At 35.1% G+C, this 47205-nt stretch carries 43 protein-coding genes (1 of these 43 cut by a window edge); 18 read left to right on the top strand and 25 right to left on the bottom strand.

Annotation, left to right across the window (positions count from 1 at the left end; genetic code table 11):
• The first annotated feature begins 124 nt into the window (after positions 1–124).
• From HNS40_RS05180 to HNS40_RS05170, 3 genes are read left to right on the top strand one after another with little or no spacing between them, the layout of a single operon-like run.
• A complete protein-coding gene (locus tag HNS40_RS05180; protein WP_172278369.1) occupies positions 125–517 on the top strand; it encodes a hypothetical protein in 393 nt (130 codons plus the stop codon).
• 6 nt (positions 518–523) lie between these two features.
• Positions 524–1069: a hypothetical protein gene (locus tag HNS40_RS05175; RefSeq protein ID WP_172278367.1), complete on the top strand. Its 546-nt coding sequence runs from the start codon at positions 524–526 to the stop codon at positions 1067–1069.
• 31 nt (positions 1070–1100) lie between these two features.
• A complete protein-coding gene (locus tag HNS40_RS05170) occupies positions 1101–1682 on the top strand; it encodes a thioredoxin family protein (protein ID WP_172278365.1) in 582 nt (193 codons plus the stop codon).
• 9 nt (positions 1683–1691) lie between these two features.
• Here HNS40_RS05170 and HNS40_RS05165 read toward each other — a convergent pair whose 3' ends face one another.
• The 3 genes from HNS40_RS05165 to HNS40_RS05155 all read right to left on the bottom strand — a co-directional run bounded on the left by HNS40_RS05165 (position 1692) and on the right by HNS40_RS05155 (position 6109).
• Positions 1692–3260 (bottom strand): sensor histidine kinase, encoded by a 1569-nt coding sequence (locus HNS40_RS05165; protein WP_172278363.1) that lies wholly within the window; start codon positions 3258–3260, stop codon positions 1692–1694.
• Between the two features lie 15 nt (positions 3261–3275).
• Positions 3276–5513, bottom strand: a complete 2238-nt coding sequence (locus HNS40_RS05160) for a TonB-dependent receptor (RefSeq protein ID WP_172278361.1) — start codon at positions 5511–5513, stop codon at positions 3276–3278.
• A 74-nt stretch (positions 5514–5587) separates the two neighbouring features.
• Positions 5588–6109 carry a YfiR family protein gene (locus HNS40_RS05155; RefSeq protein WP_172278359.1) on the bottom strand — a complete coding sequence of 174 codons (522 nt, stop codon included), beginning with the start codon at positions 6107–6109 and terminating at the stop codon, positions 5588–5590.
• Between the two features lie 156 nt (positions 6110–6265).
• On the opposite strand from HNS40_RS05155, the gene HNS40_RS05150 reads away from it, so the two are divergent.
• Entirely contained in the window at positions 6266–6562 is a 297-nt protein-coding gene (locus HNS40_RS05150) for a YbaB/EbfC family nucleoid-associated protein (RefSeq protein WP_172278357.1), read from the top strand.
• A gap of 79 nt (positions 6563–6641) precedes the next feature.
• On the opposite strand, the gene lipB is transcribed toward HNS40_RS05150, so the two are convergent.
• The 3 genes from lipB to HNS40_RS05135 form a co-directional block, all read right to left on the bottom strand.
• The gene (gene lipB, locus HNS40_RS05145; protein WP_172278355.1) at positions 6642–7355 is read right to left on the bottom strand and encodes a lipoyl(octanoyl) transferase LipB; all 714 of its coding nucleotides are present in this window, start codon (positions 7353–7355) and stop codon (positions 6642–6644) included.
• Between the two features lie 19 nt (positions 7356–7374).
• Positions 7375–8238, bottom strand: a complete 864-nt coding sequence (lipA, locus tag HNS40_RS05140; RefSeq protein WP_172278353.1) for a lipoyl synthase — start codon at positions 8236–8238, stop codon at positions 7375–7377.
• A gap of 82 nt (positions 8239–8320) precedes the next feature.
• The gene (locus HNS40_RS05135; RefSeq protein ID WP_172278351.1) at positions 8321–9283 is read right to left on the bottom strand and encodes a phosphatidylserine decarboxylase; all 963 of its coding nucleotides are present in this window, start codon (positions 9281–9283) and stop codon (positions 8321–8323) included.
• Positions 9284–9317: 34 nt separating this feature from the next.
• On the opposite strand from HNS40_RS05135, the gene HNS40_RS05130 reads away from it, so the two are divergent.
• Positions 9318–9524, top strand: a complete 207-nt coding sequence (locus tag HNS40_RS05130) for an RNA-binding S4 domain-containing protein (RefSeq protein ID WP_172278349.1) — start codon at positions 9318–9320, stop codon at positions 9522–9524.
• Positions 9525–9594: 70 nt separating this feature from the next.
• The gene (locus HNS40_RS05125) at positions 9595–9960 is read left to right on the top strand and encodes a hypothetical protein (protein ID WP_172278348.1); all 366 of its coding nucleotides are present in this window, start codon (positions 9595–9597) and stop codon (positions 9958–9960) included.
• Positions 9961–10037: 77 nt separating this feature from the next.
• On the opposite strand, the gene HNS40_RS05120 is transcribed toward HNS40_RS05125, so the two are convergent.
• The gene (locus HNS40_RS05120) at positions 10038–12170 is read right to left on the bottom strand and encodes a translation factor GTPase family protein (protein WP_172278347.1); all 2133 of its coding nucleotides are present in this window, start codon (positions 12168–12170) and stop codon (positions 10038–10040) included.
• A gap of 147 nt (positions 12171–12317) precedes the next feature.
• The gene (locus HNS40_RS05115; RefSeq protein ID WP_172278345.1) at positions 12318–13304 is read right to left on the bottom strand and encodes an adenosine kinase; all 987 of its coding nucleotides are present in this window, start codon (positions 13302–13304) and stop codon (positions 12318–12320) included.
• Between the two features lie 129 nt (positions 13305–13433).
• Between HNS40_RS05115 and HNS40_RS05110 the strand changes: the two genes are divergently transcribed.
• The 3 genes from HNS40_RS05110 to HNS40_RS05100 all read left to right on the top strand — a co-directional run bounded on the left by HNS40_RS05110 (position 13434) and on the right by HNS40_RS05100 (position 16850).
• Entirely contained in the window at positions 13434–13676 is a 243-nt protein-coding gene (locus tag HNS40_RS05110) for a hypothetical protein (RefSeq protein ID WP_172278343.1), read from the top strand.
• 91 nt (positions 13677–13767) lie between these two features.
• The gene (locus tag HNS40_RS05105) at positions 13768–15060 is read left to right on the top strand and encodes an MATE family efflux transporter (RefSeq protein WP_172278341.1); all 1293 of its coding nucleotides are present in this window, start codon (positions 13768–13770) and stop codon (positions 15058–15060) included.
• Positions 15061–15392: 332 nt separating this feature from the next.
• Positions 15393–16850, top strand: a complete 1458-nt coding sequence (locus HNS40_RS05100) for an NAD(P)/FAD-dependent oxidoreductase (protein WP_172278339.1) — start codon at positions 15393–15395, stop codon at positions 16848–16850.
• Between the two features lie 267 nt (positions 16851–17117).
• Here HNS40_RS05100 and HNS40_RS05095 read toward each other — a convergent pair whose 3' ends face one another.
• Both HNS40_RS05095 and HNS40_RS05090 read right to left on the bottom strand, forming a co-directional pair.
• The gene (locus HNS40_RS05095) at positions 17118–18839 is read right to left on the bottom strand and encodes a C1 family peptidase (RefSeq protein ID WP_172278337.1); all 1722 of its coding nucleotides are present in this window, start codon (positions 18837–18839) and stop codon (positions 17118–17120) included.
• A 16-nt stretch (positions 18840–18855) separates the two neighbouring features.
• Positions 18856–19800, bottom strand: a complete 945-nt coding sequence (locus tag HNS40_RS05090; protein WP_172278335.1) for a pentapeptide repeat-containing protein — start codon at positions 19798–19800, stop codon at positions 18856–18858.
• A gap of 206 nt (positions 19801–20006) precedes the next feature.
• Here HNS40_RS05090 and HNS40_RS05085 point away from each other — a divergent pair, with 206 nt between their 5' ends.
• Both HNS40_RS05085 and HNS40_RS05080 read left to right on the top strand, forming a co-directional pair.
• Positions 20007–20192, top strand: a complete 186-nt coding sequence (locus tag HNS40_RS05085) for a hypothetical protein (RefSeq protein ID WP_172278333.1) — start codon at positions 20007–20009, stop codon at positions 20190–20192.
• Positions 20193–20320: 128 nt separating this feature from the next.
• On the top strand, positions 20321–22465 hold the full coding sequence (locus HNS40_RS05080) for a M3 family metallopeptidase (protein WP_172278331.1): 2145 nt from the start codon (positions 20321–20323) through the stop codon (positions 22463–22465).
• Positions 22466–22863: 398 nt separating this feature from the next.
• On the opposite strand, the gene HNS40_RS05075 is transcribed toward HNS40_RS05080, so the two are convergent.
• Positions 22864–23559: a ComF family protein gene (locus HNS40_RS05075; RefSeq protein ID WP_172278329.1), complete on the bottom strand. Its 696-nt coding sequence runs from the start codon at positions 23557–23559 to the stop codon at positions 22864–22866.
• Positions 23560–23600: 41 nt separating this feature from the next.
• Between HNS40_RS05075 and HNS40_RS05070 the strand changes: the two genes are divergently transcribed.
• The gene (locus tag HNS40_RS05070; protein WP_172278327.1) at positions 23601–25310 is read left to right on the top strand and encodes an ABC transporter ATP-binding protein; all 1710 of its coding nucleotides are present in this window, start codon (positions 23601–23603) and stop codon (positions 25308–25310) included.
• Position 25311: 1 nt separating this feature from the next.
• Here HNS40_RS05070 and HNS40_RS05065 read toward each other — a convergent pair whose 3' ends face one another.
• Complete coding sequence (locus HNS40_RS05065) at positions 25312–25878, bottom strand: hypothetical protein (protein WP_172278325.1); 567 nt, start codon at positions 25876–25878, stop codon at positions 25312–25314.
• Between the two features lie 221 nt (positions 25879–26099).
• Here HNS40_RS05065 and HNS40_RS05060 point away from each other — a divergent pair, with 221 nt between their 5' ends.
• From HNS40_RS05060 to HNS40_RS05045, 4 genes are all read left to right on the top strand, one after another.
• On the top strand, positions 26100–26576 hold the full coding sequence (locus tag HNS40_RS05060; protein WP_172278323.1) for a TlpA disulfide reductase family protein: 477 nt from the start codon (positions 26100–26102) through the stop codon (positions 26574–26576).
• 1 nt (position 26577) lies between these two features.
• Complete coding sequence (locus HNS40_RS05055; protein WP_172278321.1) at positions 26578–27177, top strand: thioredoxin family protein; 600 nt, start codon at positions 26578–26580, stop codon at positions 27175–27177.
• Positions 27178–27315: 138 nt separating this feature from the next.
• Positions 27316–29265 carry a DUF3857 and transglutaminase domain-containing protein gene (locus tag HNS40_RS05050; RefSeq protein WP_172278319.1) on the top strand — a complete coding sequence of 650 codons (1950 nt, stop codon included), beginning with the start codon at positions 27316–27318 and terminating at the stop codon, positions 29263–29265.
• Positions 29266–29371: 106 nt separating this feature from the next.
• Positions 29372–31240, top strand: a complete 1869-nt coding sequence (locus tag HNS40_RS05045; RefSeq protein ID WP_172278317.1) for a DUF3857 domain-containing protein — start codon at positions 29372–29374, stop codon at positions 31238–31240.
• A 75-nt stretch (positions 31241–31315) separates the two neighbouring features.
• Here the strand turns inward: HNS40_RS05045 and ahcY are convergent, their stop codons facing one another.
• From ahcY to HNS40_RS05010, 7 genes are all read right to left on the bottom strand, one after another.
• Positions 31316–32740, bottom strand: coding sequence for an adenosylhomocysteinase (gene ahcY, locus HNS40_RS05040; protein WP_172278315.1), 1425 nt, complete (start codon positions 32738–32740; stop codon positions 31316–31318).
• 322 nt (positions 32741–33062) lie between these two features.
• A complete protein-coding gene (locus tag HNS40_RS05035; protein WP_172278313.1) occupies positions 33063–33395 on the bottom strand; it encodes a hypothetical protein in 333 nt (110 codons plus the stop codon).
• A gap of 135 nt (positions 33396–33530) precedes the next feature.
• On the bottom strand, positions 33531–34100 hold the full coding sequence (locus HNS40_RS05030; RefSeq protein WP_216663729.1) for a YceI family protein: 570 nt from the start codon (positions 34098–34100) through the stop codon (positions 33531–33533).
• A gap of 28 nt (positions 34101–34128) precedes the next feature.
• Positions 34129–34848, bottom strand: coding sequence for a pirin family protein (locus HNS40_RS05025; protein ID WP_172278309.1), 720 nt, complete (start codon positions 34846–34848; stop codon positions 34129–34131).
• A 98-nt stretch (positions 34849–34946) separates the two neighbouring features.
• Entirely contained in the window at positions 34947–35849 is a 903-nt protein-coding gene (locus HNS40_RS05020) for a helix-turn-helix domain-containing protein (protein WP_172278307.1), read from the bottom strand.
• Between the two features lie 3 nt (positions 35850–35852).
• Entirely contained in the window at positions 35853–36467 is a 615-nt protein-coding gene (locus HNS40_RS05015; protein WP_172278305.1) for a bifunctional 2-polyprenyl-6-hydroxyphenol methylase/3-demethylubiquinol 3-O-methyltransferase UbiG, read from the bottom strand.
• Between the two features lie 58 nt (positions 36468–36525).
• Entirely contained in the window at positions 36526–37317 is a 792-nt protein-coding gene (locus tag HNS40_RS05010) for a DUF3108 domain-containing protein (protein WP_172278303.1), read from the bottom strand.
• Between the two features lie 264 nt (positions 37318–37581).
• Here HNS40_RS05010 and HNS40_RS05005 point away from each other — a divergent pair, with 264 nt between their 5' ends.
• The gene (locus tag HNS40_RS05005; protein WP_172278301.1) at positions 37582–38025 is read left to right on the top strand and encodes a TerB family tellurite resistance protein; all 444 of its coding nucleotides are present in this window, start codon (positions 37582–37584) and stop codon (positions 38023–38025) included.
• Between the two features lie 148 nt (positions 38026–38173).
• Positions 38174–38761 carry a DUF3109 family protein gene (locus HNS40_RS05000; RefSeq protein WP_172278299.1) on the top strand — a complete coding sequence of 196 codons (588 nt, stop codon included), beginning with the start codon at positions 38174–38176 and terminating at the stop codon, positions 38759–38761.
• A gap of 86 nt (positions 38762–38847) precedes the next feature.
• Here HNS40_RS05000 and rfbA read toward each other — a convergent pair whose 3' ends face one another.
• From rfbA to HNS40_RS04970, 6 genes are all read right to left on the bottom strand, one after another.
• Positions 38848–39708, bottom strand: coding sequence for a glucose-1-phosphate thymidylyltransferase RfbA (gene rfbA / locus HNS40_RS04995; RefSeq protein WP_172278297.1), 861 nt, complete (start codon positions 39706–39708; stop codon positions 38848–38850).
• Between the two features lie 327 nt (positions 39709–40035).
• Positions 40036–42429 (bottom strand): RND family transporter, encoded by a 2394-nt coding sequence (locus HNS40_RS04990; protein ID WP_172278295.1) that lies wholly within the window; start codon positions 42427–42429, stop codon positions 40036–40038.
• A 181-nt stretch (positions 42430–42610) separates the two neighbouring features.
• A complete protein-coding gene (locus HNS40_RS04985; protein ID WP_172278293.1) occupies positions 42611–44902 on the bottom strand; it encodes a penicillin-binding protein 1A in 2292 nt (763 codons plus the stop codon).
• A 12-nt stretch (positions 44903–44914) separates the two neighbouring features.
• Positions 44915–45391, bottom strand: a complete 477-nt coding sequence (locus HNS40_RS04980) for a gliding motility lipoprotein GldH (protein WP_172278291.1) — start codon at positions 45389–45391, stop codon at positions 44915–44917.
• A 28-nt stretch (positions 45392–45419) separates the two neighbouring features.
• Positions 45420–46535, bottom strand: a complete 1116-nt coding sequence (locus HNS40_RS04975; RefSeq protein ID WP_253916237.1) for a regulatory iron-sulfur-containing complex subunit RicT — start codon at positions 46533–46535, stop codon at positions 45420–45422.
• Positions 46536–46645: 110 nt separating this feature from the next.
• Positions 46646–47205 carry the end of a DNA polymerase III subunit delta gene (locus tag HNS40_RS04970; protein WP_172278289.1) on the bottom strand. The gene runs 637 nt beyond the window's last position, so the window shows 560 of its 1197 coding nt (coding positions 638–1197); its start codon lies beyond the right edge, outside the window; its stop codon occupies positions 46646–46648.

Here is a 47205-nt window from a genome sequence, read left to right as displayed (position 1 = left end):
CTTCTTTTGTTGTAAATCTTTCTTTAAACGTCTGTCTATCAATGTTTTTTAGTATCCTCATCGTTCCTGAATTTGAATACAATTTACAAAATAATATACTCATATACAACTATTTGTGAACTAAATGGGTAACCCTACTATTTATATTGATATTTTATCAACAGAAAACCTAAATGACCTTTTAAATAGCCTTTCGACAGCGATTTTAAAAACCCTACCAGAAAAGACAAAAATAGGACAAAAAATCTGGGATTTCTTTAAATCATTACATGTCACATTATCCTACGATCCACTTTCTGGGGAACCAAATGTGAGTTTTAATCTGAAACAAAACGAAAGTAAAACTCAGATTAGAAACTTATTAAACATGCTCGATCAGCATCACAAACCAGTATTAATCGCCATCGATGAATTCCAACAGATTACTTCCTATCCAGAAAAAGGCACTGATGCTTATCTTCGAACTATTGTTCAGCAATTAAAAAATGTAGTTTTTATTTTTTCAGGGAGTCAGTAACATATTATGCATGACCTTTTTTCAAATCCTTCCAAACCATTTTTCAGAAGTACTGCATTCTTGCATTTAGAGCAAATCGACTTTGCAATCTACCAAAATTTCATTGTTCAGCAATTTGAGAAATATAAGAAAAAGATAGACAAAGAAGTGGTTGCAGAAATACTAAATTGGACCAATGTTCACACCTATTATGTTCAATTATTATGCAATAGGGTTTTTTCTTCTTCAAAAAAAGAAGCCACAACAAAAACTTGGCAAGAAGAGGCATCCAGATTATTAAAAGAACAAGAAATGGTTTTCTTCACCTATAGAGAAATGCTCACAAAAGCCCAATGGAAACTCATAAAAGCCATTGCAAAAGAAGGCAAGGTCTATAGTATTACTTCTTCAGCCTTTATTCAGAAATATGCATTTGGAAGTTCTTCTGGAATCATTCGTTCCCTTCAATCCTTACTTAAAAAAGAATTGATAAACAAACAATACGATGAGGATGGAAAACAATATTATAGTGTTTATGATGTATTGTTCCTGCGTTGGCTTGAAGCTCTTTAATACTTATTTATATATTTGTAAATAAAAACCCATGGCAGAAACTCCAACCCTACAAATCCCATTAGGCTTTCAAGCTCCTGATTTTTCTCTTCCTGACACCATCAGCGGGAACACATTAAATTATGCTCAAATCAGAGGAGAGAATGGCACAGTTGTAATGTTTATTTGCAACCATTGTCCTTATGTGATACATGTGATAGAGGAGCTGGTAAAACTGGCTAAGGAATATATGCCCAAAGGAATCGGATTCGTGGCCATCAGTAGTAACGATATTATTAACTATCCTCAAGATGCTCCTGAAAAAATGAAAGAACATGCTGCAAAGTGGGAAATGCCATTTCCCTATTTATACGATAAAAGTCAAGAAGTGGCAAAAGCATATCAAGCGGCTTGCACACCCGATTATAATATTTTTAATGAGGAGGATAAAGCTGTTTATCGCGGACAATTAGATGAAGCTCGTCCTAAAAATAATGAAGTGGTGAATGGAAAAGATTTACGAGAAGCCTTAGATAAAATATTAGCTGGACGAGAGGTAAACAAGAATCAGAAACCAAGTGTGGGATGCGGTATTAAATGGAAGAAAGAAGATGGCCTTAGACCTATCTTCTAATAGAAAAATCTAACATTTGGCAAGAGTAAAGCTAAATGTAGTTCCTTTTCCTAGCTCACTTTCTACTCGTATTTTGCCACCTTGCTTTTCAACAAATTCTTTACATAGAATAAGTCCAAAACCTGTCCCTTTTTGTGTAGATTCGCCAATAAGCTTGGTACTCACATCTATTCGGAAGAGCTTAGCAATGTCTTCTGACGCGATACCAATACCTTGATCTTTTATGGATAATTCCACAAACTTATCGTCTAAGTCTCTCGTACTAATCTCAACTTGCCCACCATTTTCACTAAACTTCACCGCATTACTCAACAGGTTTCTAAGAACGGTATGTAATAAATTAGGATCCGCATTTACATTGATGCCCTCCTCAATTTTATTCACCAGTTCTACTTTTGTACTCTGAGCATTCATTTGTAGGAGACGGATGTTTTGTTTCACTATATCATCGAGCTGCATACACCGCAAGTTCACTTCTAAAGTACCACTTTGAGTTCTCGCCCATTGCAGTAAATTATCTAATAAACTTTCCAAATACACAGCTGACTGGTTGAGGCTTTTAAGAAAATAAATCTTCTTGTCTTCCGGAATACTATCAGGATCATTACTTAAAATATCAGTAACTGAAAGAAAAGAAGTGAACGGGCCTTTTAAATCATGGGCAATAATATTGAAAAACTTATCTTTGGTTTTATTGGTTTCTTTGAGCTTTTTCTGGGATTTCAATAATAGCTGATTGAATTCCTCCAGTTCATATTTCTGTTCATTCAATCCAAAAATCATCTTATTGAAATTCTCACTTAAACTCCCCACTTCATCGTTCTGCGCCACTTTCACTTGGATATCGAGTTGCCCGCTTTGAACCAATGAAGCAGCTTTATCTAATTCCTTCAAAGGTTTAATAACCGAACGATTGATATAGCTTGCCAATAATAAAGTCCCAAAAGCTATAGAAGCAGCGATAAAAACAATCAATAGCTTAAAAGCATTCATCGACTTTTTAGATTGCTCCTTTACATCCTCAGATTTCAAGGATAATGTCAACATAAACTCATTAATTTCATCAATTAAGCTAGTAGTTACCAACATCACAGGGTCTGATTCATCTTCTACCAGTGACTGAGCCTGAAATACCAATAATGCATTATTATAATCGTCGAAGGTGGTCAGAATCGCCATTACTTCTTGCTGAGCAGGAACCAGATTGTCATTAAAATATAATTCCAAATGTTGTAATACCTTCTTTTCATCCTCTTCCCAGTTCTCCGATAAAACCCTCAATTCATCTAGGATTTGAGGAATATCGGTATCCAGTAATTGTTTAAGTCTTATTTTATCGGGAGAATGCGTTTTAGGACTCACGAAAACCCAGTTTTTAATCAGCATTTTGGTTTCGGTCACCTGATAAGAAAACTTTTGTAATAAGGCCGTGGAAGGAGAATATACATCTGCCATACTTTGCAGCAGCTTGTAATTATTATTTAAAGCAAAGAAAAGCATAATGGCACCCAATAGAATAGTCAATGTACTCAGGGCATAGGCCAAGCCTAATCTATTTGTTATGGATTTCTTTTGCAAGCTATAAAGTTAACATTATTTCTTTTTACCCCAGCGAAGGCTTACACCAAGCAAAAACTCAGCTCCCACCCTATCACCAAATATAAACTCATAATCATCGTTGGCCAGCATATTTCGTCCAGAAACAAATACCTGATGTTGACCATAGAAGCGGTAGCCGATTTTAAGATTCACAATGGCTTTAGAGTTTATCTTTTTCATTCCATCATAAGTAAACACATTTTGAGTACTTAAGAAGTATACATCGGTATTGGCAGAAATCTTGGAATCTCCTCTATAATTGATATTAAAGCCTCCAGTAAACTTGGGAGTAGCTTTATGAATTTTCGAATCGTTATTAATGATTACAATTAAGGTGTCATTCAGGTCATAACTGCTAGTCACCATATCCAGATTTGTCATTTGTAGGGTTCCAAACAATTTGGCATGAATATGTTTTAATACTAAAGTCTCTACACTTAAACTGGCCCCCATCTGTTTGGAAACTAAAGGAAGGTTTTGCTTAGTTACTTCCAACAAATAACTATTCTGGTTGATTTGATATAGCTCTCCTTCAGGAAGATTATAATTAGTAGTTTGGTTATAGAAGAAACTTCCATCGGCAGTTACATTTTTCGATAAATGCGACCTAAAACCAAACTCAAACAGGTGCATCTCTAATAATTTAAGATCAAGATTCTTATTATAATTGGTTTCTAAGGTGGTATTCCCATATTGAGATATTTCAGAGAAATTGACATGATAATCCCACATAAAAGGACCACGATTGGCTTTAGAGTAAACACCTCTAACCACACTATGTTCATCAATAGTATAACTTGCCGTAAACTGATAACTGAAATAATCATCTTTGGGATATTTAAACCATTCCCATCGTCCAGCAGCAGTTAATCTCAACTTCTCAATCAAAGTATAGTCAAATCTTATAAACACAGCAGTATTACCCAAATCTTGTCGACCACTAAAAATTCCAGATTCCCCTTCGGGTAAATACCTCTGATCGTCATAAAACACATATTGATAACTAATTCCTGGCAATACTTTTAAGTTTTTCCACTTATATAAATACTCTATACTCGATTGAAAATTACCATATACAAATTCATAACCCGGATAACCCAATGCTAAATTCTGTTGTCCTAAATTATAAGAGGCATTAAAGTTTAAGCCTTTGTAATAATACTTAAGATTACTATAGCCTGATAAACTTTGTCGGCCTGTTAAAGAAAACTCTCTGGTATCGAAAAATATGCTTTGTATATCTGACTGCTGAATTCCTGCACTAAAGGCTATCCCTTGGTCTTTTGCTTTTTGATAATAAAGAAACAAGTTGGCTGCTTTTCGCTCTGAAGATCTTAATGGATTAGGGAATTTACTTGCTGTATTTGGCGCGAAATATTTAATGGAATCGGAAGGAACATAACGTCCTTTTCTAACAGTGTCGAAATAATTTTCAAAGGCAAAATAGTCATCTTGAAAGCGATCGAGTTTTTGATAGTTTGCTGTGATTCGTGCCGTAAATTTACTATTCCCTAGTGCAATGTTAGCTTGTAGATCTTGCGAGCCCTCAGCGCCCATTTGAGCTTGCACATGGCTCTCTAAGCCTTCAACATTATTACGTTTGGTGAAGATGTGAATAACTCCACTCACTGCATTTGGGCCATAAAGTGCAGATGAAGGGCCATAAACCACTTCTATTCTATCAATATTCTCCATGTTCACAGGCAATGTTTCCCAAAAAGTTCCACCTTGAAAATGATTATAAACAGGCCGCTCATCAATCATGACTAGGGTTAGAGAGTTTTCACTATAGAATAAAGTTTGACCACTCGGAATATTATCATTTCCACGAATATGGACATCGTAATTTCCATTGGTTTTTTGTCTCACAATTAAACCCGGAATTAATCGAAGCGCCTCTGGAACATTAAGAGCGCCGGAGGCATCAATATCATCACCAGTGATAACGGAAATACTAAGAGGGGACTCAAAATACTTCTCATCAAACTTTGAGGCTGTCTTTACTTCTGGGTTTAAAACTTTCTCGTATAACTCCTCCAAAGAAGAAAGCTTAAACCTTCTCACCAAGGCCATTAATTCTTCTAAAGGCATTTCCAACAATTCACTTTGGGTGATTTTTCTGATCTCATCGGTACTCATACTTTCCACCTCTTTTTGCGCATGCAAAACAGGTGTAATCACAAGAGAAACAAGAATCAGAATAAGTATCTGAATATGCTTTCTATGGGTCAAGTTTGTATTATATTTTGTTTCAGGTTTCAAAAGTTAAAATTAAGTTCTAATTATATATTATTGTTTACGTGATTTTACTGATTTTCGATTTCTATTTTTCCGAGCTGAATTAACATATCACTCAGCTTTAAACCTTTATCTCTAATTAATTCTGGCCTAATGATAAATTCAAGGCCATCACTAGTTTCAAAAAGGTTAATATCGGTAAATTTTGCGTTTTTATAGTCACTAACCAATAATATTGGTCTGTTTTTTATCCAAGAAGCAACCTCAGGAATATATTTACGTTTAGAATAATCCACATAAATTAAATCAGCTAAAACCAAATCCTCAACTTCGTCAATATAGTCTACTTGAATAAGTCTGTCGCCAGCTAATTTAGTTTCTGCGATCTTTAAAATAGATTCATAGGTGTTTTTATCTCCATATATCACAATATGAAAATTCTCATCAGATTCAATAATTGGCCATTCTATTCGCTTAATAAAATTATATATATAGAGAGATTTATAATTAGACATTTGCCCAAACACAAACTGGGTAAGAACCACAAAGGTAATCACCATCAATATTTTATGTATTGGAAATTGTCTCATATTATTAAGCAAAGGTAGAATTTAATTTTTCTTTAAAAAAACATATTTCATTCTATATTAACACAAAAACAAGGCCAAATTAATCTCTAAAAGTTGCCTAAAGAACTTGTTTTTTTATTAACGAAATCTATTATTTTTGCAGTAAAAATTAGAAAGATGTTCGATAAACTAATGAGTCAGATGGGTCCTATGAAAGAGGCCATGGATCAAAGCAAACAAAAATTAGAAACCATAACTGTTAAAGGTGAAGCAGAAGGTATTCAAGTATATATTAACGGAAACCGTAGAGTTACCGAAATTAAAATAAGCCAAGCACTTATTGATGAAGGTGACAAGGAAGCCATAGAGGAATTATTACAAGTAGCTACTAATAAAGCTCTAGAAAGTGCCAATAATGTGAATGAGATGGAAATGGCAAGTGCAGCACGTGGCATGATGCCAGGCATGTTCTAGAAATCCTAAACCCATAAAAAGAAACCCCAAATGCTATCATTAGTGTTTGGGGTTTCTTGTTTCTTCATGTAATAAAAAGCTATAAATCTGCATATTCAATCTCAAAGACTTTTGCCATATTATCTTTTACTTTGGCTTTCACCTCCTCAAAATCTATTTCTCTTCCCAATTCTTTTTGTAAACTAGTCACACTCTTATCTAAAAAACCACATGGATTTATATAATTGAAATAATCGAGGTTGGTATTGATATTTAAAGCAAAACCGTGCATACTCACGTGCCTACTCACCTTTACTCCAATAGCACAAACTTTTCTCTGTGGCAAAATATCCGTAGCTTTTAACCAAACGCCAATAGCTCCCTCTAATCTACCACCCTTTAATCCATAATCGGCAATCGTTAGAATGATAGCCTCCTCCAAATTATAAATATATTCTTTTACGCTCATTTGCATCTGTTCCAAATTAAAAATAGGATAGCCTACCAATTGCCCTGGTCCGTGGTAAGTGATATCTCCTCCTCTATTGGTTTTTATAAATTGAGCATCGCGAGCTTGTAGTTCTATTTGATTAATTAGCAAATTCTGTGCATCACCACTTTTGCCTAAAGTATATACATGAGGATGTTGACAGAAAATCAAATGCTGAAATTCGGCTAACTTCTCACATTGTGGCAAATTAAAATTTTGTCTTTTTAATCCAATCAACTCATCGAACAAACTCTCTTGCCTGTCCCAAACTTCTTGATATTCAGACAGCCCTTCTAAATCTGAAAAATAGGTTGTGTTTTCCATTTGGTTCTAATTTCGAGGTTTAATGAATATGCTTTTCGGCTAAATAGGAGGAGCGAACCAATGGACCACTCTCCACATGACGGAACCCTTTTTCTAATGCAGACTTACGATACATTTCGAAAATATCTGGATGCACATATTCTACGACATCGAAATGCCAATCGCTAGGACGTAGATATTGACCAATGGTTAAAACCTGACAGTTTACTTTTCTGAGGTCATCCATGGTTTCCAGAACCTCTTCTTGTGTCTCACCAATTCCAACCATAATTCCAGATTTACTCACCAAACCAAAATCGCCAATGTTTTTAATCACTTCTAAACTGGTATCGTATTTGGCTTTATTTCTCATTTTTGGGGTTAAGCGACGAACTGTTTCCATATTGTGAGAAATCACTTCTGGGCGACTTTCCATCACCGTTTTTAAATCTTCATAATCACCTTGAAAATCTGGAATTAGACTTTCAATGGTGGTATTTGGCATCTCCTCTTTGATTTTTGTGATGGTTTCAGCCCAAATAGCAGCTCCACCATCTTCCATATCATCTCTATCAACCGAAGTTAAAACAACGTGTTTCAGATTCAATAGTTTCACCGATTCCGCTACTCTTCTGGGTTCATCATAATCAACAGTTTCTGGTTTTCCTGTTTTCACATTACAGAATCTACAAGCTCTAGTACAAACATCACCGAGTATCATTAATGTGGCGGTTCCACGTCCCCAGCAATCTTCCATATTAGGACAATGACCACTGGTGCAAATGGTATTTAACTTATGCTTTTTAATGATCTCTTTAACTCCGATATAGGTTTTTCCCATTGGGACTTTTATCTTCAACCAGTCTGGTTTTAGACGTTTATTTTGTTTTATAGTAGTTGGCATATTTTCTATTTTAAGGCGGCAAATGTAATTTTAAAAATTCAAATAGATTGTTTTTTACACTTTTTTTGGTTTTCTCTATTTACTACTTTACTCGAGCCACTCCTTCACCCATCAACACAGAGGTTTCAATTTGATTCTGACTATTTAATAATAAGTCTGAATCTATTTCAATTTTACCCTCCTCAAAAAACAATATCACTGTTGAACCTCCAAATTTGAAATATCCTTTTTCTTGTCCTTTTTCAATGAAAGGGTCCGAGTAAGTAGTAACCATACTTCCGACCATGGTAGCTCCAACTTCCGACATAATAACATCTCCAAAATCTTCGGTTTTAATGACTGTATACTCACGTTTATTTTGTGCAATCAATTTTATTTTTTTCTTTAATGCAATGGGCGAAACAGAATAATAATCTCCATCTATCTTAGATTCAAAAGCTACCTCTCCACCTATTGGGAAATGATATCGATGATAATCTGTTGGACAAAGTCTAAATATCATTAAACTACCATTTTCATATTTTTGAGCTATTTCGTCATTCTGAAAATAATCGTAGACATTGAATCTATAACCTTTCACAATGAAGTCTTGTTTAGAAATATCGGAGTAGGCCAACACTTTTCCGTCTGCAGGAGAAACCAAAACTGAGGAGTCTAAATTGATTGGCCGGGCTTCTTTTTTTAATTTTCTATAGAAAAAATCATTAAAGCTTTCAAAATCCTTCTTTACGGCTTCTGACAAATCCATTTTAAAATCCGAAACGAAGTCCTCTATCTTCTCTTTAGAGGAAGGCTTATCCATTTGCTGGCCATACCAAGAAGAAAGGAACTTATTCTTTACCATGGTATTTAAACTCAACTCACCGACCGGATTATAATAAAGCCAATAAAGCCAAGCTTCACCGGGAACTTTCTCTATTCTTTCTTCTCCACTTGTTCTTTCTACATAAGTGATGGGCTCTATCTCTTTAAAAGGAATGAAGGCCAAAACAATAAAACCCACTAATAAAAAGAAAAAGATATTTTTAAGATTCAGATTGCGCATTTGTTCTATATTTGAGGCCACAAATTTAGAAATAATGGAGTTTGAATTAGGACAAAAAGAGTTTATTGAGTTAAATAAACTGTTAAAGCTTTTAGGCTGGGCAGAAAGTGGTGGTAGAGCTAACTTATTCATAAGTGAAGGCGATGTAAATGTTAATGGCGAGGCTGAGTTTAGAAAAAGAAAGAAGCTCGTCAAGGGCGACATCGTTGAATTTATGGACCTGAAAGTGATCGTAAAATAAAACTCTTCCCTTTTTTTGAGTTCTTGACATTTCAGCTCAAAGCCATTATCTTTGAGAAAAAAAGCTAAAGATGTCAATGTCCTCATCATTCAAATGGGCTAATTTCTCTCGGTTAACTGCCCGCATATTGGGTTTGATTTTTGGAATCCTCATTTTTATATTTGCCTTGCTTTCTGGTGCCGAAGCATATGGTAATGATTTTATGGCTATTCTCAAAAACAGTCCAAATGCCTTACCTTGGCTTTTCTTTCTATTGCTCATTTGGTTAGCTTGGAAAAATGAATTTCTTGGGGGAACCATCATCACCATAATAGGCATCGCTATGCTGTTTTTATTTCAAATTATTGGAAATTTCATGATTTCCACTTTTGTCATAATATTAATGGTTCTATTTATTGGGAATTTGTTTTTATTGAGCTGGTGGTTAAGGAAATAAAAAAAGCCTCCGAAAATCGGAGGCTTGTGCAAGTAGTTTAGAAATTTATTTAATTAAATAAGAATCTTCTAAGAAGACTAATCTTCCTCATCCAAAGACTCTTCGTATTCTTTCAATAGTTTATCCTGAACATCAGTAGGAACCTGCTGATATTGGTCATAAGTCATACTAAATGTACCACGACCAGAAGTCAAGGAGCTTAAAGAAGTAGAATATCTGTGCATTTCAGCCAAAGGTACTTTAGCCTTAATGATTTGATAATGACCATCGGCTTCCATACCCATAATCATCGCTCTTCTTCCTTGGATATCTGTCATAACAGCACCCATGTTGTCTTCAGGAACTCTAATACTTAAATCATAAACTGGTTCCATAATTTTTGGTCCAGCATGCTTAAAAGCATCACTAAATGCAAAACGACCCGCTAATTTAAATGAAATCTCATTAGAATCTACAGGGTGCATTTTACCATCATAAATATAAACTGAAATATCGCGAGCATAAGAACCGGTAAGAGGTCCTTGGTCCATTCTCTCCATGATACCTTTAAGGATAGCAGGATTGAAGCGTGCATCAATAGCACCACCAACAATACAATTGTTGAAGACTAATTTACCACCCCAAGGTAGTTCATGCTCTTCTGTTCCTCTAACTGGGAAGTCAGTAGGCTTAGGCATATCTTCAGAATAAGGTTGGATGAACATATGAACTTCACCAAACTGCCCACTACCACCCGATTGCTTTTTGTGACGATAGTCTGCATAAGCAGATTTCGTAATCGTTTCACGATATGGAATCTTAGGAGCATAATATTCAATATCAATATGATAAACATTATCAAAATACCACTTGATGGTATTTAAATGTAGCTCACCTTGTCCTTTAAGGATGATTTGACGTAGTTCTCTACTGTGCTCCACAATAATTGTAGGGTCAGATTTACGCATGTCATTCAAAATAGAACCCATTTTTTCATCATCAGCAGAAGCTTTAGCCTTTACAGCAGTACTAGCAATTGGCTCTGGGAACGGAATAGGCTCAAACTTTAATCCTGATATTTTAGCATCAACCAAAGTATCATTCGTTTTAGTATCTTTTAATTTAATTGCCGATGCAATATCACCAGGATAAACTTCAGCAACCTTATCTCTCTTCTTACCAGCAACTACCATTAATTGTGGCAGTCTTTCTTTATTACCATGACGAGAATTAATCAAATCCATTCCCTCGGTTACTTTACCACCATATACTTTAAAGTAAGAAACCTCACCCATATGGGGCTCTACACTAGTTTTAAAAACGAAGAATGCAGTAGGGTCGGATTGAGAACAAGTAAATACCGTTCCGTCAGTAGCAGTTCTAGGTCTTCCTGATGGAGCAGGACAAGAATGATTAACGAAATCCATTAAACGATTAACTCCTACACCAGTTTTAGCACTAGTACAGAAAATGGGGAAGATAGCTCTGGTTCTCATACCTAAACGAATACCTTCTCTCATTTCTTCAAGAGTCAATTTATCATTTTCGAAATACTTCTCCATTAACTCATCACTACCAGCAGCAGCATTTTCCATTAACTTCAAAGATAATTCGGCAGCTTTATCAGCTTCAGAAGCAGGAATATCAACAATTTCACATGCTCCGCCACCCTTAGGGAATTTCAACATCTTATTTAACACTAAGTCGATGATGCTATCAAAACCTTCACCGGCATTGACTGGATACTGAGCTCTTGATACTTTATCACCAAAAAACTCTTTCAACTGACTTACAGTTGAATCGAAATTAGCTTTTTCGTGATCTAATTGATTAGCAATAAATAAAACAGGTGAATTAGATTTCTCAGCTTGACGCCATGCATTTTCTGTAGTGGCATCAACTCCTACATGAGTATTTGTTACTAATAATGCGGTCTCGACTACTGAAAGTGCAGAAACTACTTCACCAACATAATCATTGAATCCTGGAGTATCAATAATATTGATTTTTTTTCCGTCAAATTCAGTATACATGATTGTAGAGTGAACAGAGTTCTGTTTTTTAATTTCAATATCGCGATAATCAGAAACTGAGTTTTTGTCGTCAACTGAACCTTTTCTGTCTATCACTTTTCCTTCAAAAAGCATGGCTTCGGCAAGAGTAGTCTTCCCGCTTTTCGCCCCGCCAACAAGAGCCACGTTTTTGATCTCATCTGTTTTATATACTTTCATATTGCTATATTTTTAATTAAAAAAGATTATTTTCTGTTTGAAAGGCTTGCAAATTTATTTAAAAACTTTGTAAAAGGAAATAGCACAAGCAATTAAATGATTTTCAATCCATAGTTTAGAATGATTCAACCAAGCCTTTCCTAGGCCTTAACTGGCCTTAATTTTTACTACTTCTTCTAGAATTTCTACCCAAGTATTATCATTAATGGAAGCTCCCATTTCTTCAATTACTTTTCCGGCTAGTAAAGAACCTATTTTTCCTGCTTGGCCTAAAGATAATCCATTGAGATATCCATATAAAAACCCGGAAGCATAATAGTCACCTGCTCCAGTTGTATCAATTGGCTTGGCTTCTATAACTTCAATTCGGGTTGTGTTACCTTCTTTCAAAATCAAAGAACCATCTTTTCCCACTTTTACTATACTGATATCAACTTGTTCAGCTATAGCTTCTAAAGCTTTCTTAGGGTCTTCAAAGCCTGTAAACGATTTAGCTTCTTCTTCATTAGCAAATAAAATATCAACATAGTTGTCTGCCATTCTCTTTAAGAAATCTAACTTTGCATCCACCACATTGAAACTTGCTAGGTCTAAGCTCACTTTCAAACCTGCTTCTTTTGCAGTTTTAACGGCTTTCTCAATCAACTCTTCATTAAATACTAAATATCCCTCAATGTGAAGAACATCGTAGCCTTTAAACAATTCAGGTTGAATATCGTCAGCAGAAAGCTCAACAGCTGCACCTAAATAGGTAGCAAAAGTTCTTTCCGAATCTGGGCTAACCATGGCTACTGCTCTACCAGTCTCTGTTTCAGAATAAAATAGAGAAGGGCTTATATTACTTTTTACTAGATCGTCTTTAAATATTCTACCAAAATCATCATTCCCAATTTTACCAACAAAGGCTGTTTCCATGCCTAAACGGGCAATTCCATGTATGGTATTGGCTGCGGAACCACCACTAGCTAAAGAACTTTTTAAATGAGAGGTGAGTTTTAAAATTTCATTGCTTTTTTCTGCATCCACCAATTGCATACTTCCTTTTGGAAATTCTATTTGAGATAATATATTATCATTTTCCAAAGGGGTCATGATATCAACTAGGGCATTTCCCAAGCCTATAACTTTTGCCATTTTATATTCTGTTTTATTTTTAGAGATGCCAAATGTAGTAAATTACGAGCATATTATTTCCACATTATTTTTAATGAATGTTAAACGAAAAATAGTAACTTTAGCCGTTCACTTAAAAAACAAATAATTATGACAGAATGGAAATGCACAAACTGTGGAAACAGAGAAGTTTCGGACATTAAACCTACGGTATGCCATATTGAGTGCTGCGGCGAAATTAACACCTTCGAAAAATATGCAGACCAAGTTTTACCGAAAGCTTATACCTGGAAATGCACCAATTGTGGAAATAGAATTTCTACTTTAGCACCACCTATTGTTTGCCCAATCACCTGTTGTCAAGCTACCAATTCCTATTCTCCTATGGCATAGCATAGCATGACTTAATTTAGTAAAAAGAGTCTTTGAAAGTCAGATTTAATTCTGGCTTTTTTCATTTCAAGAGCTTCCCTACTTTTGCAAAATGAAAAATCCGATCTTAAAGCTAGCCCTCCCCAATATACTCAGCAACATCTCTGTTCCGCTAGTGGGGATGGTAGATTTAGCTTTAATGGGGCACATGGATTCTGAAATCCATTTAAATGCCATTGCTATTGGTGGTAGTATTTTTAGCTTTATCTATATGAGTTTTGGTTTTTTAAGGATGAGTACAACCGGTTTTGTAGCACAAGCCCATGGCCAAAACAATAGCAATCAGATTGTTCAGGTTTTCAGCCGTTCGATGATGGTCGCTTTTTCTGTGGCTTTAGTATTAATGAGTTTACAAATCCCAATAGGTAAACTTGGAGTAAATTTGCTAGGAGCTAGTGAAGCCATTAATTCAGAAGCTTTAAAATACTTTCACATTAGAATATTTGCCGCTCCAGCCACATTAGGCCTTTATGCTATCATGGGATGGTTTATTGGTAGGCAAGACACCAGAACTCCTCTTTACTTAGCATTACTTATTAACATTGGGAACATCCTTTTTAATATCATTTTCGTTTTTGGATTGGATATGAAATCGGAAGGCGTGGCTTGGGGAACTTTAATAGCTCAATATATAGGTTTTACTACTGGATTATTTGTACTGATAAAAAGAAGCAAACCCATGTGGAAAAATTGGACTTTGATCGAAATGCTAGAATCCTCTGAATTGAAAAAGTTCTTTGGTGTAAACAGAGATATCTTTATCCGCACTATTCTTTTACTTGTCAGCCTCACCTTCTTTACCGCTAGTTCAGCTCGAATGGGACAAGAAATACTAGCCATCAATACGCTCCTCTTTCAATTCTTTTTATTCTTCACTTATTTTATTGATGGATTTGCAAATGCCGCGGAAGCTTTAGTTGGAAAGCATATTGGTGAAGACAAACATGCTAGCCTCAAACCTTTGGTCTACAAAATTTTTACTTGGGGATTTTTCATCAGCCTTCCATTTTCTTTATTATACTTTCTTTTTGGAAGTCAAATCATGGGAATACTAACCGACCTTCCGCATTTAATACAAAGTGCCCAACCTTATTTTATCTGGATCGGAATCATGCCCATCATCAGTTTTGCTGCATTTATATGGGATGGGGTTTATATAGGTGCTACAGAAGCTGTACCTATGCGAAATTCAATGATTGTAAGTTCTCTTTTTGTGTTCTTTCCTCTATTTTTTGTGCTATACCCTTTATTTGGAAATCATGGATTGTGGTTTGCATTTATCGCCTTCTTAATGAGTCGAGGTTTATTTTTACATTGGATTTCGAAAAAGTATATTTTTAAATAGAATCTCATCCAGTTTTATCAATTCACGCTTCGGTTTGAAGTAATGAAACTAAAAAACCATATCAAATACAAACCCAAAAGTCTATAAACGCCTTCCTAATTTAGGTATATAAATACCAAAATAATTCACAAAACTAGTCTTATTCGAATTTTTATGCAAAGCTCTATCTACTGATATATCTGTGTTACATGGGTTTTTAACTAAATTCTAGAAAATAAATTAGTGCGACCAATGCGCTACAATGATATTTTTCATAACTTTGTAAGCAGCTCATTTTTAAATAACAACACATTTAATTCGGAAATAGTCAAAACTAATCAAAATCTAACAATATGGCAAGAGTTATAGTTCTTGGCGCAGGTATTTCTGGTCATACGGCCGCCTTATATTTACGCAAAAAGCTGAATAAAACACACGAAGTAATAGTAGTGAGTCCCAATAGTAATTACCAATGGGTTCCATCCAATATCTGGGTTGGCGTTGGCTTGATGAAACCAGAGGATGTTATTTTCAAACTAAAACCAGTTTATGACAAACAAGGCATCCAATATAAACAAGCCCTAGGAATGTCTATTCACCCAGAAGGTGATGACAAAAACGAAACGGGCTTTGTAAGGATCAAATATGTAGACCCCGAGAAGCAAGGTCAAGAAGAAGATGTGGCTTATGATTATCTGGTAAATGGAACTGGTCCAACTTTGAACTTTGCAGCAACTGAAGGCCTAGGCCCCGATAAATATTCAAATTCTGTTTGTACTTACGACCATGCAGCCCATGCATGGAAAAACCTAAAAGTATCATTGGAAAAAATGGAGAATGGGGAACACCAAACTTTCTTAATTGGCACTGGACATGGAATGGCGACTTGCCAAGGGGCTGCTTTTGAATATGCTTTAAATATTGCTTTCGAAATCAATAAACGAAAACTCCAGAAAATGGCAGATATCGTTTGGATCACCAATGAGTACGAATTAGGTGATTTCGGAATGGGAGGAGCCTATGTAAAAAGAGGAGGCTATATAACTCCAACTAAAGTTTTTACCGAATCGATTTTAGCGGAGTATGGTATCAGTTGGATTAAGAGAGCAGGAGTTTACAAGGTGGAAGAAGGTATTGCGTATTACGAGAATCTTGATGGTGAAATGAAAGAACAAAAATTTGATTTCTCCATGCTCATTCCTGGTTTTAAAGGAGCCAACATGAAAGCCTTCGATAAAAAAGGCGAAGATATTACTGCTAAAGTATTTGTACCAAATGGTATGATGAAAGTAGATGCAGACTATAGTGGCAAACCATACGACGAATGGAAAGCTAGTGATTGGCCAGAAATTTATCAGAGCCCTGCCTATGATAATATGTATGCCAGTGGAATTGCTTTTGCACCTCCTCATGGAATGTCAAAACCCATGAAAAGTAAAAACGGAACTCCCATTTTCCCAACACCTCCAAGAACAGGAATGCCTTCTGGAGTAATAGGTAAAATTGTAGCAGAAAATATCGCCTACAGAATAAAAACTGGTCGAGAAGGCCATCCTCACAAAGCTTCTATGGCAAAACAAGGAGCTGCATGCATTGTATCTGCCGGCTATGGCCCATTATCTGGTCAAGCTGCTACCATGACTGTTTCTCCTATTGTTCCTGATTGGGAAAAATATCCAAAATATGGTAGAGATATTAGCAAAACAGTTGGTGTTGTAGGACTTGCTGGCCATTGGATGAAATTATTTATGCACTATATGTTTCTTTATAAGGCTAAAGCTAAACTAGGCTGGTCATTAATTCCCGAATAAAAAAAACTAAAATATATTATTATGGCTAATTTACACGAAAGGTTAAAAAACACACCTTATAGCAATCAGTCCTTCGCAACCCGTCCCTCAAAATGGACTATGTTTTGGAGAAGGTGTTTAATTGTACAGATTTATCAATTCTTTGCTTTGAATTTAAAGATCATGAGAATTGTGGTTGGTGGACACTCTTAAGCAGAAATAAAACAAATAAAAAAAGCCAGATAAATCTGGCTTTTTTTATTTCTCAATTTATAATAGTCAATAATGCTATTTCTTTACTTTATATTTTTTCGCAGCTGGGTTTTCCGATTTAAATCTATTCAATCTTTCTTGCCATTCACCACTTTCTTTTTGTGACTTTATTACCTTTTGAATGAGGTGAGGTCTATAGGTATTCAGGTTTCGTTGCGTACGAGCAGTAGGAATGGGCGAGCTATCTCCCTTTTTAGGCTTGCTTGTCATTTGCATGCTTTTCAAATTTTTCACATTACCTGTAATGATACCATTTTCAATTCTAAGAGGTTCACCATCGGCACCAGTAAAATAGAAATAATTATTGGTCTCATCTGACTCACTTATACCATCAAAACCATCAGCAATCATCACTAAGTAATAGTCTCCGGTATACTCTGGTATGGTATATTGAAAATAGAAAGACGCATCCTCTTCTCCATAAAGTGTTTCAGCCACACCAGCTCCTGCTGGCACATCAATATAATTCCACCAGTTAGCAGCCATACCATAAACATCTCCCATTTCTTCTGTTAAAAGCCCATCTTCTCCATAATTTCCATAATCATCAGAATAATAATCATAGATTAATATATCGAATTCACTAGCATCATAAGCATTGTATATCACATAGGATATATTCCAATCTTCACTTGCAAGAATGGCTTCCTGGCCAATATTATAAACTTCATAGGTAATAACTCTATCTAAAGGACTACTACTCTCTGGGTTCGTTTCATCAATAAGATTCCAAGCAATAAGGTCTTTTCCACTTGAATTATCTTCTTCAGGATTATAACCTATTCCAGGTTCTATTGCCGCTACAAAAGCAGCAAAACAGAACTCGTCAACAAAGAAGTCATAATCAACCCATATACGACCACTATTTCCCCAAGTAGTATTCCAAGAGTTTACAACTTCAAATGCTCCTCCGCCAATACCTTTATTGTCATTATAGCCAGAAAGAGTCATGGCATGATAAGCATGCTGACCATTATAGGCATAAGAATCTGAAGAAATCACATCATCGGAATTCCAGGACATAAAATTATCTCCCAATTTAGCACCGAAAGCAATAGGACGTCCTTGGGCCAAATATTTTTTCAAGAGGTTAATTTTTATTTCTGAATCCACTTGACTATTTTGAGTTAACTCGGGAATCTCTCTATAATTATCAATTTTAAAATTATTAGCCTCATTATCCCAAGAAGATTGGGTAGCTGAAGAACAGTCGCCTAAACTCTCATAGGGAACAGTTGAATGTGTAGCTATTCCAGAAGATAACATGACATCAAAGGCATATTCAAAATTTGTTCCATCACAACTGGAACCTTTTAAATTATTAGGAATAGCCCAAAATAAATATTTAGGACTAAATTGCTTGGAAGGATCTTGTAAATCAGTACTTGAATAACCTTTGTCTTGTGCTTCTAAAGCTGTGCGCAAATTATAACCGACAGCCCATGATACACAGGTTCCATATTGACCCTGATCACCAATAGGAGGAAAATTAGACAGCATACTAACTGAACTAGGTAAATCATTGGGATCAACAGGTTCGGGATCAATAACCACATCGTCTTCAATCTCTTCGTGATTTTCATCTGTTGCTCCATCAAACAGCCAACCTAATACTATTGCCAATTCTTCGTCTTCAAGTAACAAGTTTCCATCCTTATCACATGAAGAAAGGCTTACTGACATAACAAAGGCAAATACTATAGTGCCTATTATTGAAAGGTATTTAATATTTTTCATATCGCGATATTTTAAATTAATTCTGTATTATTTGTAAGGTAGATATTTGAGCTTTTGAAAAATCAATTGATAGACCTTTATCACTATTTATATTATCAAGTTCAGGCATTCCAGATAAAAACCTGGAATTGTCAACTGAGATTTCTGCTTCAATTATAGCATTATTAAACTTCACAGGAAAAGTATAAACATTTCCTTTCATTTCGATTGGTGCATTAAAAACAGTCTGTTGAAATTCAACTCTTCCCATATAATTTCCATTATTCATAATGGCTTTTTTATGCAAAATCACGTAATTCATAATAAAATTATCGGTGGCTTTGATTAAAGATAAATCTAGATGGTCATAAAACACACATGCCCCAAACTGAACATCTCCATTAAAAGTAGCATGCTGAAAACTAGCCAATCCAAAGAATTCTGATTTCAAAAAATTAACATTACCATTAAAACAAGTTCTTTGGGCTTTAAATTTGCCATTAAAAATACATTCAGCAAAATAATTGTCAATACTTCTAAAATCAGCACCTTCAATATCTATAATACCTTCAAAAGTACTCTTTGAAAAATTGGCAAGCCCATTCACGACAATTTCTTTCAAAATAACATCAGCATTAAATTCACAATTAATGAAAGTAATGTTTTTTATAAAGCTGATTCTATGATCAGTTTTTCCTTCACTCTTATATGCCAGAATATTATCTGAAAAAGAACAATTGATGAAAGTTATTGAGGATGATATCGTTCCTCTTTTAATATGAGGTCCTTCCACATAATAATCTGTGAGCTTTGTAAAGTCAAGTTCACCTTCTATTATAGCACCTGATATATAAATATCTTTTCCTTTGGTAATACTCCTTTCTAAAGAGGAGACTTTTACTGTATTGTCATTTTCCTGAGCAATCATACAAGAACTGATGTTAAACAAAAGGGCAAAAATGAGAATGGCATATTTATTCATCTGACTATAATTTATTTCAAATATATAGTTTTTATTTTTCTTTCAGAGCTAAAAAAGGGTAAACGCTATCTGCCAACCTTTTTTTGCCTTGTATAACTTGATAATGGATATTTCATTTTGTATTTTTAATCTTTCTTAACAAAGCCATTTATACTAAATATTAGCTCGACCAGTTATTTAATAAAGCATCAAAAAAAACTGAGTCTATGTTGCATTATTGTAAAATGATACTTGAAAAAATGACTATTGATACGAGTCTATTCAAGAAAGAACTTAAGAAAGCTTATAAAATGCTCACTCCAGAAGAGTCTATAGAATTATATAACTGGGGAAAGAAAAGATTCCCAAACCTAGTAACCATTCATCCTAATCAGCTTATACTAGTTAGCTAAGGTTTGCTTGCATTGCTATAGCAAATTAGAACTGTTCCATTTTGATGGGTAAATGTGTCATTTTATCATTTTGCTCATTCTAAACCTCTATTTTTGTCTTTCTAACAAACGTTAATAATTAATCCATAATGAGAAAGATATCTTTATTATTGTTGATGGCAGTTATTATGCTATCGGCTTGCGAAAACAAAGCCCCAGAAAAAGACATGACTGAAAATCCATTTTTTGCAGAGTGGGATACTCCATTTGGCGTTCCTCCATTTGATAAAATAAAAGAAGCTGATTATATGCCAGCTTTTGAAAGAGCCATTGAAATTCAAAACGACGAGATTGCTGCTATAGTAAACAATACTGAAGCTCCTACTTTTGAGAATACCATTATTGCTTTAGACAAAAGTGGTGAAGACTTAAGAAGAGTGAGTGGTGTATTCTTCAACTTAACTGAAGCTAACACTAACCCCGACTTAACAGCTATTACTGGTAAAATCGCACCAAAATTGGCTAACCACAAAGACAACATCATGCTCAATGCTGGTTTATTTAAAAAGGTGAAAGCCGTTGCTGATCAACAAAAAGATATGAATATCGAAGTCGAAAAAGGAAACGATCAAGCATTAAACCAAGAACAAAAAGCATTGCTTGACATATTATACAAAGGATTTATTAGAGGAGGTTCCGATTTAAACGATGCTGACCAAGCAAAGTTAAGAGTCATCAATGAAAAATTAGCTTCTTTATATCCTAAGTTCGGTCATTTATTACTAGAAGAAGGTAATAACTTTTTCATGTTGATAGAAGACGAGAAAGAATTAGCAGGCTTACCAGCCTCAGTAAAAGAAGCAGCAGCTGTTGTCGCTAAAGAAAAAGGTAAAACAGGATGGGCTTTCACATTAGATAAGCCAAGCTGGATTCCTTTTATGCAATATGCCGATAACAGAGCAAAAAGAGAAGAACTCTATACTGCCTGGATGAATCGAGGCAAAAAAGAACCTTATAGTACTAATACAATTATTGCTGAGATTCTAGTTTTAAGAGAACAAAAAGCTCAACTATTAGGTTTCAACAATTTTGCAGAATATGCCATTGCTAAAAACATGGCTCAAACTCCAGAAAATGTGTATAAACTATTAATGGATCTTTGGAAACCATCATTAGCAAAAGCTACACAAGAAGCTTTTGAATTACAAGCCATCATGAATAAAAGTGGCGTAAAAGGTGAATTAAAAAGCTGGGATTGGTGGTATTATACTGAAAAATTAAGAAAAGAAAAATTCGACCTTGATGAAAATGAATTGCGTCCTTACTTCTCTTTAGAGCAAACTAAAAAAGGTGCTTTTGAATTGGCAGGTAGACTATATGGCCTTAAATTCAAGAAAAGAACTGACCTTCCCGTTTATCATAAAGATGTTGAGACTTATGAGATTTTAGAAGCTGATGGAAAAACTCATGTGGGTATCTTCTATGTTGATTTCTTCCCTCGTAGCTCAAAAAGAGGTGGCGCATGGATGGAAGCTTATCGTAAGCAATCAGGTGCTGGAGAAGATTTTGTTGCTCCAATTATTGTAAACGTATGTAATTTCACTAAACCAACAGCCGATGCTCCATCTTTATTAAGTATTGATGAAGTGGAAACATTATTCCATGAATTTGGACATGCTTTACACGGTTTCTTATCTAATGTGGAATACCAAAGCATTAGTGGTACTTCAGTGAAAAGAGATTTTGTTGAACTTCCTTCTCAAATTATGGAGAACTGGGCTTTACAACCAGAAATGTTAGAGCTATATGCTTTTCATTATAAAACAGGTGAATTGATTCCTCAGAATTTAATAGAGAAATTACAAAAGAGTAGCCAGTTCAACCAAGGCTTTGTGACTACAGAGTATTTAGCTGCTAGCTTATTAGATATGGCTTATCATACTGCACCAAAAGCAGCAGATGTTGACATGAATATTTTCGAGCAAAACACTATGGATGAACTGGGTTTAATTGATGCTATCATTCCAAGATATAGAACGAACTATTTCTCTCATGCATTTAGTAGTGAAGGATATGCAGCTGGTTATTATGTTTATATCTGGGCAGCCGTATTAGACAGTGATGCCTTTGAAGCATTTGCTGAACAAGGTTTATTCAACCGTGAATTAGGTCAAAGCCTAAGAGACAATATCATCTCAAGAGGTGGTTCAGATGACCCAATGACGTTATTTGTAAACTTCCGTGGCCAAGAGCCAAGTATTGATCCTCTTTTGAAAAAGCGTGGTTTGAAGTAAAACAATTTTCAAAAAAAGATAAAAGATGTCATCGCTTAGAGCGATGACATCTTTTTTTTATGCAATAGAGCAAGACCATTTAATAGGTTAATACTTCATTCAAATACGAGGCGGCAGATTTCTCAAACCCACAGTTTACTATTGTAAATGAGGACTTTAAAAAATAGGCAACGAAGTAGTTAGATGAAAGATTGGCTTTAATAGTCCAATTTCAATAATTATGCAATTCCCTTAAAACTACTATCTAGTGTCAGCAAGAAAACTACTGATTTTTGGAGTGCTTTGTCAGAAGGCGTCAAGTTCGAGGTTTTCGCAGTTTTGAAAATCAGGCGTTTACATTTGTAAATAACTATTTTCAAAACAAGAGTAACGAAGAAATTGGCGTTTTCTGGCAAGCACTATCTATGAGCAGCTGCCATACTCACCATACTAATTTTTACTCCTTCTACTTCCAATAACACCTGTGCACAAGCTTCTAAAGTAGACCCTGTGGTAATCACATCGTCAACCAATAGAATATGCTGATTTTTCAACTTATCGACCTCCTCTACTTTAAATTTATTCTTCACATTTTCCCAACGCTCGAGTTTGGTTTTTTTAGTTTGAGTTTCTGTTTCAGAACTTCTAATAAAGCTAGTATAATCATAAGGAATATCCATGCTTTCCGACAAACCTTTTGCTATCATTTCTGCCTGATTATAACCTCTAATTTTTTGCTTTGAATGATGAAGAGGCACTGGAATTATCAAATTAACATGCCTAAAACATTCGCTTTTCTTTAGAAAAACGCCATATCTTTTACCCAAATAAACCCCAATTTCAGGTTGCTTATTATACTTCAATTGATGAATCAGATTCTGAACCTTGTTTCCTTTATTATAAAAATAGAAAGAAGATACCATCTCGATTGGAATCTTTCCCCAAAACAAACTCAATAAGGGGTTTTTAGGGTCTTTATGATAGAAGGTTTTAGGTAAGTGAATCAAACAGTGAGAACAAATGACTTCCTCATGACGAAACAAGGTATTACCACAAGCCATGCAGGTTCTGGGGTAAATCAAATTCAAAAAATCTTCTAACAAGGATTGAATCATAATGATTATATTTGATGCGTTAATCTTTAATCTTCATTCTATTGACATCCACCATAGAGATATCAAATTTAAGTATAGCTTTTCCTGAAGCCACAAGCAAAAAAGTGGTGGTTAATGATTTGTGTTTAACCATTCCCCGTGGTAAAACGGTAGGATTGGTGGGAGAATCGGGATCTGGAAAATCCATCACCTCTATGGCTATCATGCAACTACTCCATCAAAAAGCAGAAATCACTGAGGGCCAAATCATACTGCAGCTCAAAGATAATGAAAAAGAGGAGCTATTACAAATGAAGCCAGAAAAGTTCCGAAAATTGAGAGGAAATAGAATCTCGATGATTTTCCAAGAACCCATGAGCGCATTAAACCCAGTTCAAAAATGCGGTAAGCAATTAAGTGAAGTTATCGCTATACATCATGAAGTATCTGCAAAAGAGCTCAAATTAAAGGTTCTTCAAATAATGGAAGCCGTTCGTCTTCCTGATATTGAAAGATTGTATAAAAGCTATCCTCATGAACTCAGCGGTGGACAAAAACAAAGATTAATGATTGCCATGGCTATGGCCAATGAACCAGAACTCTTAATAGCCGACGAGCCTACCACTGCCTTAGATGTTTCTGTACAAAAAACCATTTTAGATCTCATTAAAAACCTCAAAGAGAAGTATAATACTAGTGTATTATTCATTACACACGATCTTGGAGTAGTAGCAGATATCGCAGATGAAATTGCAGTCATGTTTAGAGGAAAACTAGTAGAAAGTGGAAAAGTGGAGCAAGTATTGAATAACCCTCAACATGATTATACAAAAGCCTTAATGGCTTGCAGACCTCCTCTTGACAAAAGACCAAGAAGATTAGCATCTGTTAGTGATTTCTTGCAAGGCCACCAATCTAAAGAAATAGTTTATATAGCTCCAAAAAAAAGGAAGGCTATTCATGAAAACATGTATTCCAAACCTCCTCTGTTAAAGATAGAAGACTTGGTGGTTTCTTATGTGATGAAAAAAAATATTTTGGGGAGGGTAAAACAAAGACATCAAGCTGTAAAATCAGTCAACTTTGAATTATACAAAGGCGAGACTTTGGGTTTGGTGGGTGAATCGGGTTGCGGAAAAACTTCTTTGAGTAGAGCATTATTGGGATTGCTAAAAAGTGAATCGGGTAAAATCTGGTGGGACAAGCAAGATATCCTCCAGTTTTCAAATCGAGAATGGAGGCAATTTCGTCAGAAAATGCAGATCATCTTTCAAGACCCTTATGGCTCATTAAATCCCGCCATCAGCATAGGTCAAACAGTGATGGAGCCCATGTTGGTCCACTTAAACTACTCCAAAACTAAAGCCAAAGAAGAGGCTCTTTTATTACTCGAGAAAACAGGAATCACTCAAGACCAATTTAACAAAAAGCCTTCAGACTTCTCAGGCGGGCAGAGACAAAGAATCTCCATTGCTCGAGCGCTTGCCATGAAACCAGAAATTATCATTTGTGACGAATCGGTTTCCGCTTTAGATGTATCAGTGCAAGCTCAAATCCTCAACCTCCTCAACGATTTAAAAGATGAATTCCAGCTCTCTTACTTGTTCATCTCCCACGATTTATCAGTGGTGAAATATATGAGCGACAGAATCATGGTAATGCAAGAAGGGGAGTTTGTAGAAATAGAAGAAGCCGATGAGTTATATAAAAACCCAAAAAACGAATATACCAAGATGTTGATTTCTTCAATTCCTGGCACTCTTGGTACTTAAACTAGAAAGAGAAAGAAGCACCAAGCATAGGCTTTATGGAAACATTACGAATATTTGTGTCATTTAACAATATTTCTAAACCCGTTTCAAAAGACCATCTTTTGTATCGATACGATACTCCAACTCCAATATTTACATATATATAATCATCATCTCTATCGGCAATAAAATCATAACTAGGATATTCTATATGCCCATGACCTATCCCCAATTGAGCAAATGGTTGAAATGTAAATTCTCTGAAATATCTTCTATAATTCAGACCAAATTCAAAATTTTTATAAGAATTAGAAACAAATAGGTTAGAAAAAAAGGCATCTGCGAATACCATATCTTTATTAGATATCATATATCCAATTCTTGGTGATATGTTAATATAGGTCTTCTCACCTTCATAAAAGTTCACTCTTATATCTTGAATACCAATATGAAACTCCCCTTTCTTAGGCCTATAAATAAAAGTATTACTTTCAGACTTCGGTGCTTCTTTTGTTTCATTTTGGCCAATTAAGGCAAAAGGCAGTGTCAACAACAGCCCTAAAACAATTAGTAAAGATTGTTTTATCATGATTATTTAATTTGGATAATTTTAGACAAATATAAAACAAACATGAAGTAAAGAACAATTAAAAAGTCCAATATACCTGAATAAGGTTTAAAGAGTATCTAAAAATCACAGATTTCCTAAATGATGAATAATAACAATTCATTATAAATTCAGTTTGAGTAAAAGAAAACAAAAGCGAATTCTTTGTTGTATTTTTGTATCACACTTAATAATAAGGAATTATGAAATCTTTTAAAACATTTATCCTTTTCATCTTACTGGCTCCTCTTATAGTTATGGGTCAAAACATTGAAGTCATTAAGTTTCATGAATTAGAAAAAAAATACATGAATGATTCAGACACCTTATATTTGGTCAATTATTGGGCCACATGGTGTAAACCCTGTGTAGAGGAACTTCCTGATTTTATCAAACTGAATACTTTACTGAAAGATCAGAAGTTTAAAATGATTTTAGTCAGCTTAGACTTTCCTTCGCAGATTGATTCAAGAGTCAAACCATTTATTAGAGAAAATGGAATTCAAGCAGAAGTGGTAGTATTAGATGATGATGCTAATGTTTGGATTAATAAAGTAAATAAAGATTGGGATGGCGATATTCCGGTCACACAAATCATTCAAAAACAAAATAAGGAATTCTATAATTCCACCTTAACCTATTCAGATCTTATAGATATTACCGAAATTAAACTAAAATAAAATGAAAAAAAATAATCTTTTAATATTATTACTTCTAGTGACTTCCTTCACATTTGCTCAAGGCTATAAAATTGGCGACAAGGCCATAAACTTTAACTTGAAAAACATCGATAACCAAATGGTTTCTCTTTCAGAATATAGTTCTGAAAAAGGAGTCGTAGTCATTTTTACCTGTAATCACTGTCCTTTTTCTGTGGCCTATGAAGACAGAATTATTGCCTTAGATAATAAATATAAGGACTTAGGCTTTCCAGTAGTGGCCATCAACCCTAATGATCCCATCTCCTATCCTGAAGACTCTTTCGAGAACATGAAGATAAGAGCCAAAGAAAAAGGATTCTCTTTCCCCTATCTTTTCGATGAGAATCAAGAAGTATATCCCGTTTATGGAGCCACAAAAACGCCACATGTTTATTTGTTAAATAATGAAAATGGCAAATTTGTAGTTTCCTATATAGGAGCCATTGATGATAATTCAAAAGACGCATCACAAGTGGAAAAAACCTATCTGTCTGATGCCATTGATGCTCTCTTAGCTGGTAAGAAACCTGAACCTAACCTAACTAAAGCAGTAGGCTGTTCTATTAAAGCTAAAAAATAGAGAATGCTTAACCAAGCTAGCTGTTAAACCTTTTTTCAGGTTAATTTATAACCCATTAAAACGACGTCTTTAAGGTCGTTTTAATGGGTTTTGTTTTACAAATATTCCTAACTTAGCCCATCTTTTAAAAACAAACACATGAAAAAAATATCCATAATGATGGCTATGCTGTTCTTTGCGCTGATACTTCAGGCTCAGAATATGCAAGATCTCATCGCTAAAGCAGGAGATTCCAAAACATTTCCTAAATCTGATGTGGTAGTGATTTTTGACAGCACCTCTGTTGAAATGCAAGCCACAGGCTTAAGTTACTATCAAATGCACAAATTGGTTAAAATCTTGACCCTACAAGGGGCCAAACAAAACCATATTGTAAAAGTGGGCTACGATCCTCTTTCTGCCTATGTGGAAATTCAAAAAGTAATTATACATAAAGCCAATGGAGATACTAAAACCATTGAAAACCCAGTACTAGATTATGCGGCACCAGCAAGAGCTATTTACTGGGGAGCACGTGAAAAGATGATTGAAGTTGGTCGTTTAGAGCCAGGAGATGCATTAGAAATCATCACCTTTAAAAAAGGCTATACTTATGCGCTTTTACAAGGAGCTAGTGATGATGACAATGACAAATATATACCTCCAATGCGAGGCCATTTTTATGATATCGTTCCTTTTTGGAGCAACGAACCCATACTGGAAAAAACGTATGTTTTAAGTATCCCTAAGGATAAAATGTTGCAGTATGAGATATTTTATGGAGAGTTAACTTCCAAATTACAATTCCAAGGGGAGCGCATTGAATACATATTTACGAAAAGAAACATTATGCCTGCTGAAAGAGAATCAGGAATGGTGAGCAAAAACAATGTAAATACCAAGCTGTTGATGTCAACAAGTCCTGATTGGTATGCCAAAGGAAAATGGTTCTATACTGTAAATGAAGATTATGATGCCTTTACACCGACTCAAGAAGTTCAAGAATTTGTAAATGAACTTCTAAAAGGGAGCAAAACAGAGTTAGATAGTATTTCTGTTCTCACACACTGGGTTGCCGACAATATGAGATATTCGGGCATATCCATGGGCGAAGGAGAAGGGTTCACCTTACATAATGCAGAGATGAACTTCACCGACAGATGTGGTGTTTGTAAGGATAAAGCCAGCTTATTAATTTCATTCTTAAGAGCTGCAGGATTTGAATCTTATGCCGCCATGACAATGGCTGGTGAAAGAATAGATGATGTACCTGCCGACCAGTTTAACCATTCGGTAACAGTGGTTAAAAGAAGAAATGGCGATTATCAGTTACTCGACCCTACTTGGGTTCCCGGTGTTAGAGAATTATGGTCGAGCGCTGAGCAACAACAAGGTTATTTAATGGGATTACCCGATGGCGCCGATTTAATGTACACTCCTATTTCTCCACCTGAAAACCATTATGTGAGAATCAATGGGAAATCTAAACTAGATAAAGCTGGTTTACTAAAAGGTAGCTTTACCATCACTGCCGAAGGGCAATCTGATGCTTCTGTGAGAAGAGTATTCTCCGGATTACGCACAGAATGGGACAAGAATTTAGAGAAAGAATTACTAAATCTACACCCCAATGCTCGATTAACTAAAGTCACTCATACTGACAATGATAAATATTTAGAAGAACCCGTTTCCATTACTTATCATTATGAAATTCCAGATTATGCCTTTGTAGGCGCGAATGAAATTATCTTCACTCCTCCAATGGCATCTGGCGTATTCAAAAGAGCAATGGCACATCTTTATACCAATACTGCTGCAGAAAACAAGAAATTCGGATTTAAAGATCGTTGTTCTCGATTAGTAGAAATTAATGAAGAGGTTGAACTACCTAAATACGATGAAGCACTTCCACTTCCAACTGCTGATAAAGTTTCATCTGAATACGTTAGCTTCGATGGTGGATATGAGCTAAATGGAAAGAAACTCCAGTTTTCTGAAACCATAAGCTTAGGAAAAAGAGTTTATGAAGCTGAAGAATGGCCAGAGTATCGCCAAGCAGTCCTCAACCAGAATCATTTTGCCGATCAAAAAATCATCTTGAAGAAATAACAAAACTCTGTGCCGTTTTGGTTCCTTTAATGTTACTGTGTGATTTAATTATTACACAAAGAACCACGAAGAAGTCACCAAGAGGCACGAAGAAAAAAGAAAAATCATGAAGAAATATATTATCCTAATAACAATAGCATTTCTGACAACAATGGGCTTTACTCAGGAAACAGATGCTGTTTTCAAGAAAATAAAGAAAGAACATATTATGCATACCGATGGCAGCATAGAGTTCAAATACTATAAAGAGGTAAAATTACTTACTCCTTATGCGTTCAACAGATTATTCGGAGAAACTTTTGTGGTTTACAATCCAGACTTCCAGAAACTGAAAATCCACAAGTCCTATACCATTATGAATAATGGACGCAAAGTGGAGGCTCCTGCAAACGCATTTAATATTGTTTTGCCAAGAGCGGCTTCTGATTATCCAGCCTATAATCAAATGGAAGAAATGGTGATTACCCATACTGGATTAGATGTGGGTTGTACCATTTATTTAGAATATTCTGTGATTTCAAAACCTGGATTCATGACAGAAATGATGGGCACAGAAATCCTCTCAGAGAGTGTTCCAGTGGAAGATTACAAAGTGGTGATTAAAGTTCCAGCGAGAAGAGCATTGAAGTTCGAATTAATGAATAGTGAATTAAAACCTGAGGAGTCTAATAATGGTAAATACCGTTCTTATAAATGGTCTTTTGGTAAAATTAGTCAACGAGCTTTTGAGCAATCCGCTCCTGCTAATTACAATTTAGCCCCAACATTATCATTCTCTACTTTCCCCGATATGACAAGCGCATTAAACGCCTTTAATGCCAATAAAGCCATGGATGATCAATTACCTTCTAGTTTATTGAAGAAAGTAAATAACTGGAAAAAAGAAGCCAAAACTAAAATGGAATTGGCTTTAAACATTCAGAAATATATTGCAGATAATATTTCGAGCAAACATTTCCCCATGGAATGGCATAATTACATGCTTCAAACTCCAAGTCAAGTTTGGAATGCTAATATTGGAAATGATATAGAGAAGTCTATACTTCTATCAAAAACACTACAAGCAGCTGGATTTGATGCCAAAGTAATGGGGTTCATGCCAGAGAAACTATGGCACAGCCAAATCGCTGACCTTGCAAACTTCAAGCACTTTGGTGTTTTGGTTCAAATAAAAGGGCCGGAAAGCTTTGTATTATCAGCCACTCAAATCAATCAGAAATCTATGGATTTAGATTTTCCAAGCGATTTAATGCTGGATTTAAAAACAGCCAAGGTCATTACTTTGAAGAAAATAAAAGCTGGAATTTATCTGAATGCTCAAATCACTATTGATCCCGATAACCAAATATTTGGTCAGCTACAATTCAAACTCAATGGAAGCTGTTTCGATGCTTTGGCTTTATATGAAGACACCAATAGTATTACTAGGAACTTCAGCAATGGCTTAGCCTTTGACAAAGAGAAAAAGGTTGAAGCCTCATACTCAGGAAACTCAAATGCTAAATTCACCATTGCCATTAAAGACGAAGGAAAAATCGAAAAGCAAGAGAATTATTATTTCTGGAAACTTCCTCAAATGAGAAATGGCATTGCAGCTCAACATTTTAATACTTTGCCTGCAAATAGAGAGTTTCCTTTAGTAGTAGAAGCAATTGAGGAGGTCTACGAATATTCTATCACCCTACCGAAAAGTGTGGAATGGGTAGAAAAAGAAGTTTTAATGGAGTATGACGAGTCTTTTGCCAAAATGAAAGTAGAAGTCAAAAGAAAAGATGGGAAAATCTTTGTGACAAAATCATTAACCATCAATCCTGTCATCATTGATATGATGGCCGAAAAAGGCCCTATGAATGTTCATTCTCAAAAGATTGAAGTTTACGAACGAACATTGAGCTTAGAAGAATATGCTATTTTCCGTCAGATGATGATTGATTGGAATAGTGATAGCGCTAATGAACTGGTGCTCAAAAGGTAAAGCCACCAAAACAAAAAAAAAAGATGTCATAGCTTAAAGCGATGACATCTTTTTCTTGTTCCGATAAGCTAAACTCTAATATCTATAGTGATCAGCTTTATAAGGACCTTCCACTTTAACGCCAATATAATCAGCTTGTTCTTTAGAAAGTTCTGTTAATTTCACACCAATTTTTGCTAGGTGTAAACGAGCTACTTCTTCATCTAAATATTTAGGTAAGCGATAAACGCCAACTTCATACTCATCTTTCTTCTCCCAAAGGTCAATTTGAGCTAAAGTCTGATTGGTGAAAGAATTACTCATTACAAAACTTGGGTGACCTGTAGCACAACCTAAGTTCACTAAGCGGCCTTCAGCCAATAGGAAGATAGAATGTCCATCAGGGAAATTATAACGATCAACCTGAGGTTTGATATTGATTTTCTCAACACCAGGAATGGCTTCCATTTGTACCACTTGGATTTCGTTATCAAAATGTCCAATATTACAAACAATAGCTTGATCTTTCATTTGACTCATGTGCTCAGCTGTAATGACGTCTTTGTTACCAGTAGTAGTCACAAATACATTTCCTTCTTTAACTGCTTCCTCCATGGTAGTTACTTCAAAACCTTCCATAGAAGCTTGTAAAGCACAAATAGGATCAATCTCAGTAACTATAACTCTAGCACCATAAGATCTCATAGAATGAGCAGAACCTTTTCCTACATCACCATATCCTGCAACCACAACAACTTTACCTGCAAGCATCACATCTGTAGCTCTCTTGATACCATCAGCCAAAGACTCACGGCATCCATAAAGGTTATCAAATTTAGATTTAGTAACGGAATCGTTCACATTGATAGCTGGAACTAATAATTCACCATTTTCAAACATATGATATAAACGGTGAACACCTGTTGTTGTTTCTTCAGAAACACCTTTCCATTCAGCAACTGTACGTTCCCATCTTGTAGGGTCCTCTTTTAATAATCCTTTAAGAAGCTTTAAAATCTCACCTTCTTCCTCAGTTTCAGGCTTGTAATCTAAAACAGTTGCATCTTTTTCAGCAGCATACCCTTTGTGGATTAATAGAGTAGCATCTCCACCATCATCAACAATAAGTTGAGGGCCTTTTCCACCAGGAAAATTTAAAGCTTGATTTGTACACCACCAGTATTCTGATAAAGTTTCGCCTTTCCAAGCAAACACAGGAACACCAGTAGCAGCAATAGCAGCTGCAGCGTGATCTTGCGTAGAAAATATATTACAGCTACACCATCTTACATCAGCGCCAAGAGCCACCAAAGTTTCAATTAAAACAGCAGTTTGAATGGTCATGTGTAATGAACCCATGATTCTAACTCCGTTCAATGGCTTAGTTTCACCGTATTTTTCACGGAGAGACATCAGGCCTGGCATTTCGCTTTCTGCGATATCTAATTCTTTTCTTCCCCATTCGGCCAAAGAAATATCGGCAACTTTATAAGGAAGATTTGTGGTAAGTAATTCTGACATAAATTTATATATTATTATTCTTAACTATTTTAAGGGGAGCAAAGATAGCAATATTTTATAGGGATCTTAAATCGAAAAATCAAATTATTGTTAATCTATTGGTCTGGATTTTATGCTATTACGCAGAACACTAAATTCTAAACTAAGAAATGTGCTAAAAAAGCTAAATTCTGAATTAATACTGGCCTGGAAATCAAGGCCAATACTCATAAAATCAAGAGGAATTAGCTTAAAACCAAGCTTTAAAGGAAGTCCTAATTTAGAATAGTTTTCGGTAGCATATTGATAACCAGAAACAGTATGGTATAATTTTGCTCCTCTATTACCCCCCCCATACTAAACTCAAGCCAAACTGACATTCAAATCTAAAAACACGACTCCCAAAATATCTTCCCAGCATGAAACTAAGATCATTTCTATTCTCTCTAGGCTCCGATGGACCAAACAATTCTATCTCATTAAATCGCAGAAAACTTCCAGTATAAATATCCTTAAGTGAAAAAATATTAACCCCTAAGCCATAAGATTTCCAAGGTTTTGTATTCACATCATAGCTCATTCCAATCTTAGGATTAATAGAATATTTATTAGTATTACCTTGAGCCAAGACTGAAACTGAGAAAACAAACAGGAGGATGGTCGCTAATAATCTCATAAACTGATTTAAGCAACAAAGTTACAATTTACAACACCCCTTTTCCAGTTATACACTCATTGCCACATTCTTCATTCCATAAAAAACCTCAATTTAATGATAATAAAACCATCAAATTGAGGAGATACTATTATTTTATTTTGTAACCAAAGTCACTGTAAGCGTAAAATCATCATAAATCATTTTATCGCCTAAGCCCTCGAAAAAAGAACCAGAACCGTAGCGAACATCATATTTAGAACGATCAACTACTACTGTGGCCATCATTTTTCCATCATCTTTTTTCACTTCAAACTCAATAGGTAAAGTAATGTCTTTTATGGTTAACTCCCCCATAACACTGGCTTTATCCTTTTTGAATTTGGAGCTTTTACTAATCACAAGTTTGGCTGTTGGAAATTTTTCAACTCCGAAAAAATCTTCAGACTTTAAATGACCTTCAAGCTTGGCTTTGTATTCAGCATCTTCAATATCTGCATTTACAATACTGCTCATGTCGATTACAAATTCACCTCCTTTTAAGGCTTTGCCTTCCATCACCACATAACCTTCTTGTAAACTAATGCTTCCATTATGTTCTCCAGTTACCTTTTTTCCCAACCATTCTAGGCTCGATTTATCGGTATCTATTTCTACTTTCTGTGCCATTACACCTACACTTGCTAATATGATAACGGCTGCTAATATTGATTTTATTGTATTCATCATTATTGTTTTTAATTGTTATTTAATTCTACTTAATATTCGGAACTTCTATGCACAATACATAAGCCGACCGATTGGCCTTTATTTTTGTTTCTTGAATTTCTGATAAACTCATGGCATCTCGTGCTTCTAAAGCCTCCCCTTCTATTTCAACCTCTCCATCAATAATAAAAAGATATACACCATAACTAGACTCCTCCAGGTGATAATTTATCGAAGAATTTGCTTCCATAAATACTCGTGATATTTTAGCTTCTTGATGAATCGTCAGTGCATTACCATCGGGTTTAGTCACGCTGGTAACTAATTGTTGCCACGTATTCTGAGCTTCTTCTGGATGAAAATATTTCTGATCATAAACAGGCTTTACATTGCTTTCATTTGGAAATATCCATAGTTGTAGTAAATTGATATCTTCGGATTTACTGGCATTTTCTTCAGAATGAAATATTCCAGTACCAGCACTCATCACCTGAATTTCATTTACTCCAATCACCTCCTCATGATTCATGGAATCTTTATGACTTATTGCTCCTCGCAAAGGAATGGTAATAATTTCCATATTATCATGGGGATGCTCTCCAAATCCTGTTCCGGCTTGAATAATATCATCATTCAAAACCCGAAGTGCACCAAAATGCATTCTATCTCTATTCTGATATCCAGCAAAACTAAAGCTATACCTGGCTTGTAGCCATTGATAATTTGCTTCACCTCTACTATCAGATTTTATGATGTTTTTCTTCATTTCTCCTCCTTGAATTTTATAATGCAAAGATAACGGCAAGGTTCAAGGTGAATGATATCAAAATCCAAGAGGATGATGTCAAAATCCGATATAGCTAGTTAAGAGTTTGTTAAGGACTGTCGAAACTGAGTGAAAGATATATTTTCTTCCTTTTTAAAGAAGCGACTAAAATGTGAGGATTCTTGAAATCCTATTTGAAATGCAATTTCTTTAGAACTAAGTTCGGTGTGCAATCCCAAGCGCTTAGCTTCCAAAATCAATCTTTGTTGAATGAGTTCTTTTGCAGTCTTGTTCATACTTGACTTTATTACATTATTCAAATAGTCTGATGATATTTTTAATTCTTTGGCATAGTCAGCTACTTTATGCCATGATTTGAAATTAGATTCTAATAGGGATTTAAAACTCTTGACTAGTTGCCCACCAGCTTGTAGAAACTGATCGCTATCTTCAGCTTTTGGAGGATGAGAATAAGGACTACATTCTATTAGAAATAGTTTGAGGTAAGCTCCAATTTTATCAAATTTAAAAGGATCGTTTTTGGGGAGTAGTTCGCGAATTTTGTAGACGAGTTCTTGGAGTTGATAAGCCGAATCGTGTGAGATTTGAATCGGAGGAGTGCTTCCGATATCGGAGAAAAGGTTGAGGTTAGAAATAAAAGTATCACTGATATCATTCTTGGCTAAAAAATCGCATGAAAACAAAATCACCATTCCCTTTGGATTCTCTGAATGGTCCACTTGATGCACTTGACCAGGACTCACAAAGAAGATATCGTTTGGTCGCATTTCGTATTCCTTATAATCGATAATATGCCGACCAGAATAATTTTGCGACCAAAGCACCGTGTGGTAATTGTGGCTATGCGGCGTATCAGTATGATGCCCAAACATCTCTATAACTTCCTCAACAGAACGGATAGCAAAATCCACCACCTGTTCATTATGACGAAGTTCATAAGCTGGAAAACTCCCTTCCTCTTGATTGACTCTTTTACCCATCTACTAAATCTTCCTTCCCATATATCTAATTAGTGAACTTTTGCCTTGATGAAACTCACCTTCATTTAAAACAGCGACCTCCTCAGATAACTCTATAGTTTCAAATCCTAAAAAATCTTCTTCAATCATTTCTTTAGTAAATAGCATCTTCACGTCTCTTGGGCCACTTCCTCTCTCATTCTCTTTACTAACTTCAAGATGAGATTGCGAAAAGCCTTCTAGTATAACGATTCCATACTTTTTCAAATATTTTTGATATTTTTGATGAATTAGCTGACGTATTTGAGGAGGGAAGTGAGCAAAAATCAGGACTAAAATATCATAACTTTCCTCTTCCAATTCGATATTTTGAAGATTGGCAACATGATATGTAATAGAAACTCCTTTTTCTTTTGCTAATTGCTCAGCCTTTCTTTTTCCACCATCACTAAAATCGATGGCAGTTACACCGAATCCTAATTGAGCAGCATAAACCGCATTTCGTCCTTCTCCTTCTGCAGGAAACAACACAGAACCCTTTTGATGGACTCGATTTAAAACTGTTTTTAAATATTTATTAGGCGCCATACCATAAGCATATTCATCACCTTGGTATCTCTCATTCCAAAATTCTTTCATATCACAAAGTAAACAGAAGTATACTTAAGAAATAAAGCTTTTATGTTTTTTAACAGGATTACTTGTTCCTTTTCTTCTTACTGAGTTTAGAGCCCAAAGGATATTTAAGGTTCTTGTATTCGAATAGTTCCCCTTTAATAGAACCAACAATAATTTCTGATTTCACTAAAATAGGTATTCTATTTTTATCATCAGTAATCCAAAGACTCATAGGATAGGGATTATCAAAAACCTCCCCAGTTATCACCATAGGAAGAAACTTATGGCAACGAAATTTCCCCATACTGGTTTCTACAATTTCAATTCCTTTGTAAATAATAGCAGAAGTATATACCGAATCATCTAAATAGAAATCTATTGGGAAATTATCATCCACCTGAATACTATCTATATCCAGGTTTCGAGCAAAATAAAAAGCGGACACCATATCCTGAGTATTCAAACCAATAGAAATTTCTTGTTGACGAGAACGAGCGGTCATGTTCAAGTAATCAAAATCTACATCATCTTCCACCTTATATCCGCCTTCATTCGTCCTTCGAACAAACCGGTAAGGTTTTAAAGATTCTTCATCGAACCATGATTCAAATTTATCTCGAACTTTAAAAAAGAAATCAAAAGAACCTGTTGAACGGCCACTACCAATGGCATGAAATGTTGTTCTTCCATTAAAGAAATCTTTGTCTTTGGCAATTTCCAAGGTTGCTTTTCCAGCATAAACCTTTCCTATTAATGGGGCATCATAATACACCCAATATTTAAGACTCTCACCTCTTTCGAATGCTAAGCTTTCCTTTCCTTGTGAAAATACCAAAAACCCACTAAGCATAAAAGCTAGTAGCATAGTCATTTTCAGTAGGATCCTCTTGATTTGGTTCATAGCATTGAATAAAAAGCAAACTTAAAAAAATATTAAGCGAGGTTTAGGTTAAAGAATACTAAAATTCAACAATTATTACTTAATAACAAAAAGTAGCTCTATTTCTATTTTAGCTCAAAACACTAAATAAACAAAGCCAAACGGAAAATAGTTTTTTATACGCAAAAAACAATTTGATTTAGGAAAATAACAATGTTTTCTTATATTTGTAGGGTAATTATAATTAATCACATTATGGCATTATTTTCATTTAAACAGCTTATATACGGTGGAATGGTAGCTATTGCTGGTGTTGACGGCGAAGTTACTTCCAAAGAAACGAAATTTGTAAATCAAGTTTTCGACAAATATTTAAAAATAAACTCCAAGGAGAAAAAAGAAGTCCTAAACGTTTGGGATGAAAAAGGTGATGACACCTTCACTGAAATCCTTATCGAGGAACTCAAAGATTTTCCAAAAAGAGATCAGATTGAAGCTTTTTCATATATTATGAAATTCATTAGCTGGTCTAAAACACAGTATAATCAAAGTAAAGCAGAGTCTACAAAAGGAGTCGATCCTATTAGAGCAGAGATGGATTTATACCATAAGAAAGCCGAAATGATTATGCGTTCTTTAGATTTTAATTCTAAAGAATATGCTGCGGCAACAAGAACAACAAGAACTGCAAAAAAATAGTTCTGTTAAGATATTTTAAAAGAGGATATTACTGATGTAGCATCCTCTTTTTTAGTTCTATATTTCCCTTTAACTTCATGATATCTAAATTGTATATATATAATCTTCACTATACCCTGTTATCTATAAATAATTTTACTTTTGCCAAATGATATCAATAGGAAAAACAATTATTTCGGAGGAGGTTGTCAAGAAACAATTTAGTTGTGACTTAAATGCCTGCCATGGTGAGTGTTGCATTCAAGGAGACAGTGGAGCTCCTTTAGAAGAGGAAGAAATAGGAGTTATAGAGGATTGTCTTGATGAGATAAAACCCTATATGACCAAAAGTGGAAAAGCCGCCGTTCGTAAAAATGGTATTTTTGACTATGATAGCGATGGAGACTTTGTAACTACCTTGGTAAAAGGACAAGAATGTGCTTTTGTATATTTTGAAGGTGAAATCGCCTTATGTGCTATTGAAAAAGCATATAGAGAAGGAAAAATCAATTATTACAAACCCATCTCTTGCCATCTATACCCCATCAGAATTAGTCAATATAAAGATTTTGAGGCCATCAATTATCACAAATGGGAAATTTGCGACCTCGCTTTACTTAAAGGTAAGAAAGAGCAATCGGCCATTTACGAATTCCTAAAAGAGCCACTCATCAGAAAATATGGTGAAGACTGGTATAAACAACTGGATGAAGAAGTGAAATCTGGTCGCTACGATGAGATTTTAAATAGAGAGTAGTAATGATGCTAACAAAAATAAAATGGCAGAATAAATATTTATTCTGCCATTTTATTTATCAGCACTATTCTATACTAGGTCAAAAGCTAATTTAAAATATTCATTAAATATTGACCATAGCCACTTTTTACCAACGGCTCGGCTAACTTTCTCAACTGGTCTTTGTCAATAAAGCCCATTCTATAGGCGACTTCTTCTATTCCTCCTATCATTAAACCCTGTCGGTTTTCGATGGCTTCCACAAACTGAGAAGCTTCATTTAATGAAGCGAAGGTTCCGGTATCTAACCAGGCTGTACCACGTCCAAGGATACCAACTTTTAGTTTACCCTCTTCTAAATAATGACGATTTACGTCGGTAATTTCATACTCACCTCTAGCACTTGGCTTTATATTTTTTGCTACTTCTATAACTGAGTTATCATAGAAATACAGACCAGGAACAGCATAATGACTTTTCGGTTTTTCTGGTTTTTCTTCAATTGTGATAGCGTTGTGATTATCATCAAACTCTACTACACCATATCTTTCTGGATCATTTACGTGATAAGCATATACAACACCACCATCAGGATCGCTATTAGCCTGAAGTAATTTACTTAAACCTTCTCCATAAAATATATTATCTCCTAAGACCAAAGCCACTTTATCATCACCGATAAACTCTTCACCTAAAACAAAAGCCTGTGCCAAACCATTAGGTACTTTCTGTACCTTATAACTAAATTTCAAGCCCAAGTTTTCTCCTGTTCCAAATAATCTTTCAAAATGAGGAAGGTCGTGTGGAGTTGAGATGATTAAAATCTCTTGTATTCCTGCCATCATAAGCACTGACAATGGATAATAAATCATTGGCTTATTATAGATGGGCATTAATTGTTTACTAACGGCTAAGGTTAAAGGATGAAGACGAGTACCGCTTCCTCCAGCTAATATAATTCCTTTCATAGGTTGTTCTTTTTTAACTTTAATCTAAGTTACAAATAAATAACGAAGATACAAAACCCTTGATATGGAATGACAGGGCAAACGCACACTTTGTTAAAAAGCTATTTTTAGAAGAAAATAGATTAATCTATAGGTATAATGCTAGCGCGGAAATGTTTTCCGTGCGAAAATATTAACATTAAGGAATGTATTTAAATCACACGGATTGCAAATCCGCGTTAGCTTTGTTAAAAATAATTAGAAAAATAAAAGTACGCGTTTGCCCTGTATGGAATGAAAGTGGTAACCTAATAAATCTTGAATTTTCTTAGATTAAAAATGTTAAATCTATTTATTGTACTTATTCAATTTTGACTCCTCGATATCTTCTTCATTCTTCTCATCCAAAGCTTCTAATAAAGGCTCTTTAAATTGCTTTGTAGTCATCCTTTTATCTAGTGTTAATAGTAAAGATGGTAAAAGAAACAAGTTGGAGAGTAAAGCGACAAACAAAGTAAAGCTGATTAGATAGCCCATACTTTTAGTCCCTCCAAACTGGCTAAAAGTAAAGATAAAGAATCCAAAAAACAGAACAATAGATGAATTAATCATACTGTATCCAGTCTCCCTTAAAGCAAGGATGACAGACTTTGATATTTGCCAATTATTCATTTTCAAATGAAGCCGATATCTCGACAAGAAATGTATGGTATTATCAACAGAAATACCAAGAGCAATACTAAAGATAAGAATAGTTGAAGGCTTAATTGGAATTCCAAAATAACCCATCATGGCAGCAGTTAATAGCTGTGGAATTAGATTTGGGATTAAACTAATAACTACCATTCTCGCCGATGAGAATAACAAGGCCATTAAAAGTGCAATAACAAATAAGGCCAAGAGGAGACTCTGAAACAAGTTCTTCACTAAATATTTGGTTCCTTCTAGAAATACGACACTTGTTCCCGTAACCTTAACATCGTATTTATCGGATGGGAAAATAGCTTCGATTTGTGGGACGAGACTGTCCTTTAAGCTTTCTATTTCTTTGGTTCCCAAGTTGGCCATTTGAACAGTCACACGAGTCACTTGCAAATCTTCATCTACAAAGGAGTTAATAAGTCCTTTCTGTCCACCCTCCATCTTTGGCATATACTGCATGATGAAGTTGGCTTCTTGATTGCTTGGAATTGAATATTTCTTTGGGTTTCCATTATAAAAACCTTGCTTACTAAATTTCACCAAATCCGCTACCGATAATGGTTTGGATAACTCTGTATACTGCCCCAAAACTTTAGTACTCAGTTTATCTAAACGCTTGATAAAGCTAAGTTTTAAAACACCTCTCTTCATTCTGGTATCTACAGTTATTTCTAAAGGCATTACTCCATTGAAATGCTCCTCAAAAAACATTAAATCTGTATATAGAACATCCTCATGAGGAATATCATCAACAATATTTCCAGTGGTTTTTAACTGGCTAACTCCAACAAATCCAGCAACCACAATAATAATACTTATCCAATAAGTTCTGGTTCTATAATTGGATACTAAAAACACCATTTTATCTAGGATAATACTAGTTGGTCCACTATCGATCTTATCTAGTCGTTTGAATTTAGGTGGTTTAGAATAGCTAAAGAAAACAGGAATTAGAACTAAAGTAAGAATATAGATTCCTAGAATATTTATGGAGGCAATGATACCGAACTCAACTAGAAGTTTATTCCCCGTTACAATGAATGCTGCAAAACCAGCTGCAGTGGTTGCATTAGTTAAAAAGTTAGCACTACCAATACGGGTCACCATTCTACTTAAAGCCTTTACTTTATTCTGGTGTGCCTTATATTCTGTTTGATATTTATTAAGTAAAAAGATACTATTCTCAATCCCTATTACTATCAATAATGGAGGGATGATACCTGTTAGAATGGTAATTTCATACCCCATTAAAGCAATACTACCTAGGGTCCATATTGTTGCAATAATAACAATTAAAATAGGGAAGAATACAGATTGAAAATTCTTAAAGAAAATGGTTAGAATAATAGCAGCGACTAATAATGCAAGAAAGATAAAAAGGTTCAATTCTCTTTTTACTAAATCTGAAGTGATCGTTCTAATATATGGCAAACCACTATAATGCATTTCAAGATCATGCTCCATACCAAAGCTATCCAAAATATCCTTAATGTCATAAATCAGGGGTACCCTTTCTTTGGTATTCAAAATCTCTTTATCCAAAGTAATCATCATCATTTGCACCTGAGAATCTGGATTATAAAGGAGGCCTTCGTAGAATTTTAAGCCCTGAATGATTTGGGCTAAGGAGTCTAATTCTTGTTGAGATTCGGGTCGTTTTTTCAGAACGGGATCGAAATCAAATTTCTTTTCCTCTCTATTCTTTGTTAATGTATATATATTGGTTACACTCAGTACCCCTTCCACACCTTCTACTTCTGACAATTGTTTGGTCAAGTCATACCAAGAATTAAATCGATTGAGTTGGTATATATCATCCAATTGGGCTCCAATAAACATCACCGCGCCATCCTGCCCAAATCTTTCTTTAAACCCATCATAATCCTGCATAATTGGATGATCGGAAGGAAGCATTTGTGCTAGCTTATAAGACATTTTATTCTGGGTGGCCATAAAAACCATGAAAGCAGTAATTAAGCCAATAACCAATAAATTATAAAAGCGGTAACGTAAAATTCCTCTGACAATATACTTCCACATAGGACTATTTTCTGATGTTAAAAAAGGACTGCAAACTTAGAACATTTAAGCTAATAATAAAAACCCAAATGATATAGAAACCATAGCTTTAACACTTATCAATAAGACTAAGAAATGTTCAAATTACAAGATTTCATAAAAGGCTTTGAATAGGTCTATTAGCAAGCAAGAATGAGGATTCTTAGAAATCATCATCCATTTCAAATTCTTCTTTTCTTAGGTTTCTATCAAACTTCTCACAGTCGATTTCTACAGCGAGTGGTTTTGAAGGCTTTTCAAAATCCCCTTGGCTAACATGAAGTTCTGGATCCTCATAAACTTTCCGCATATAAAGCGCCCAAATAGGCAATGCCATATTTGCACCTTGACCCAAAGTTATGGTTCTAAAGTGTGCTGAACGATCTTCACATCCTACCCAAACACCAGTTACTAAATCTGGTGTTAAGCCCATAAACCAGCCATCTGACTGGTTCTGAGTAGTCCCTGTTTTTCCTGCAATTGGATTATGGAAATTATACTTGTATCTCAATCGAACTCCAGTTCCACTTTCAACAACACCCTTCATTAAACTGATCATTAAATAGGCGGTTTCTTCACTCATGGCCTCATTAGCATCAGGACCAAAAACTTCCAATACATTTCCGTTCTTATCCTCAATATGAGTAATAAAATAAGGCCGTAAGTGAACACCTTTATTGGCAAAAGTACTCATTCCTCCCACCATTTCATAAAGAGAAATATCTGGAGTCCCTAAAGCGATGGCATGAACAGCGGGGATAGGACTTGTAATCCCCATATTCCTAGCCATTTTAACTACGGCACTAGGATTATACTTATCAATTAACTGTGCAGATATCCAATTGATGGAATTGGCCAATGCCCACTTCAAAGTCACTTCCTTGCCTTCAAATTTCTTATTACTATTTCTGGGTATCCATGAACTGCCATCTGGCAAAGGAATAATGGGCTGAACATTTGCCATTTTACTACAAGGCGACATATTCCCCTCCTGCATAGCCAAAGTATAAACAAAGGGTTTAAAGGTTGAACCTACTTGTCTGCGAGCTTGAGTAACATGATCATATTTAAAATAGGTATAATCCAATCCTCCCACATATGCTTTTACTTTCCCGCTTTTTGGCTCCATAGACATTAAACCTGATTGCAAAATAGACTTATAATATCTTATACTATCCATTGGAGTGAGTACCGTATCAATATCACCCTCCCAACTAAACAGCCGCATTGATATGGGTGTTTTAAAAGCCAATTCAATGGAGTCCATCGTTACTCCTCTATTTTTCATTAAACGATAACGTTCAGAGCGCTTCATTGCTGTAAAAAGAAGCTTATCAATTTCATCTTGAGCATTGGCTCGATCAAATACAAATGGCGCATTAGTATAGCCATTCCAATGTCGATAAAAAGCAGGTTGCAAATCTAATCCCAGATGCTCTTGAACGGACTCCTCTGCGTAATTTTGCATACGAGAATCTATGGTAGTATATATCCGCAATCCATCTTGATATAAATTATAAGGCTCACCATTTGGCTTATCATGTTCAGCACACCACCTCTTTAAATATTTCCTCAAATATTCTCTTAAGTAAGTTGCACTTCCTTCTGAATGACCTAATTTTCTATATTCCAATCCCAGAGGCTGAATAATGGCAGTATCATAGGCCATCTGGTCGATATAGCCATATTTTTTCATTTGACTCAGTACTACATTCCTTCTACTTGTAACTAATTCTGGACGGCGAAGAGGATTATAAAGTGAAGAGTTTTTAAGCATTCCTACTAAGGTAGCAGCCTCGGTAAGGCTCAAAGAATCAGGAGTAGAAGAGAAATACACCTTTGAAGCGGAATAAATTCCATCGGCATTATTTAAAAAATCATATTTATTTAAATACATAGCCATGATTTCATCTTTGGAATAACTCTTTTCCAACTTCACTGCTATCACCCACTCGTTGAACTTTTCTAAAACACGTTTACTATTATCTCGCGCACTTATTTTAGTATATAATTGTTTGGCCAATTGTTGAGTGATGGTAGAGCCTCCTCCTTTATGATTCCCACTCAAAACACCTATAACAACTCTAACCAGGGCTTTAAAATCGATTCCAGAATGTTCATAAAAACGAATATCTTCAGTGGCCACTAATGCATTTACCACATTTGGACTTAAGTCCCTAAAATCAACATCTTTTCTGTTTTCAATAAAATAAGATCCTAATTCTTCACCATCCTCAGAATAAATAACTGAAGCCTGAGAGATGAAAGGATTTTCTAATTCTTCAAACGTTGGCATAACCCCCAGTTTCCCTTGAGAAATAAGGACAAACATTAAAAATCCTAATCCAAAAGCTGTAATAAACAGGCTCCAGAATATGATAATCCACTTTCTATAAGGATATTTCTTATCCTTTTTTTCTTCAATAATAGAATGGGGTTCTAATTGCTCCGACATATATAAAATTGTTTACGGATAATACTCTAATCTAATTCCGATATCAGATATCCCTTGTAATTGTTCTTTTCGCATACCATGTTCAATCTTAAAAGAATATGTCCCTAGTTGAACAAAGCGCATGGCCTTTCTGAGAATAAAATGATGATATTTATACTTACCATAACCACTACCTAGCCATTTCCCATCTAAACTTGCCAATTGCAATTCTACGGTATCTCTTGCAACTATGTGATCAGGAAATGTGCTCTCTATAAAGATGTATAGGTTGGCATAAGGATATTCATTGGTGTTTCGAACATTCACATAAAAGTTAAATTGTGAATTAGTATCTTCAATATCCACAAAAAAATCCATAGATTCATTGGCTGACCATTCTTCTCCAGTTATTTCAATATTTTGTTCAAAATAACGATTAGAATCGCAAGAAGTAAAAAACAAGCTAACCAACAACCCAAAACCAAGAATTATTTTTAAATTTAGTTTCATCTAATATATAATGTAATAATGGGTTGTTTTATTGCCCATAATCCGTTTTCCATTGATCAATTTGCTTATTCCTCTCATCCATTTTATCCACATCAACTACTTCTGCCACAAATTTTTCAAGATTCTCAGGCTTTTTACCTTTTTTATTCTGTGCTAAAATATACTTCACTTTACTCACTGGGATGGCATGATGAAAAGCAGGGTCGTCCATATAGCTATACCACATAATATTCTTAAATATATCCATTTTTTGATATATAGCGTCACCTTTTCTAGTGGATAATGGTATAGAGGAGTCTGGAAACTTGTCTAATTCATCTATATAAGCATCTTGCTCAAAATTCAAACAACACTTTAGTTTACCACATTGGCCGGCCAGCTTTTGAGGATTTAAGGAGAGTTGTTGTGTACGAGCCACCTGAGTAGTAACCGATTTAAAATCAGTCATCCAAGTGCTACAGCACAATTCTCTGCCGCAGCTACCTATTCCACCTACTCGTGCTGCTTCTTGCCTAACTCCAATTTGCTTCATCTCGATTCTCACTTTGAAAGAATCGGCTAAAACTTTAATCAACTGCCTAAAATCTACGCGATCCTCAGCAGTATAATAGAAGATGGCTTTGGTTCCATCACCTTGATATTCCACATCATTCACCTTCATCGAAAGCCCAAGGTCTCTAGCCAACTGTCGACTTCTCACCATTGTAGGATCTTCCTTCTCCACCGATTTCATCCATTTTTCAATATCATTCAATCTAGCACGACGATACACCTTTTTCACAAAATCGGAATCGGGGCGAATATTCTTTTTCTTCATTTGTAAGCGGGCAGTTTCACCTGTTAAGCTTACAATTCCAATATCATGACCCGGAGATGCTTCTACAGCAATGATATCTCCTTTATTGAGTTCTAATTCGTCTGGTGTTTTAAAAAATGCTTTATGAGAATTTTTAAACCTTACTTCCACCACATTTGATTTTGTAAATCCTAAAGGAGTAGGAATATCAGCTAGCCATTCTCGAGAATCCAGTTTTGGACAGCTATTGGCATTTTTATTTGCAGACTTATCGAGTAGTTTATTGGAGGCACAACACCCTCTTGACATCATGATGTCTTCCTCCGGAACTTTTATATTATTATCCATTCTTGGTTTTCTAGTTAAAATAATTCTTCAGTCAGAATATGATTATGCGAGAATTAATGGATGGCAATAAATCACCAATCCTAATATGCAAATTTAAAAGAAATTTTGTGTTACTGAGGAATTTTCAATAATACGCTCAAATCAAGCGATAATTTCATGAAAAGAACTGATGCACTTGCATTTCTACCCACTTCAAAAATGGCCTGTTCAAATTTTTCTGTTAACTGAATACCGTTGTTAATATGAATAAAGGGAGAAAACTTGGTTAACCACTCACTTTCATAATGTGTAAGTTTATTTAAGGAAGGATGCCCATAATTTATCAATAGACTTTGTCGAATCAATCTAAGCGAGTAATTGAGAAAGTGTTTCTGATTCTCACGCCCAATTCTAGAAACTTTTTCTACAAAAGTTTTTATCTCTTCTAAACTTCCCTTTTTATAACACATCCTCATCCAACTTTGAAACAACATAAAATGTTCTTTCATTTGTTCTCCATCTCCTAAAATATGTTCTGCTCTTTGCAAATCGCCATCGGACAAAGCCACTGCGTTTTTAACTTGATTTTCAGGGAAATTAGAATATTTGGTTTTCAAATAAGCATATAATTCAAAATCATCAATTCTGGGAACAGGAATAATTTGAAACCGGGATTGTATGGTTTTTAATA

The sequence above is a fragment of the Lentimicrobium sp. S6 genome (assembly GCF_013166635.1).
Taxonomy (GTDB): Bacteria; Bacteroidota; Bacteroidia; order Bacteroidales; family UBA12170; genus UBA12170.
Note: the sequence above shows the minus strand (reverse complement) of the source record. Positions and strands in the feature narration are given on the sequence as shown.

Coding starts and splice junctions, on each gene's coding strand:
- HNS40_RS05180 (WP_172278369.1), top strand. CDS start 125: ATGGGTAACCCTACTATTTATATTGATATTTTATCAACAGAAAACCTA.
- HNS40_RS05175 (WP_172278367.1), top strand. CDS start 524: ATGCATGACCTTTTTTCAAATCCTTCCAAACCATTTTTCAGAAGTACT.
- HNS40_RS05170 (WP_172278365.1), top strand. CDS start 1,101: ATGGCAGAAACTCCAACCCTACAAATCCCATTAGGCTTTCAAGCTCCT.
- HNS40_RS05155 (WP_172278359.1), bottom strand. CDS start 6,109: ATGAGACAATTTCCAATACATAAAATATTGATGGTGATTACCTTTGTG.
- HNS40_RS05150 (WP_172278357.1), top strand. CDS start 6,266: ATGTTCGATAAACTAATGAGTCAGATGGGTCCTATGAAAGAGGCCATG.
- lipB (WP_172278355.1), bottom strand. CDS start 7,355: ATGGAAAACACAACCTATTTTTCAGATTTAGAAGGGCTGTCTGAATAT.
- lipA (WP_172278353.1), bottom strand. CDS start 8,238: ATGCCAACTACTATAAAACAAAATAAACGTCTAAAACCAGACTGGTTG.
- HNS40_RS05135 (WP_172278351.1), bottom strand. CDS start 9,283: ATGCGCAATCTGAATCTTAAAAATATCTTTTTCTTTTTATTAGTGGGT.
- HNS40_RS05130 (WP_172278349.1), top strand. CDS start 9,318: ATGGAGTTTGAATTAGGACAAAAAGAGTTTATTGAGTTAAATAAACTG.
- HNS40_RS05125 (WP_172278348.1), top strand. CDS start 9,595: ATGTCAATGTCCTCATCATTCAAATGGGCTAATTTCTCTCGGTTAACT.
- HNS40_RS05120 (WP_172278347.1), bottom strand. CDS start 12,170: ATGAAAGTATATAAAACAGATGAGATCAAAAACGTGGCTCTTGTTGGC.
- HNS40_RS05115 (WP_172278345.1), bottom strand. CDS start 13,304: ATGGCAAAAGTTATAGGCTTGGGAAATGCCCTAGTTGATATCATGACC.
- HNS40_RS05110 (WP_172278343.1), top strand. CDS start 13,434: ATGACAGAATGGAAATGCACAAACTGTGGAAACAGAGAAGTTTCGGAC.
- HNS40_RS05105 (WP_172278341.1), top strand. CDS start 13,768: ATGAAAAATCCGATCTTAAAGCTAGCCCTCCCCAATATACTCAGCAAC.
- HNS40_RS05100 (WP_172278339.1), top strand. CDS start 15,393: ATGGCAAGAGTTATAGTTCTTGGCGCAGGTATTTCTGGTCATACGGCC.
- HNS40_RS05095 (WP_172278337.1), bottom strand. CDS start 18,839: ATGAAAAATATTAAATACCTTTCAATAATAGGCACTATAGTATTTGCC.
- HNS40_RS05090 (WP_172278335.1), bottom strand. CDS start 19,800: ATGAATAAATATGCCATTCTCATTTTTGCCCTTTTGTTTAACATCAGT.
- HNS40_RS05085 (WP_172278333.1), top strand. CDS start 20,007: ATGTTGCATTATTGTAAAATGATACTTGAAAAAATGACTATTGATACG.
- HNS40_RS05080 (WP_172278331.1), top strand. CDS start 20,321: ATGAGAAAGATATCTTTATTATTGTTGATGGCAGTTATTATGCTATCG.
- HNS40_RS05075 (WP_172278329.1), bottom strand. CDS start 23,559: ATGATTCAATCCTTGTTAGAAGATTTTTTGAATTTGATTTACCCCAGA.
- HNS40_RS05065 (WP_172278325.1), bottom strand. CDS start 25,878: ATGATAAAACAATCTTTACTAATTGTTTTAGGGCTGTTGTTGACACTG.
- HNS40_RS05060 (WP_172278323.1), top strand. CDS start 26,100: ATGAAATCTTTTAAAACATTTATCCTTTTCATCTTACTGGCTCCTCTT.
- HNS40_RS05055 (WP_172278321.1), top strand. CDS start 26,578: ATGAAAAAAAATAATCTTTTAATATTATTACTTCTAGTGACTTCCTTC.
- HNS40_RS05050 (WP_172278319.1), top strand. CDS start 27,316: ATGAAAAAAATATCCATAATGATGGCTATGCTGTTCTTTGCGCTGATA.
- HNS40_RS05045 (WP_172278317.1), top strand. CDS start 29,372: ATGAAGAAATATATTATCCTAATAACAATAGCATTTCTGACAACAATG.
- ahcY (WP_172278315.1), bottom strand. CDS start 32,740: ATGTCAGAATTACTTACCACAAATCTTCCTTATAAAGTTGCCGATATT.
- HNS40_RS05035 (WP_172278313.1), bottom strand. CDS start 33,395: ATGAGATTATTAGCGACCATCCTCCTGTTTGTTTTCTCAGTTTCAGTC.
- HNS40_RS05030 (WP_216663729.1), bottom strand. CDS start 34,100: ATGAATACAATAAAATCAATATTAGCAGCCGTTATCATATTAGCAAGT.
- HNS40_RS05025 (WP_172278309.1), bottom strand. CDS start 34,848: ATGAAGAAAAACATCATAAAATCTGATAGTAGAGGTGAAGCAAATTAT.
- HNS40_RS05020 (WP_172278307.1), bottom strand. CDS start 35,849: ATGGGTAAAAGAGTCAATCAAGAGGAAGGGAGTTTTCCAGCTTATGAA.
- HNS40_RS05015 (WP_172278305.1), bottom strand. CDS start 36,467: ATGAAAGAATTTTGGAATGAGAGATACCAAGGTGATGAATATGCTTAT.
- HNS40_RS05010 (WP_172278303.1), bottom strand. CDS start 37,317: ATGACTATGCTACTAGCTTTTATGCTTAGTGGGTTTTTGGTATTTTCA.
- HNS40_RS05005 (WP_172278301.1), top strand. CDS start 37,582: ATGGCATTATTTTCATTTAAACAGCTTATATACGGTGGAATGGTAGCT.
- HNS40_RS05000 (WP_172278299.1), top strand. CDS start 38,174: ATGATATCAATAGGAAAAACAATTATTTCGGAGGAGGTTGTCAAGAAA.
- rfbA (WP_172278297.1), bottom strand. CDS start 39,708: ATGAAAGGAATTATATTAGCTGGAGGAAGCGGTACTCGTCTTCATCCT.
- HNS40_RS04990 (WP_172278295.1), bottom strand. CDS start 42,429: ATGTGGAAGTATATTGTCAGAGGAATTTTACGTTACCGCTTTTATAAT.
- HNS40_RS04985 (WP_172278293.1), bottom strand. CDS start 44,902: ATGTCGGAGCAATTAGAACCCCATTCTATTATTGAAGAAAAAAAGGAT.
- HNS40_RS04980 (WP_172278291.1), bottom strand. CDS start 45,391: ATGAAACTAAATTTAAAAATAATTCTTGGTTTTGGGTTGTTGGTTAGC.
- HNS40_RS04975 (WP_253916237.1), bottom strand. CDS start 46,535: ATGGATAATAATATAAAAGTTCCGGAGGAAGACATCATGATGTCAAGA.